The sequence below is a fragment of the Celeribacter persicus genome (assembly GCF_003050785.1).
GTDB classification, from domain to species: domain Bacteria; phylum Pseudomonadota; class Alphaproteobacteria; order Rhodobacterales; family Rhodobacteraceae; genus Celeribacter; species Celeribacter persicus.
Genome location: NZ_QAOH01000016.1, coordinates 1 through 55,357, shown reverse-complemented (window position 1 = coordinate 55,357; position 55,357 = coordinate 1). Strand labels below are relative to the sequence as shown.

Here is a 55,357-nt window from a genome sequence, read left to right as displayed (position 1 = left end):
ACAGCCTCGGTCTGGTCGAAAGCATTTTCGCCATTGAGGAAACCTTTGACATTTCCGTGCCGTTCAACGCCAACGAGCCGGAACAGTCGGATTTCGACATTTCCTCGGTCGCCGCCATCGTCAGCGCGGTCGAAGCGCTGATCGCCGATCAGAAAGCATGAAGCGCGTCGTCATAACCGGGGCGGGCACGGTCAATTCGCTTGGTCTCGATGTGCCTTCGACGCTCAAGGCCATGGCCGAGGGCAAGAACGGCATTTCCGAATTGCAATTTCGCGACGTGGACCGTCTGGCAATCAGGATCGGTGGGCAGATTCACGACTGGGACGCCGAAGGCCGGTTCAATCGGCAGCAAATGGCGCTCTACGACCGCTTCACCCAGTTCACTCTGGTGGCCGCACAACAGGCCATCGGTCGGTCGGGCCTTGAATTCGTCGGTGATCTGGCCTTGCGTTCGGGTGTGGTGCTCGGCACCTCCGGCGGCGGGCTGACGACGCAGGATGACAATTACCGCATGGTCTATGAAGAGGGGAAGAACCGGGTTCATCCCTTTGTCGTGCCGAAACTCATGAACAACGCGGCCACCAGCCACGTCTCGATGGAATACAACCTCAAGGGGCCGTGTTTCACCGTGGCGACAGCCTGTGCGTCCTCGAACCACGCCATGGGACAGGCCTTCAACATGGTGCGCCACGGGGTTGCAACGGCCATGGTGACGGGCGGCTCCGAGTCCATGCTGTGCTTTGGCGGGGTGAAAGCTTGGGAAGGGCTTCGGGTCATGTCGAAGGACGCCTGTCGTCCGTTCTCGCTCACCCGCAACGGTATGGTGCAGGGCGAGGGCGCGGCGGTCTTTGTCTTTGAGGAATACGAGCACGCGAAAAAGCGCGGCGCGGAGATTCTGGCCGAAGTCATCGGGTTCGCCATGACCTCGGACGCCTCCGACATCGTCATGCCTTCGAAACAGGGCGCGGCGCGGGCGATTTCCGGCGCGATACAGGACGCGCGGATCAACGCCTCCGAGATCGGCTATATCAACGCCCATGGCACCGGCACGGCAGCCAATGACAAGACCGAATGCGCGGCGGTGGCCGACGCTTTGGGCGCGCATGCCGACAACATCATGATTTCTTCGACGAAATCCATGCACGGCCACCTGATCGGCGGCACCGGTGCGGTGGAGCTTCTGGCCTGTATCATGGCATTGCGCGACGGGATCATCGCGCCGACGATCAATTACGAGGAACCGGACCCGGAATGCGCCCTCGACGTGGTGCCCAACGAGGCGCGGGATGCGCAGGTCGATGTGGTGCTGTCGAATGCCTTCGCCTTCGGTGGGCTAAATGCGGTTCTGGCGCTGCGCAAGGCGCCGTAAATCACACCTGAAACTCAGGCGATCCAACAAAAGAAAAACGCCGCGCGGGGTCATCCGGCGCGGCGTTTCTTATTCTGGAAAGGTGGATTTATTCCGCCGGTGCTTCCGGTGCTTCGTTCTGAATCTCGTCCGGGGCGGAGGGGCCTTCGCCTGTCTTGGCGGCCTCGTTCAACTCGGTCACTTTGGTGTAGCCTGCGGTGAAGCCCGACAGCGACAGTTTGAGCGTAACGGGGTTGTCGGTCCGCCCCATCGGAACGATCCCGACCAGACCCTCATTGCCCTTTTTCAGAAGATCGACATCGGCGCTGGTCAGGCCGGCGCGCACGAAACAACCGACCCTGTTGCAGAACTGGAACGGGTATTTGCGACCGTTTTCGCCATCGACGAAAAAGGCGAGCTGGGCGGTCAGCATGGTTTCCAGCGGCGTGGTGAAGGTGGCGGCGGCCTCAATCTCGCCCTGACCGACGTGGAAGATCGCGACCTCGGCGACTTCGGTACCGTTCTCGTCTTTTAGCAGTTGATAGAGCGAGCAGGGGTCGGGCTGGTCCTCGGGGGCTTTGATACAGCGGATTTCCCAGTCGCCATGGGTTTCCAGCGTGTAAGGCCGTCCGATGTTGTCGGCGGCGGGGGTCGCTGTGGCCTCGGTGCCAATCGGCGTGCCGGCGGAAAGCTCGGCATCCTGGGCGGCCAGCGGTTGGGTCAGGCTGAGCGCACAAGCGGCGATGGCTGCGAAAGAGGTCAGTGTACGGGAGACGGAAATCATCATCTGTCCATTGGTTGTTATCGAATGTTGCCTCTGCTCTATCATGCGTATGACAGGCTGTCAGGGGGCCTGGATGAATATTTTCGTGAGCCCGCGGCGCAAGGCAATGCTGCCAAAGCATGATACCGCCGATAAAGACAAAAGCCCCGGTTTCCCGAGGCCTTTGCTGATCCATATGTGACCTGTCTCTGAAGCGCAGGTTACATTGGCTTGACGTTCTCCCCATCGGACTTGGCCGACTTATTGGCAGGGACGGTATGACAGGTTTGTGATCGCGTCAACGAAAAATTGCATTCTGAAATTTACGGTAAAATTCCACAAAATGCGGTACTTGCAGGGTGTTGCTCAGGGCGAGAGTCTTACCCGGGTCGAGGTGGGCTTCAGGCAGGGAGAGGTCGAAAAAAGGCCGCACCGAATGTGGTGCGGCCAGTCTGACAGGGAGGAAGTCATTCCGAACCAAAGAGGAGTGGTTCGGATGACACTTATTCTGGCAGAAATTGGTTAAGATTGTATTGTGCATGGATACGGAGCTGAATTTCTTGATGATTTGCGGGAATTCGGGTCCTGAGATCTGAGATAACGAATGGAACGGCAGGATGAGTGAGACAGGGATGGACCGGATTTTCGTTGGCGGTGGCGGTGAAGACTATGGCACGCCGCAACATCTTTTGCTGAAATACGGCAATCGCCACGGGCTGATCGCGGGCGCGACGGGCACGGGCAAGACGGTGACGCTGCAAATCCTCGCGGAGAGCTTTTCCAAGGCGGGTGTGCCGGTGTTCCTCTCCGATGTGAAGGGCGATCTTTCGGGGCTTGCGAAATCGGGCGACCCGGCGGGCAAAATGCATGCGGCTTTTGCATCGCGCGCCGAGACCATCGGCTTCACCGATTTCGGCTATAATGCCTTTCCGGTCACCTTCTGGGACCTCTATGGCGAACAGGGCCACCCGATCCGCACCACGGTGTCGGAGATGGGGCCGCTGCTCCTGAGCCAGCTCTTGCAATTGACCGAAGCACAGGAGGGCGTGCTCAACATCGCGTTTCGGGTGTCGGACGAACAGGGCTTGCCGCTGCTCGACCTGAAAGACCTGCAATCGCTTCTGGTCTGGGTGGGCGAGAATGCCGACAGCCTGTCGTTGCGTTACGGCAATGTGTCGACCGCTTCCGTGGGTGCGATTCAACGTGCGCTCTTGGTCCTCGAAAATCAGGGCGGTGACAAGTTGTTCGGCGAACCGGCGCTGGAGCTGTCCGACATCATGCGCACCGACACCGATGGGCGCGGGCGCATTTCCATCCTCGCCTCCGACAAGCTCATGGCCTCGCCAAAGCTTTACGCCACCTTCCTGCTGTGGCTCCTGTCCGAACTGTTCGAAGACCTGCCGGAGGTCGGCAATCCGGACAAGCCGAAGCTCGTGTTCTTCTTCGATGAGGCGCATCTGTTGTTCGACGACGCGCCGAAAGCGCTCGTTGACAAGGTGGAGCAGGTGGCGCGTCTGATCCGTTCTAAAGGCGTCGGCGTCTATTTCGTCACGCAGAACCCCGATGACGTGCCCGAGGACATTCTCGGCCAGCTCGGCAACCGGGTCCAACACGCGCTGCGCGCCTTCACCGCGCGGGACCAGAAGGCACTGAAACTCGCTGCCGAGACTTACCGCATGAATCCGCGTTTCGACATTGAGACCGCGATCAAGGAAGTGGGGACGGGGGAGGCGGTGACCTCGTTTCTTGAGGCCAAGGGCGTGCCGGGCATGGCCGAGCGCACGCTGATCCGTCCGCCCTCGTCACAACTCGGACCGATTACTATGGGGGAGCGTGCGGGGATTGTGAACACTTCGCCCATCGCCGGAAAATACGAGACGGTGCTGGACCGCGAAAGCGCGTTCGAGTTGCTGAAGGCCCGTGCCGAGACGGCCGCGCAAGAGGCGGAGGCCGCAGAGGTCAGGGAAGCGGAAGGGATGAAGGGCCGCGAAGAACTGGAACGCGAATTTTCCAAGGCGCGGCGCTATGATGGCAAAAGCTATGAGCGCAAAACGACGTCCAGCCGCAGCACTTCCACGCGCAAATCCTCCGAGAAATCCTTCGGTGAGGATTTGACCAAGATGGTGATGAAGGAATTGACCGGCACAACCGGCAAACGCATCGTGCGCGGCATTCTCGGCGGGCTGTTCAAAGCTCGCTGAGGCAAAGCCTTAGCGGAGGAGGCTGAGATCGGTCTCGGTGAAGGTCACACCAGTCACCGGGGGCACCATCGCCAGAAGCCGCGAGGCTCTGCCCTCGGTCAGGGAGATCAGGCTGCCATCTCTGCCGCTGACGCACTGCCCATGTTGCCGGTGAGGGTGATCATATTCAGCATCTCCGTAGTGCTGAGCGCCTCGGCTCCCTCTGCCAGGTAAATCGTCACTGGAGAGATCACCTGACCGTCCAGATCGAGATCGAGCGTGTAATAGCTGCCGTCATCGTCCTCGTGCAGGCTGACGGAATAAGTCCAGCTCTCGTCCCAGCCACTCAGCGAGACCTCAAGCGTATCCGTGCCCGGCTCGAAATCTGTGACCGTGGTATCCCAAGTGCTCAGGTCGTCGGTCTCGTCGAAATAGGTGCCGGTGTAGAAGGTATCGGCGCCTTCGCCGCCCGTGGCCACCGCTTGTTGTCCCATGTTCAGGAGATCGTTGCCCGCACCGCCGTCGAGCACATCCATGGCGTCATCGGCAAGAACGCTTCCAGCCTGACCGCCGATCAGGATGTCATTGCCCTCACCGCCCGAAAGCGTGTCTGCCCCGTCACTGCCGACAATAAGATCGTCGCCCGCACCGCCATCCACCGCGTCATCGCCGGTCCGGGCCCAGATCCGGTCCGCACCGTCTTCGCCGTAGATCGTATCATTTCCACTGTCGCCGCTCAGATTGTCGTCGCCTTCACCGCCGAAGATCGTATCGTCACCGGCCCCGCCGGAGACCACATCGTTCCCCACGTTGGCGTCGATCGCATCGTCTCCGTCGCCGCCTTTGACCAGATCGTCGCCCCAGCCGGCGTCGATCACATCGGTGCCTTCACCGCCATAAAGCCGGTCTTCGCCGCCACCACCGGACATGGCGTCATTGCCATTGCCGCCATAAAGCACATCGTGTCCGCTGCCGCCCGAAAGCACATCGTCGCCGTAATTGCCATCGAGATAATCGTCGCCACCACCGCCTTCGAGTGTGTCGTCGCCATAATCGCCATAAAGCCGGTCATTGCCGACGCCACCGCGCAGGTCGTCGTCGCCCCAACCTGCATAGAGCGTGTCGTTGCCCCAACCGCCGCCGAGCGTGTCGTCATCCTGCTGGCCGTTCAGAATGTCGTCGCCGCTACCGCCAAAGATGCTGTCATCGCCTCTGCCACCGCGTAGCACGTCATCGCCGGCACCGCCGCGGATTTCATTCGGTTCATCGCCACCGTTGATCTCGTCCGCGTTCGCGGTGCCGAAGCGCCAGATGGTGGTCTCATCATCGGACTCGGTCGCGCTGTCGGAAAGATCATCCTGAGATGTGTCGTCAGAGTTGGGGATGTCCGTGTCTGAAGTGTCGTCCTCGGTTTCGAAAACAGACGTGGCAGCATAGGCCACAGCAGAGCCTGCCAAAAGTGCAAAGACAGAAAGCATAGGGCCACCCCCAGAAAATTAACCAGATATTAACGGTTTGTTAATATCTCCGTTTATTCAGGCGAGTCCATTTGCATTTTGGCAAAAATGTGTCGCATTTATGGTACTTTTCGCACAGGGGTAAGGGTTCTTTCAGGATTGTGTCAGGTCTGAGAACAATGCACTCAACCGTGCCGCTTCCTCTGTCAGCCCCCAGGGCGCGTTTACAAAGATCATGCCGGAACCGATCATGCCATGGCCTTCGCGCGCCGGGGGGAAGCGCACCTCGTGTTTGAGAAAACCGGGCAGGGCAGCTTCATCGAGCGCCCGGGTCATCGCGACATGTGCGCCCGTGGTCAAGATCGGATACCAGAGCGCGATCACACCAACGTTCCATTTGCGATGCAGCTTGGCGATGAAGCCGGGAAGTGTTGCGTAATCCGATTTGATCTCATAGGGCGGGTCGATCAGGATAAGCCCACGCCGGGGCGTCGGCGGGCAGAGGCTTTGGGCGAACTGGAACCCGTCCTCTTTCACCAGATGCGCACCCGTTCCCCGCATTGCCTCTTGCAGATGCCCGAACTCACCGGGATGCAGTTCGGCGAGGTGGATTTTGTCGATGTTACGCAAGAGCGCTGCGGCGATCGCGGGCGAGCCGGGGTAGATCGTGGCACCATGGCGTTGCGTCACCGTCTGCCGTGCGCGAGTGTAGGGGTGATCCGCCCCGAACCAGTCCGCGACCTTGAGAATACCCTCCGTCGCCTCACCGGTCTTTTGCGCCTGATCGCCCGAAAGATCGTAAAGCCCTCGCCCGGCATGGGTTTCGAGATAGCTCACCGGCTTGTCTTTGCGCGTCATGTAATCGAGCGCCGTGGCCAGAAGCCCGTGCTTTTGCACATCCGCAAGATTTCCGGCGTGAAACCCGTGTTGATAGGACAGCATCAGGCGTCCGCCAGCGGTCGGATCTTGAGCTTGGTGATGCGGTTGTCCTTACGCTCCACCACTTCGAACCGGTAGCCGTGGAAGGAAAACACCTGACCCGGGCTCGGGATTGTCTGGGCCTCGTGGATCACGAGACCGGCCATGGTGTTGGCCTCCTCGTCGGGCAGGTTGCATTCCGTCCAGCGGTTGAAATCGCGGATCGTCATGCCTGCGTCGATCTCCCAATCCCCGGTTTCGCCCGATTGTTTCGGGGCATCTTCCGAGCGGTCGAATTCGTCGGTGATCTCGCCAACGATTTCCTCAAGGATGTCCTCCAGCGTGATCAGCCCTTGCAACGCGCCATATTCATCCACCACGAGGGCGAAATGCGTGTGGCGTTTCAGGAATTGTCGCATCTGATCGTCGAGCGTCGTGGTTTCCGGCACGAAATAGGGCTTCATCGCCACGGTCATGACGTCGAAATCCGAGAAGTTCACCAGCATCATCGGGTTCTCGCTTTCATGTGCCACCCGGTCGGCATGCATGCCGCGCAACAGGTCCTTGGAGTGCAATACGCCGACGATATTCTCCGGGTCGTCGCGATAGAGCGGGATGCGCGTGTGCGGACTTTTCAGCGAGCGCTCAAGGATTTCGCGGGCCGGCAGGTCCACATCGAGCATCTCGATCTGCGAGCGGTGTAACATGATCTCCTCGACCGTGCGCTCGTTCAGGTCGAGCGCGCCGAGCAACCGGTCGCGATCCTCTTTCTCCACCGTGCCTTCGGACATGCCCAGCGTGATCGCGCCGACGATTTCTTCCTTCACGGCCAGAACGCCTGCGTTCGGGTCGGTCTGTACCCCGAACAGCCGCAAGAGCCCGCGCACCAGAAGCCGCACGAAGGCCACGATCGGCGCAAACACCCTGACCACCACCGCGATCGGCCCGGCGACGCGGGAGGCGGCCATTTCCGGGTTGGTGATCGCATAGGTCTTGGGCAGCACTTCGGAGAAGATCAGCACCAGCACCGTCATGATCAACGTTGCAAGCGCTACGCCGTTTTGGCCGAACACCTTGGTGAAAAGCGCCGTCGTGAGCGAGGTCGCCAGAATGTTCACGAGGTTGTTGCCCAGAAGCACCGAACCGATCAGTCGCTCGCTGTCCTCGGTCACCGTGAGCGCCCGTTCGGCGCCCTTATCGCCCTTGTCGGCCTGCGCACGCAATTTTCCGCGTGACGCTGCGGTCAGGGCGGTTTCAGAGCCGGAGAAAAACGCGGACAACACCAAAAGCCCCGCAATCGCGGCGGCGGTGATCCAGAAGGCGGCGTCTAGAAGCGTGGAAGTCTCTGTCATGGCATGGTTATGGGGTCGGACGGGCGTCTTCGCAAGAGGGGGAAAGGGGATCGTCATAGAGGATGCTCGCAATTTCCGGGGTTTGCGGATAGGGTCGATGCCGAGGACTGGCCGAAGGGCCGCCCTCTGACACTCCATTCTGATGAAGGGAGACTGCCGTGCGGATCAATCTTGGCTGCCGGTTCGATTTCAGGCTGTTGCAACCGACCCCGATGATCGCGCTTCTGAACGTACATTTTTCGCGTTCGAGCGATCTGGAGTACCCCGATCATGTCAAGACCAGTCCGCCAGTGCCGCTGTCGGCCTATCGCGACGGGTTCGGTAACTGGTGTACACGGTTTGTCGCGCCTGCGGGCTATTTCAGTGTCGGCAATCAGGCAATAATCCGCGACAGAGGTTTGCCCGATATCCCGGCACCGTACTCCTCGCCCCAGACCCCGGTCGAGGCCCTGCCGCCTGAGACTCTGCCGTTTCTTCTGGGCTCACGGTATTGCGACACGGATCTCCTTTCGGATGAGGCGTGGCGGTTGTTCGAAAACACGCCGCCGGGTGCGGCGCGGGTGCAGGCGATCTGCAATTTCGTTCATAGCCATATCCGCTTTGACTATCTTGAGGCGCGGGCGACACGATCTGCGTCTGAGGCTTATCACGAGAGGGTTGGCGTTTGCCGCGATTTCACTCATCTGGCCATCGCCTTTTGTCGCTGCATGAACATTCCGGCACGCTATTGCACCGGTTATCTGGGGGATATCGGCATGGAGCCGCCTTATCCGCCGGGCGATTTCGCTGCCTGGATGGAGGTCTGGTTGGATGGTGCGTGGTATGTGTTCGACCCGCGCAACAACATGCGTCGGATCGGACGGGTTCTGGTTGCGCGCGGCCGCGATGCCGCAGATGTGCCGCTGATCCATTCCTTCGGGATGAATGAGTTGACGGGTTTCGAAGTTTGGGCCGATGAACAGCCTTGAGGTGCAGGCTTAATCCTCCGCCAGAGGATGTTTCGTCAGCACCAACTCCCGCAGCCGTTCATCGAGCACATGGGTGTAAATTTCCGTCGTCGACAGGTCCGCGTGGCCCAGAAGCGTCTGGATCGCGCGCAGGTCCGCGCCATGGGCCAGAAGATGCGTCGCGAACGCATGGCGTAGCGTGTGTGGCGTGACCTTGGCGGGGGAGACCCCGGCTTGTACGGCGATCTCCTTGATCAGCTTGTAAAATCCGTCGCGGGTGACATGGCCGAGCTTGCCGCGCGAGGGAAAGAGAAAGGCAGAGGGCTTCACGCCTTTTTCCCGTTTCGCGAGATCTTCGGTGGCATCGCGGGTGGAGAGCCAGTCCTTGAGCGCGGCGCGGGCGGGCTCGGAGAGCGGCACCATGCGTTCCTTGCCGCCTTTGCCCATGATGAGCAAAAGCCGGGGATCGCCGCGGGTCGCCGAGACGGGCAGGGACACAAGCTCGGACACCCGCATCCCCGTGGCGTAGAGGATTTCCATCAGGCAGGTGTTGCGCAACCGCTCCGCCTTCGTCCGGCCCATCTTGCGCGCTGCGTCGAGAAGGCGTGCGACCTCGTCCTCGGACAGGGTTTTCGGCAGGCGTTTCGTGCGCCCGGGTCCCTTGATCTGGATCGCCGGATTGTCTGCGCGCCAGCCTTCCTCGAAGGCGAAACGGTAAAGCTGTTTGATCGAGGAGAGCCGACGTGCGCGGGTCGATTGTGCCAGCCCCTCGGCTTCGCAGGCCACCAGATAGCTTTCGATCTGATCGCGGCTCGCGGTCTCGAATGTGGCCCCGCGCCGGGTCAGCCATTCGGAAAATCCCACGAGATCACGCCCATAGGACAGCCGCGTGTTCTCCGCCGCGCCCAGCTCCGCCATCTGCGCCTCCGCAAAGGCGGAAATCCAGAGGGCGTCTGCGGGCGCAAGGCTCATCCCCGCCGTTCCAGCAACAGAAGTTCCAAAGCCGCCCGCCGCGCCGTGGCCTCAAGCCCGATGGCGCGGAAGAACTGGATCGCATCCGACAACTCGTCGAGATCGCCCGCCGCGCCGCCTTCGAGCAATTCGATGCCACGCAGGATCGCCTCGCCCAGACGTTGTTCGTTGATCAGGGTTTCGAGCCGGACGGGAATGCCAGTGGCGCGGAAGCCCGCCGCGATGGCGCGCGATTGTGCATCCGTGGGCCGCTGTGTCGGCAGGTTGCCGGTGGCGATGCCGTGCAGGAAGCTCTGCTCGCGGGTGAGCGGGGTGTTCCATTTCAGCGCGATCTTTTCGTAATCGGGGGACAGGAGCGCGACCTCGAACGCGATCCCGGAGGCTTCGCCGGTGAGCGGCAGGGCCGCGAGACGTTGCGCAAACAACTCGGCGAAGACCGGTTGCAATCCCGAGGCCCGCATCGCATCCCAGACCTTCGGGAGTCGCAGCGCCACGATTTCAAGATCGCCCCGCGCCAGCGCGGTCTCGAAACTCTGGAGCGCGTCGATCCGGTCCCAGATGCCGCCCGAGGCCGCCGGAAGATGTTCCGACCAGATGCCGAGCCAGCGGTTGGGCGAGAGCGCGCCGACACGCGCCAGCCGTTCGGCGGCGGTGGCGCGCGCCTTCCAGCCGGAGGTGGCGCGCAGGTCCGATTGCGCAAAGGCCAGTGGCAGCGAAGAAGTCGGCAGCGGCTCGCCGATGGCTTCCATCAGGCGGAAGGTCAGGGGCGTCGGATGGTCGGGCACCGGCAGCGGCGGTTCGCCTTCGAAGAGTTCGGGATCAAGGAACCGCGCCAGAAGCGCCCCCTGATCTTCGCGGATGAGCCCCAACGCCTCGCCGGTCTCAAGCGTCAATGCGGCGGCACTCCAGTCGCCGCCCCGTGCGAGGCAGAAAATCCGCGCCTGTAACGCGGGGGAGAGGCCCGGCGTGTGGTTGAGCCGTTGACAGGCGGCGTCTTCGGTGCCGAGCAAAAGCTTGGTGTCAAAGGCCCGCCGGAAAATCTCCGGCGTTGTCAGCCCGGCAAGCTCCATCAGCGCGTCGGCCTCATCGAGCAGGCCCTGTGCCAGCAGCGCGTCGATCCGGGCCAGAAACAGTCGCCCGTCGCGATCCGATTGCACCGGCGGTTCGAGCTCGGCCAGAACCAGCGTGTTCAGCAAGCGGCGGGAGGCGGGCAGGAGATCGGCGCGACCGGAGATCGTGGTGATGCGCCGGGCGATGTCCGTGGCGGTCGAGGCGCCCCAGAGATTGCGCGGCAGACCGGTCGTCGAGGCGGGCAAGAGCCCTGCCGCGTCCGGGTCGGGCGCATCGAGGGGGATCACCGTCACCTCCTCGGGCAGGGCGTTTTCCGAAATGTCGCTGGCTTCGGGCGGGGCGAGCGGGCGCGGGTTTTCCAATGTCTCCGACAGCCAGTCGATGGCCGAAAGCGGTTTGTCCTGTGCGTGCAGGGGCAGGGCCGTGAACAGCAGGGAGAAGGTCAGACCGGATGTCAGACCCAGAATTGGCGAAGGCACGCGCACGGCGGGTCCTATTGCAGTTCGATCGTCACGGGCGCGCGCTGTTCGCTGCGCTCCGGCGAGAGATCGCCGACATAGGCGAATCCGATGAAGCCGATGAGGCCGAGAAGGATCAGGACGGCCAGAAGCCGGAAAAGGAATTTGCGCAAAGTTCACTGCCTCCGTTTGCGCCGGGGCCCGCCGGTTGGACTGTTCTCGTCCGTAATTTTCCGCCGGTCCCGGGTTTTCTCGGTTTTATATATGGCATTTTTTGCAAGATCACGCCATTGAGGGGACGAAATTTTCATAGGCGGGAAATTGCCGCCTATGCATGTGGGCCAGAAGACTGGACTGAGGGGTGTATTCGTGAGCGGGTTGAGAAAGACCGTGGCCCTAGTGGGCATGATGGGGGCGGGCAAGACGGCGGTGGGCAAGGCTCTGGCCACGCGTCTCGACGTGCCCTTTCTCGATTCGGATCAGGAGATCGAAAAGGCGGCGGATCGCAGCATCGCGGAGATATTCTCTCGCGATGGCGAGGCGTTCTTTCGCGCCCGCGAGACCGAGGTGATCGGGCGGCTTCTCGACACGGAACGCGGCATTCTCTCGACCGGGGGCGGGGCGTTTCTTTCCGAGGTCAACCGCCGGATGATCGCCGACAAGGGCATTGCGGTCTGGCTCAAGGCCGATCTCGACCTGTTGTGGAGCCGGGTGAAACACAAGAATACGCGGCCGCTTCTGCGCACCGCGAACCCTTATGAGACCCTGCGCGAACTGGTTGCCGCCCGCACGCCAGCCTATGAAATGGCAGGCATCGTGGTCGAGGCGGAGCCGGGCCTGTCGATTGACGCGATGGCTGACAAGGTGATCGGGGCACTCGCCGCCCATGGTGGAATTCTGGAGGAAGATCAATGAGCTATCAGACCGTTCACGTGCCTCTTGGAGAGCGTGCCTATGATGTGCGGATCGGTGAGGGGCTTGTGGCCGAGGCGGGGGCACATATCGTGCCGCTTCTGGGCAAGAAGAAAAAGGTCTTTGTCCTGACCGATGAAACCGTCGCCGGGTTGCATCTTGAGACCCTGCGCGCGGGGCTTGCGGCCTCCGGCATCGACATGGTGGCGTTGGCGCTGCCTGCAGGTGAGAGCACCAAGGGCTGGCCGCAGTTCACCCGCGCGGTCGAATGGCTTCTGGAAGAGAAATGCGAGCGTCGCGACATCGTCGTGGCCTTTGGCGGCGGGGTGATCGGCGATCTGGCGGGGTTTGCCGCCGCCGTGCTGCGCCGGGGCGTGCGGTTCGTGCAGATTCCGACGACGCTTCTGGCGCAGGTCGACAGTTCGGTCGGTGGCAAGACCGGGATCAACGCGCCGCAGGGCAAGAACCTGATCGGCGCATTTCACCAACCCTCTCTGGTGCTGGCCGATATTTCCATCCTCGGCACGCTGACGAAACGCAATTTCCTTGCGGGCTACGGCGAGGTGCAGAAATACGGGCTGCTGGGCGATGAAGAGTTTTTCGAGTGGCTGGAAGCGAACGGCCCGGCACTCGCTGCGGGCGATATGGCGCTTCGTGCCGAGGCTGTGCGGCGTTCGGTGCAGATGAAGGCGGATATCGTCGAGCGTGACGAGACAGAGCAGGGCGACCGCGCGCTTCTCAATCTCGGCCATACCTTCTGTCACGCGTTGGAGGCGGCGACCGGTTATTCCGACCGTTTGCTGCATGGGGAGGGTGTGGCGATCGGTTGCGCTCTGGCCTTCGAGCTGTCCGCCCGTCTGGGGCTCTGTTCTCAGGAGGCGCCGAGCCGGGTGCGCGAACATCTCAAGGCGATGGAGATGAAATGCGATCTGAGCGACATACCGGGCGATCTGCCTTCCGCGGAGGCGCTGGTCGATCTCATGGCGCAGGACAAGAAGGTGCTCGACGGTCAGCTCCGCTTCATCCTTGCGCGTGGCATCGGATCGGCCTTTGTCACGGCAGACGTACCGCGTGAGGCAGTGCTCTCGGTGTTGCGCGACGGCCTCTGAAAGTAACAAATAATCCATGGCATTTTATTCATCCTCTTTGGAAGACGCGGGTAAAAGGGGCATAGTTTTCAGACCAGCCTGCCGACAATGCGACACCGACGGAAATTTCAGACGAATTGACGAATTATAGTTTCTTTTACCCCCTGTCGTTTGGGGAAAGGTCATGAGCGATATGACGCGATTTCGACAAAACTTTCAGGTCCCGACCACATTGGGGAGCCCTGTGATTGCGAGATTCATCGCGGCGGTGACCGTTCTGATCCTGCCGGTCGCGATTACTTGCTATGTCGTGCTCGGTGAATATTTTATGGCGTTGTATTATGCCTCACTCGTCTTGCTGATCGCCCTCAATCTCTGGGTTTTCCAGAAATGGCAGAAAATCCCGATCAATCCGATAGTGCTTCTTGTGGCTGTCGATCTGGGGGCATTTGAACTGATTGCTCATCATGGTGTCGCGACGGCCTTCTGGCTGTTCCCGATCACTGTGGCGGGGTTTTTCTACGCCGCGTTATGCATCGCGCAATACCTTGGCATATTGGTGGGGCTGATCGGTGGGGGCCTCGTGTATCGCGCAACGGGGGATGTCTGGTTCGCGCTCCACCTTGTTCTGGCGCTGGGAACCGTCATCATGTTCATGCGTTTCATGCTGATCACCATGACGCGGCTTGAAGGCAATCTGTGCGAGGCGGTGGAGCGCGATGCTCTGACCCTGTGCCGCAACCGCGGTTCTTTCATGCGTCGGCTCGAAGAGGGGCGCTTCGGCGCAGCGCCGGGCAGCCTGTTGTTTATCGACATCGACCATTTCAAACGGGTCAATGATAGCTATGGCCATGTGATCGGCGATCAGGTGCTGCGGGACATTGCCGATGGCATGCGTGAGGTGCTCCGGCAAGGGGAGCACCTCTATCGTATGGGCGGCGAGGAATTCGTTGTGCTCCTGTCCAATGTCCCGGTCGAACTGGCTGTGCGTGTGGGCGAACGGCTGCGCAGGCATCTGGCGGAAAAAGACCTGCCCAAGGGCATTCGGCTCACGGTTTCGATCGGGGTGGAAGGCTATTCCAACCGGGACGGGATCGAACAAGCGCTCAACCGTGCGGATGCGCATCTCTATCGTGCGAAACAGGCCGGGCGCAACATTGTGATACACCCCGGATCAACCGGGCACTGAAGATCGGGTCAGCCTCGCACCACCAGAAGATCGCAGCGCGGATCGCGAATCTGCTCTTCGGTGAAGCCGCCGAGCAGGCTGGGCGACAGCGGCATCCGGCCATGCGCCCCCAAGGCGAACAGATCGGCCCCGCTGCGTGTCATCGCCTCCGCAAAGGCGTCATGCACGCTGGCGGGCGTCACCTCCGGTTTCGGCAGGCCCACGGGGATCGCGGCGCTGTCCCACCATGTGTCGAGACGGGCGCGAGCGTCCTTGACGAACGGTGCGAGCTGTTTCTCGCTCGCATCGCGTGCGATCATGCCGCGATAGGGCACATGAACCGCATGAAATGTGGCGATTTTCGCCTTCGGCGCCAAGGTGAGTGCGGTGCGTCCGGCAGCAAGGCAGGAGGGAGAGAGGTCGATGCCGCAGAGCACCGACGCATAGGGGCCGCTCACCGGGTCGCGGACCAAAAGCACCGGACGGTGCAATGCCCGCACCACCCGCTCCATCGTGGTGCCCGAAAACATATCCCAGAACGGTCGCGGCTTGTGTACGCCAAGAACCACGAGATCGGCGTCTATCGCTTCGGCCATCTCTGCGATGGTGCGGACAGGGTCGCCGGTTTCCACCACGATTTCGGTGTTGTCGGGCGCATGTTCTGAAGCGGCGACGACGCCGAGCACTTCCTCCGCCGTCTGACGCATCCGGGAGACCACGGCGGCAGGCAGATCTTCGTCGATCACATGCATGAGAATGATCTTGCCCCCGTGTTCCCCGGCCAGTTGCACGGCGCGCTCCACAGCCCGGTCGGACCGGGACGACAGGTCGCTTGCGACGAGAATACGGTTCATGATGATCTCCTCTCCTGTGATGACGAAACCTGCTCCTTGGCAGGATCTTCACTCTCTAATATGGGGATCATCCGACAATTTTTTCAGGGGGCGGGACGAGGTGTCGCGGGGTGTGCCTTTGCGTCGAAGTCCTGTCACGAAAACACCCCGCGTTGCGGGGTGTTTCCTTGGTCCAGTGTTGTCCTGCTCAGAACGGAATTTCGTCGTCGTCGAGCGAGGGGCGGGAACTGCCGCCGGAACCGCCTTGCGAACCGCCGCCGTAGCCACCGCCCGAGGAGCCACCGTAGCCCGGATCGTCATAACCGCCGGAGGGGCCCTGATCGTAACCGCCGCCGTAGCCGCCGCCACCGCCCTGGCCGCCTTCGCCACGACTGTCGAGCAGCGTCAATTCTCCACGATAGGGGCGCAGCACGACTTCGGTCGTGTAGCGGTCCTGACCCTGCTGGTCCTGCCATTTACGGGTCTCCAACTGGCCTTCGATATAGACCTTGGAGCCTTTACGCAGGTACTGCTCGGCAATCCGTGCCAGAGGTTCGGAGAAGATCGCCACCGAATGCCATTCGGTGCGCTCCCGGCGTTCGCCGGTGTTGCGGTCTTTCCAGTTTTCCGAGGTGGCGATCCGCAGGTTGCAGACCTTGCCGCCGTTCTGGAAGGTGCGCACTTCCGGGTCGCGCCCGAGATTGCCCACGAGGATGACTTTGTTCACGGACCCGGCCATGCAAACTTCTCCCTGAGATTCTAGAGTTGGTCCCCGTTACATCATCCCCGGGGGGCGGAGGACAAGCAGAAAACGGCTTGCGACGCAGAGGTCGTTTGAAATGGGCGGTTTTGTGGCTATAGTGCGCGCGTAAGGGCAACGGTGAACGGATTTCGCAAGATGGTGGTGACGCGGGGACGAGGCGCTTCGGGGCAGAGATTTTCTCGTGCGCAGACGATTGGAATCTGCCTCTTGTCCGGTTTCCTTTTGCCTGGCCTCGCACAGGCAGGCGACACGCTTTCGACCAGCAACCGCATGGCGATCTTTTCCTCGCAGCTCGATGTGCTCGATGGGCGTGCTGCGCAACAATATTCCAACTCTGTGACCTATCAGCCGGAGCGCTTCGGCGCCGATGGTCTGACCCAGCGCTACACCGGCGCCTACAAGGGCCAGTACCTGCCCGTCGCCGAACAGATGGCGCGCAAACATGGTGTGCCGACCGATCTTTTCCTGCGTCTCGTGCAACAGGAAAGCGGCTGGAACCCGACCATCCAGTCGCCGAAAGGCGCCACTGGGCTCGCGCAGCTCATGCCCGACACGGCCCGCGTTCTGGGCGTGAACATCAACGATCCGCATCAGAACCTCGAAGGCGGTGCGCGCTATCTGCGGATGATGTTCAACCGCTTCGGCAACTGGCGTCTGGCGCTTGCAGCCTATAACGCGGGCCCGGAGGCGGTCGAGAAATACGCCGGTGTGCCGCCCTATCAGGAAACCATGAATTACGTGCGGATCATCTACGGGTCGTGAGACGACGTGAGAGGCCGGGACCCATGCTCGGAACTTTCTACCCCTTGGTGGGTTATCCTTTCAATGAAACGCGGTGCTTTGCGCATCGCCTTCCGAAAGGAGAGACCCATGAAACGCACTGTGCAACGCACGGCTTTGTTTGCCCTCTTGACCTCGTCCGCCATGGCCGCAACCCCGCTTTTGGCGGAGCCGCTCGATATTGCCTCCGTCGAGGTCGAGGCCAATCTCGAAGCCGTCGATTCGAATGCGCTCGACCGCTGGCCCGACATCGCCGAGGATCTGACGCTCGCGATTACTGCCGGTCTGAATGATCAGATGGAAGAGGACGGCGATTATGACGTCCGCGTGGATGTGACCGAGATTTCTAATCTCGGGGCCACCTACCTGAGCGATGACGGCGAATTCAACCAGCTCGAAGGCTGGGTCTATATCGACGGTCCGGGCTCCGAGGAGCCGCTGAAGAAATATCACATCATGCTCAAGGCAGAGGAGCTTGAGGGCTTCAAACCGGTGCATGTCGCCATTGTGCCGCCGGACCGGGCCGCGTTTTACGACGCGATGGTCATGGCCTTCGCCGATCAGGTGGTGACCGATGTGTCCGAGTTGCAGACCGACTGGCTCGTGCCGGATCAGGCCGACGACAAGTCGTAACGCGTGAGACGCGACACCAAAAAGCGAAAGGCGGGGTTTTGCCCCGCCTTTTTTCATATGTTCCACTGCTGGTTCACCGTGTCTGGCGGAAGTCCCGGGGCGACAGGCCGGTGTGCTTGTGAAACGCCCGGCTGAAATAGGCCGCTGAGTGGAAGCCGAGCTTTTCGGCGATGGATTTCACCGGAAGGTCGGTTTCACGCAGCAGGCGGCGGGCCTCGAAATGCACGCGGTCGGCGAGGATCGCCGAGGCCGAGCGGCCACAGGCGACGTTGCAGGCTCGCGTCAGATGGGTCGGCGTCACCCCGAGGGTGGCGGCGTAATGGCCGACCGAATGGCCTTCGCGCAGTTCGCTTTCCACCAGGGCGGTGAAAGCGGCGGCGAGGCGGCGCGAGGCGTCCGGGGCCATGTCATAATCCGGCATCACCGACATCTGGCGTTCGAGCCAGACCGCGATCATCCCCGCCTGCAACGCCATGGCGCGCTCGCGCCCCGGCTGGCTGCCGTCGATCTCGCGTTGCAAGGCTTCGATTAGCCCGGTGATCTCGTTTTGCTGATGCACTTCCCTGAACCGCATGTGCAACGGTTCCTCGGGCAGGCCGAGCGCCGGATCGTCGGGCAGGTGCACCCGGTAGCCCATGACCTGACCGACGGGTTCGAACCCGTACATGGTGCGGGTCGGCAGGAACAGAAGGTTGTGCGGCCCAAAGCCTCGGGTCACGCCGGAGACGGTGATCCGGCCCTGACCGCGGGTGAACCACAAAAGCGTCGGCGTGCGGTGGCTGCGCATCGCCTGCATGCGCCATTTCTCCGCCGTCGACAGCGTGTTGGAGCCGCGCCCCAAAGGCAGCACGCGGTAGGCGGGTTGGGCCGGAATGTCGGGAATGTCGGGCGTGCGCGTCTTGCGCTTTTTCGGCGCTTCAGAGGCAGCTTTCGCCAGAGTATCGGATTTCGACATCTCCCCCAGAGGTGGAGTTTGGAAAATTTTTCTCGAAAAGCTCTCGGGCATGGCGCAGGATCGTGTTCGTTTTGTGCAACTTGCACGAGACTAACGTCGGTTGGAAGGCTGTCAAAGAAAATCTTGTATTTTCAATGTGATATGTGTTTTGTTCGGAACGCCCGCAACGACTGCTCAAGGCAGCGATATCTTGTGGTAGGCTTTCATGCGCGCTCTAAACCATGTGCGCTGGCGCTTGGCGTATTGCCGTGTTGCGATGGTTGCGGCCTCTTTCGCCTCCGAAAGAGTCATTTCGCCCCTCAGATGTGCGATCAGTTCCGGCGCGCCGATGGCCTTGGCGGAGGGTAAAGCGGGGTCCCATGACGCCAGATTGGCCCGCGCTTCATTGAGTGCGCCCTGGTCCAACATCATTCCGAATCGCCGTGCGATCCGCTCATTCAGCCAGTCGCGGTCGGCGTCCATCACGATCGGGAAACAGGCGGAGAGGGGCAGGGCGGGGCGCGGCGTGTCGGCCTGCCAATCCGCGAGGCCGCGCCCCGTGGCGCGCAACACCTCCCAGGCCCGTTGCACCCGCATCGGGTTCAGCCGGTCGATCTTTGCGGCGGTGATCGGGTCCTCGGCGTCCAGTTCCGCCAAAAGTCCTGCATGCCCGCCCTCCATCAGCCGCCGCTGATCGCCAAGCGCGCGGATCTCCGCCGGGGTCTCCGGAATCTCGACCAGCCCCTCGGTCAGGGCCGTGAAATAAAGTCCGGTGCCCCCAACAATGATCGGGCGCTGGGAGCCGGTGAGATAAGGTGTCACATCGCGCAGCCAATGCCCGACGGAATATTGCGCCTCCCCCGGCACATGGCCGTAGAGCACATGATGCGCGCGCGCCTCGTCCGCCTCAGAGGGGCGCGCGGTCAGAATTCGCCAGTTTTCAAACACTTGTAGTGCATCCGCGTTGACGATGACGCCGCCCTGCGCTTCGGCGATCTGAAGCGCAAGTGCGGATTTTCCCGAGGCGGTCGGCCCGGCGATCAGCACCGGCTGATCGGGCGATATGTCAAACGGCAGGCGCATGTCTTCGCGGGTGGCATTCCGCGGATCGTTTGTCCAGAGGCAAAAGCGGAAAAATATTGCGAAGGGCGCATTGATCCTGCCGGGGTTTTCGACCATTTTGGCGGCCATCAACGACATCGAAAAAAACCACATTAAAATACCGGGGACATCTGATGAGCGACGCGGAGCTTGAGCCGGGCCAAGTGCTAAACGGTGGCCACCCTGCCACGAAATATAAACGTGTGCTTTTGAAAATCTCGGGCGAGGCGCTCATGGGCGATCAGGGCTTTGGCCTGCACCCGCCAACCGTCGAACGCATCGCGAAAGAGGTGAAATCGGTGCACGATCTCGGCGTCGAGATTTGTATGGTGATCGGTGGCGGCAACATCTTTCGCGGGCTTCAGGGGTCGGCGCAGGGGATGGAACGCACCACGGCGGATTACATGGGCATGCTCGCGACCGTGATGAACGCGCTCGGCATGCAGGCGGCTCTGGAAGCGCTCGGCATCCACACGCGGGTGATTTCCGCGATCACCATGAACGAGGTGGCCGAACCCTATATTCGCCGCCGCGCTGTGCGCCACCTTGAGAAAAAGCGGATTTGTATCTTCGCGGCGGGCACCGGCAACCCCTATTTCACCACCGATACGGCGGCGACGCTGCGCGCGAACGAAATGGCCTGTGAGGCGATTTTCATGGGCAAGAACGGGGTGGATGGGGTATACGACAAGGACCCCAAGACCAACCCGGATGCCAAACGCTACGATCACGTCAGTTATGACGAGGTGCTGCGCAAGAATCTCAAGGTCATGGATGCCTCGGCGATTGCGCTGGCGCGGGACAACAAACTGCCGCTCATCGTTTTCCCGCTGGATGCGCCGGGCGGGTTCCGGTCGATCCTCGCGGGTGAAGGCACCTATACATTGGTGAACTGATCCGGCTATAAGCAGCGGCGACGCGCTTCCCGTCGGGGAGGCATTGAGAGATAAGAAGGGGGAACACCCATGTCTGATGAGTTCGAACTCGACACCGCCGATCTGGCGAAACGGATGGATGGCGCAATCTCCAACCTGCGCACGGAATTCGCCTCGCTGCGTACCGGGCGTGCCTCGGGCGCGATGCTGGAACCGATCATGGTTGAATCCTATGGCCAGATGACCCCGATCAACCAGGTCGGTACCGTCAACGTGCCGGAGCCGCGCATGGTGACGATCAACGTCTGGGACAAGAGCATGGTCAACAAGGTCGAGAAAGCGATCCGCGAGAGCGGTCTCGGCATCAACCCGCAGCTCAACGGCACGATCATCATGCTGCCGATCCCCGAACTCAACGAGGAGCGTCGCCGCGAACTGACCAAGGTGGCCGGTCAATATGCCGAACACGCCCGTGTCGCTGTGCGCAACGTGCGTCAGGACGGGATGCAGCAGATCAAGAAGAACAAGGACGGCATGTCCGACGACGACCAGAAATTCTGGGAAGGCGAAGTGCAGGACCTGACCGACAAACATATCAAAATGATCGACGAGCTTCTTGCGCACAAGCAGGAAGAGATCATGCAGGTGTGACCGCGTGGGCAGGGCGCGTCGGCCTTGCCGCAAGGATCGCATGATAGCGATTGCGAAGCGCCCTGCCGGGCGCTTCATGTGTAAGACGAACTGTGAGGCGCCATGAGCGAGCCATCGCCGCAAGAGACCGGAGATGCGACCGGGGAGACCACGGGCGGCGGGCCGAAACATGTCGCTGTCATCATGGATGGCAATGGTCGCTGGGCGCAATCGCGCGGCAAACCGCGTCTCTTCGGGCACCACGCCGGCGCCAAACGGGTCAAGGAGATCGTCCGCGCCTGCCCAGATCTGGGCGTGGACTACCTGACGATCTTTGCCTTTTCGACTGAAAACTGGAAACGCACCCAGATCGAGGTTTCCGGCCTCATGAGCCTGTTTCGCCGCTATATTCAGAACGAAATGAAAGGCCTTGTGGCGGAGGGGGTGCGGGTGCGCTTCATCGGTGATCGCCTGCGGCTCGACAAGAAACTCCAGACGTTGATGGACGATCTCGAAGAGGTCACCAGGGACAATAGCAAGGTCCATCTTACCATCGCGATCAACTACGGTGGGCGCGATGAGGTGGCACGTGCGGTCAAGGAAATGGCCTGCCATGTGGCCAAGGGCGAGCTTGACCCGGAAACCGTCGATGAGACAACGCTCACGCGCTATCTCGACACCCGCGTGCTGCCCGATCCGGATCTGGTGATCCGCACGTCGGGAGAGGCGCGGATCTCGAACTTCCTCCTGTGGCAATCGGCCTATTCGGAATATGAGTTCATCGACACGCTCTGGCCGGATTTCACGGCCGAGGTCTTTGCCCAATGCGTCTCGCGCTATGCCGGACGTGATCGCCGTTTTGGTGGGGTGAAGCCATGAAGGGGCAGGGCGGCAAACCCGGAAGCCCTAAAAACGGCAAGTGGCGCGATCTGGCCCCGCGGCTTTTGTCTGCCGCCGTGATGGTCGCCGTTGGCCTCGGGGCGGTTTTCGCGGGGCATCTAGCCTTCACCACTCTGGTCATCGTGGTCGGTCTGATCGGGCTTTGGGAGCTTTGGCGCATGGCACGGCTGAAACAGGCGGCGGGCGGTTTCAGTCCCGGCGATCAGCAGATGCTGGCGCTTTATCTGGTTATCCTGCTGTTGGGCTGTCTCGGTCTCGTCTCGCTCTCTGACGAGGGCGGTCGGGCGCTTTTACTTTATGCGATCGGGCTTGTGGTGGTGACCGACAGTCTTGGTTACCTCGTGGGCAAAACTCTGGGCGGGCCGAAATTCTGGCCCCGGATCAGTCCCAACAAGACCTGGTCGGGCATTTTGGGCGGCTGGGCCGGTTCTGCGATCTTTGCCTATTATGCGCACCCCTATATGCCCGAGGGGTTCGTGCGCCTGTGGTTCTTTGTCACCTCCACTATGGTTCTCTCTTTTGCGTCGCAACTGGGCGACATGCTGGAAAGCGCGCTCAAGCGGCGAATGGGGGTCAAGGACAGCTCCAACATCATTCCCGGCCATGGCGGCGTACTCGACCGGTTCGATGCGCTTTTGGCCGTGGGCGCGCTCTATGTCATTCTTGCGACGATTTTCGGCTGAGGCAAAGCGATGCGACGCATTTCCATTTTCGGGGCCACGGGCTCCATCGGGCAATCCACGATTGATCTGATCCGGCGCGACCGCGAAGCCTATCGGGTTGTGGCATTGACCGGAGGTGGCAATATCGCGCGTCTGGCGCAGGATGCGAAAGACCTGAACGCCGGGATTGCGGTGACCGCCTATGAGGACCGCCTTCCCGAACTGCGTGACGCTTTGGCAGGGACGGGGATCGAGGCGGCGGCGGGGGATCAGGCGCTGATCGAGGTTGCCGACCGCGAGGCCGACTGGATCATGTCCGCCATCGTGGGGGCTGCGGGGCTGGCACCGGGCCTTCATGCGCTGCGTCATGGCACCACGCTGGCGCTTGCGAACAAGGAAAGTCTCGTCACCGCCGGGCCGATGCTCATGGAGACGGCACAGGCGCACGGCGCGCGCATCCTGCCGGTCGACAGCGAACACTCGGCGGTGTTTCAGGCTCTCGTGGGCGAAAAACCCGCCGAGGTCGAACGCGTGATCATCACCGCTTCGGGCGGCCCCTTCCGCGACTGGTCTTTGGAGCGCCTTGAGAGCGCCACGCTGGAGCAGGCTTGCAAGCACCCCTCCTGGGACATGGGGCAGCGGATCACCATCGACAGCGCGTCGATGTTCAATAAGGCACTAGAAATCATTGAAACCAAAGAATACTTTGGTTTTGCACCGGAGCAGATCGAGGTGCTGGTGCATCCCGGTTCCTATGTTCACGCGCTGGTGGGGTTTCGCGACGGGGCGCTGATGGCGCATCTGGGGGCGCCCGATATGCGTCACGCCATCGGCTATGCGTTGCACTGGCCGGAGCGGCGCGAGCTTCCGGTCGAACGGCTCGATCTCGCCAGGGTCGGTCAGCTTCGCTTCGAGGCGCCCGACGAGATCCGCTTTCCGGCATTGCGTCTGGCGCGCGAGGTGATGGCGACCGGCGGGCTGGCCGGTGCGGTGTTCAACGCCGCGAAAGAGGCTGCGCTTGACCTTTTTATCGCACGAAAGATCGGGTTTCCCGACATGGCGCGGTTGGTCGAGCGGGTGTTGACGGAAATGTCAGCGGGTGTGAGCCTGCGGGGCAATGGTCTGAGCTTGGAGACGATTTTGGAAGCCGATAAAGAAGCGCGGGCGCGGGTTTTCGCCCGGCAAGCGGCCTGAAGGGGGTAAAGGGTTCATGGATTTCAGCAGCCTTTTGAACAGTCTGGGCGGTGGCGTTTTCACGCTGGTGTTCTTCATCGTCGCGCTGTCGATCATCGTTACGGTGCATGAATACGGCCATTATATCGTCGGTCGCTGGTCCGGCATCCGCGCCGATGTGTTCTCCATCGGTTTCGGCAAACCGCTCTGGCAGCGCACGGACAAGCGGGGCACGGTCTGGCAGATCGCCGCGCTTCCGTTCGGTGGCTATGTGAAATTCGCCGGCGATGCCAATGCCGCCTCCGCCCCCGATGCGCATGCCGTCGACGGTATGAGCCCGGAAGAGGCCCGACACACCATGCCCGGCGCGCCGCTCTGGGCGCGCACGCTTACCGTGGCGGCGGGGCCAGTGTTCAATTTCGTTTTTTCCTTTCTGGTCTTCACTGCTTTCGTTCTGATGACCGGCAAGGCGGCGGACAAGCTCGTCATCGAAGAGGTGCAACCCGTGCCCTATGAGGTCGGTTTGCTGCCGGGAGACGAGATTCTCGCCGTCGAAGGCGTCGATGTGCCGGAGCCGGGAGAGGTTCTGGGTTTTCTTGAGGAACTGCCGCGGGCGGCGCGTGTATCCTACACCGTGTTGCGCGATGGCCAGGAGGTCTCGGTCGAAGGACCGTACCCCTATCCGGTGATCGTTGCGGGCGTCTCTCCGAAATCGGCGGCGCGCGATGCCGGTCTGAAAACCGGTGACGTGATTACCGCGCTCGACGGTCAGCCGGTCGATACCTTCTGGGATTTGCAGGAATATGTCGGAAGCCATGACGGAACGGCCATGACCCTGACGATCTGGCGCCCGAATGACGCGGGGGGAGAGACGTTCGCGACCACGCTGGAGCCGCGTCGCCGCGACATCCCGAGCGAGGACGGTGGATTCGAGACCCGTTGGCTGATCGGCATCACCGGTGGGTTGTTGTTTACTGTCGGCACCGAACCCGTGGGGATCGGTGAGGCGATGGCGACTGGCATCGGCGCGGTCTGGCAGATCATTTCCATGTCGCTTTCGGGCCTCGGTCACATGATCACCGGTGCGATTTCGGCCTGTAACCTTTCGGGGCCGGTCGGCATTGCCGAAGTGGTTTCCACCTCCGCTTCCGACGGGGCGAGCAGTTTCCTTTGGACTGTCGCCATGCTGTCGACCGCAATCGGGCTGATGAACCTCTTTCCGATCCCGGTACTCGATGGCGGGCATCTGGTGTTCTACGCTTATGAGGCGGTGCGCGGCAAACCTCTGCCGGATCGGGCGGTGGGCATCATGATGACCATCGGCATGGTGGTGATCATGACCTTCATGGTGTTGGGACTCAGTTCCGATCTGTTCTGCAAATGATCTTGTGCCCGGAGCAGGATACGATCCGGGCGTAAGTTTTTCCGAGCAGTTGAGACGCAAATTCCCGCGCGGTCCAATTGCGGTCCAATTCTTGCCACATTCGGCGCGTAGAAGAGGGGCGAGCAGGACGCTTTTTCGCCCTCTCTTCGGTGTCGGGATGACCCCGCGCCGGAATGCGATCCGATTGAAGGGGCCCTGACATGACCACAATCCGTGCCGGCTACCGCAGTCTCAGCCAACTCGTCGATCTCAACTGGGATCGTCTGCTCTATGCCGCGACCATCATCGTTGCGCTGGTTGCAGGCTCTTTCTTCGGTCAGCTTTTTCTCTGATCCGATTGCCACCTCGGGCCGAGTGGCGAAACCACGCTGATTTCTCGCGAAAATCTGATCGAAAACAAGATGAAGGGCTTTCGCTTTCGGCGAAGGCCTTTATGCTGTGTGCAAGCCGGGGCGTTCCGTTTTGACAAGGGGCGGCAATCCCGGTACTCAGCTAGGGACTTGTGGGGAATTTCGAGAAAGCTGCCATGTTCGCATTCAATGATCGTCCGACCCGTGGGGCAACGCGTTTCGCGGCCCGCGCTTTTGCTCTGTCTTTTGCGGCTTTCGCTGTAACGTCCGTGTCTTACACGGCGTTTCCGATCCCGGCGACGGCGCAATCCTACAGTTTCTCCAATGTCTCCGTCGAAGGCGCCCAGCGGGTTTCGACCGACACGATCCTGTCCTATGCGGGAATCGCCCGAGGTCAGAGTGTCTCGGCCGCCGAACTCAACGACGCCTATCAGAAGGTGCTGGGCTCCGGTCTGTTCGAGACGGTGGAATTCACCCCGCGCGGCAACACGCTTGTGATCAAGGTCGTGGAATTTCCTGTCGTCTCGGCCATTTCCATCGAGGGCAACCGGAAAGTCTCCGATGACGCGCTGATGCCTGCGCTGCAAACGAAGGTGCGTCGGGTCTATTCCCCCGCCATGGTCGAGGCCGATGCCGCCGCTCTCACCGAGGCCTATGAGGTCAAGGGACAGCTCGTCGCCACCGTGACGCCGAAGATCATCCGCCGTCCCGAAAACCGGGTCGATGTGGTGTTCGAAGTGTCCGAGGGCAAAGGTGTCGAGGTCGAGCGTCTGAGTTTTGTGGGCAACCGCAGCTATTCCGACGCGCGTCTGCGCCGGGTTTTGGAAACCAAACAGGCGGGGCTGCTGCGTTTCATCGTCGGACGTGACACCTATGCCGAGGACCGGGTCGAGTTCGACAAGCGCGTGCTGACCGATTTCTACACCTCGCGCGGCTATGTCGATTTCCAGGTGCTCAACGTCGCCGCTGAATTCTCCCGTGAGCGCAACGCCTATTTCATGACCTTCAATGTGCGTGAGGGGCAGAAATACGAGTTCGGCAAAATTTCCGTCTCCTCCGAGATCGCAGAGGCCGATGGCGAAGAGTTCCTTAAGGTCAACAAGATTCGCGAAGGCCAGACCTATTCGCCGCTCGCCGTGGACAATACCATCGAACGGATGGAAACGCTCGCCACCAAGAAGGGCATCGACTTCCTGCGGGTCGAACCGCGGGTGACGCGCAACGACCGCGCCCAGACGCTCGACATCGAATTCGTGCTGGTACGCGGCCCGCGCGTCTTCGTCGAACGTATCGACATCGAAGGCAACGCCACCACGCTCGACCGTGTCGTGCGGCAGAAATTCAAAACCGTCGAGGGCGACCCGTTCAACCCGCGCGAGATTCGCGATGCGGCGGAACGTATTCGTGCGCTTGGATTTTTCTCCAACGCCGATGTGAACACCCGCCAGGGTTCCGCCGAGGATCAGATGATCGTCGATGTGAACGTGACGGAAAAACCCACCGGGTCCTTTACCTTTGGCGGCAACTACTCCGTTTCCGAAGGCGCGAACCTGATCGCATCGTTCAGCGAGGCGAACTTCCTCGGGCGTGGGCAGAAACTGTCTTTCAACCTGACAACGGACATTGAGGACGGCAGCCTTACCTTCAACTTCGTCGAACCGGCCTTCCTCGGGCGGGATGTGGCCTTCGGTATTTCCGCGGGTCTCGGCACCTCGCAACCCTCCTATGCCGAGCATATCACGCGCCGGGCCTATATCTCGCCGCGGTTGACCTTCCCGGTGTCGGAAAACGGTGCGCTGACGGTGAACTACCGCGGTGAGATCGCCGAGATCGTTGAGGATGACGATTACATAGACGCTGGTTACACCTATCCGGTGCAGATTCAGAACGACATCGACGCCGGGCGACTGACCACCCACAGCCTCGGCTATTCCTACAGCTACGATACGCGTCGCAGCGGGCTGAACCCGAATGCCGGAATGCTGTTCACATTCGGTCAGGACTATGCGGGCCTGATCGGTGGCGATACGGATTATATCAAGACCTCCGCCGAGATCACCGGCGAGATGAAGGTCTGGCACGAAGAGGTCACTCTGCGCGCCACCCTCGAAGGCGGGGTGATCGACGCCGATGGCGACAGCCGGATTACCGACCGGTATTTCAACGGCCCGTCGATCATCCGTGGCTTCGAGCCGGGCGGCATCGGGCCGCGCTCGGACAACAACGATCTGGCGCTTGGCGGTAATTACTATGCCGTGGCGCGTCTGGAGGCGAATTTCCCGCTCGGTCTGCCCGAGGAATACGGGGTCTCCGGCGGTCTGTTCTTCGACTATGGCTCGGTCTGGGGGCTGGACGATGATACGGGCATCATTGCGGGCTCAGACGATCTGAACTGGCGCTCCGTGGTCGGAGCCTCAATCTTCTGGACGACCCCGATGGGGCCGTTGCGCTTCAACTTCACCCATGCGCTCGACAAGGAAGAGTACGACAAGGAACAAACCTTCGACCTGACCATTTCCACGAGCTTCTGACGGGGGCCAGCGATGCGGTTTGCGGCGGTTTTGATCTGTGTCCTGTGTCTCGGTTCCTTTGCGGCCGTGGCGCAGGAAACGGGAACGGCCACCGTATCGGAGACGGGAACGGGGCAAGCGACAGAGAAGGCCCGGTCAAGGCTGGTCTTTCCGGTTCTTGTGTTCGACCGCGCCCGTGTGCTGACGCAGAGCGCGGCGGGCAAGGCGCTGGAAGAGCGGATCGAAGCGGCGCACACGGCGCTCCTTGAAGAGAACACGCGTATCTACGATGAGCTTGAGGCCGAGGAACAGGAACTTGCCGACATTCGCAACAGTCTGAGCGAGGAGGTGTTTCGCCCCCGCGCCCAGGCGTTCGACGAAAAGGTCGAGGCGCTTCGGGCGGAACAGGACCGCAAGGGGCAGGCCATTCAGGCGCAATATGACGAGGGTTTGACCTCGCTGGAGGAAGAGATAAACACCGTTTTGGCCAGTATCGCGCGGGAATACGGCGCGCTTCTGGTGTTCGAGCGCGGGCAGGTCTATCTCCTGAGCGGGGCGATCGACGTTTCCGGCATGCTGATCGAGCGCCTCGATGCGCGAATGAACGTATCGGAAGAAACCGACAGTGCCACTGGGACCGGCAGTGACTCCGATGCGCCTGCGGCTGAGACTGCGACACCGCAGCAGGATTGAGGGCGCTTGTCAGCCCTTGCCGCGATTGTTACAGGATTGTGGAAAAATGCCATCCCGCCCGCTCAAGGGCCGCGTGCGGGCCGGACCGGGGACGGGGCCGGATGAGGTGTCAAAATGGCCCAATGAGAAGAAGGCCCCGGGGAAAGACATGACCGAGAGCACCAAACCCACCATCGCCGATATCGACCTGATCCAGCGCATCCTGCCGCATCGTTACCCGTTCTTGCTGGTGGATCGCGTGGTCGACATCGTTTGCCCGGAGAGCTGCACCGGCATCAAGAATGTTACCTTCAACGAGCCGCATTTCCAGGGCCATTTCCCCGGCGAGCCGGTGATGCCCGGTGTGACCATCGTCGAAGCCATGGCGCAGACCGCCGCCGTGATGGTGGGCGTTCACATGGATCTCGCTGACAAGGTGTTCAACGTCTATTTCATGAACATTGACGGCGTGAAATTCCGCCGCAAAGTCGTTCCCGGCGATCAGCTCAAGATGCATGTCACGGTGAAACGCGGCGGCGGCAAGGTGTGGAAATTCGATGGCCGCGCCGAGGTCGAGGGCGAGCTTGCCTGTCAGGCGGAATTTACCGCGATGATGGACCTGACGCCGAAATCCTGAGGCCGGACTCCGGAAGGAAAGCCCATGAGCACGATTGACCCGAGCGCGACAATCCACCCCTCTGCGGTGATCGAAGAGGGGGCCGTGATTGGCGCGGGCTGTGTGATCGGCCCGTTCTGCCTTGTCGGGCCGAAGGTGCGGCTGCACGACCGGGTCACGCTCAAATCCCATGTTGTCGTCACTGGTGACACGGAAATCGGCGAAGAGACCACGGTGTTCCAGTTCGCCTCCGTCGGAGAGATTCCGCAGGATCTCAAGTTCAAGGGCGAAGAGACCCGGCTGATCATCGGCAAGCGCAACCGCATCCGCGAATACGTGACGATGAACACCGGCACCGAGGGCGGCGGTGGGGTGACCCGCGTGGGTGATGACGGGCTGTTCATGTCGTCCTGCCACGTCGCACACGATGCGCAGATCGGCGACCGTGTGATCCTCGTGAATTCCGTCGCTGTCGCGGGGCATTGCCATATCGAGGACGATGTGATCATCGGCGGGCTGTCGGGCATCCACCAATGGGTGCGGATCGGGCAGGGCGCCATCGTGGGCGCCCTCTCCATGGTCACATCCGACGTGCTGCCGCATGCTTTGGTGCAGGGGCCGCGCGCCGAGCTGGACGGGCTGAACCTTGTGGGCCTCAAACGCAAGGGCGTCGACCGTGATGATATCAACCAGCTTCGCGCAGCGTTTCAGATGCTCAAACAGGGCGAGGGATCGTTCAAGGACCGCGCCCAGCGTCTGACTGAGGATTTCGACAGCGATTACGTCGCGCGCATGGTGGCTTTCGTCATGGGCGAGAGCGACCGCGGCTTTCTGACCCCGAAGTGACCCCATGACCCGGACCGCGATCATAGCCGGATCGGGCACGTTGCCGCGGCTTCTCGCCGAGGCGCTGAACCATCCGGTCTATGTCACGCTCGATGGCGCGGGAGCCCCCGAGGGTATCGACCATGTTACTGCCCGGATCGAAAAACTCGGCAAGCTTTTCAAGGAACTGAAATCCCATGATGTCGGCGCGGTTGTCTTTGCCGGAGCCATGGCGCGGCCCAAGGTCAATCCGGTCAAGCTCGACCGCCACGCCTTCCGCCTCGCGCGCAAGCTCGGCAAGGGCGACGATGCGCTCCTGCGGGAGGTGCTGGCACTATTCGAAGATCAGGGTTTCCTGATCCGGGCCGCCACCGAAATCCGTCCCGATCTCTTGCTTGCGCCAGACACGCTCTGGGGCCGTAAACCTTCGCGTGAGGATCTTGAGGATGCGGCGCGCGCCCATGAGGTACTGGAGGCGCTGTCACCTCTGGATGTCGGACAGGGTGCGGTTTGTGCCGGGGGGCAGATGCTCGGGATCGAAACGGTGCAGGGCACGGATGCTATGCTGTCTTTCGTCGGGGCCACGCCGGAACGTCTGCGCCGCGCCAAGGGAGTCTTCGTCAAGGCCCCGAAGCGGGGGCAGGATTTGCGCATCGACATGCCGACCATCGGCATCGAAACGGTGGAAAAGGTGATTGCCGCCGGGATCGGTGGTATCGTTGTGCCCGCAGGCGGGGTGATTGTGCTTGAGCAGGAACGCGTAAAAGCACGGGTGAAGGAGGCGGGATTGTTCCTGAAGGCGCAATGACGGTATCCCGAAAGATCAAAGTGTTCGTGATTGCGGGCGAGGCCTCGGGCGACAAACTTGGCGCTGCCGCCATGGCCGGTTTGAAATCTCTCGCCGATGTGGAGTTTCGCGGCGTTGGCGGTGAGCGCATGGCCGAAGAGGGGCTGGAAAGCCAGTTTCCGATGTCCGAACTCAGTCGGATGGGGATTGCGGAAATCCTGCCGAAATATTTTCACCTCAAACGCCGCATCCGTGAAGTGGCCCGTGCCATTCTCGACTGGCAGCCCGATGTGGTCCTGACCATCGACAGCCCGGATTTTTGCCTGCGCGTCGCGGACATCGTGAAGGCCGAAAGCGACATTCGCATCTGTCATTACGTCGCGCCGACGGTCTGGGCCTGGCGGCCCGAACGCGCCGCGAAAATGGCGAAACGGGTCGATCAGGTGTTGGCGCTGTTTCCCTTTGAACCGCCCTATTTCGAGAAAGAGGGCCTGCGCTGCGATTTCGTCGGGCATCCGGTGGTCACGGAGGACCTGGCGAGCTGCGACGAGGTGATGACCTTTCGGAACACTTACAACTTGGTCGATAAACCCGTCGTCCTGATCCTGCCCGGCTCGCGCAAGGGAGAGGTGAGCCGTCTTGCCCCGATTTTCGGCGAGGCTCTGGGGTTTTTCGCGAAAACCCATCCCGAAGCGGGTTATTTTCTGCCTGTCGCACCGGGGCTCAAGGACTATGTGGCCGAGGCGGTGAAAGACTGGCCGGTGAAGGTCGAACTCATTGAAGACAGGGAGAGCAAGGCGACCGCTTTCCGTGGGGCGGACGTGGCGCTCGCGGCCTCAGGCACGGTGTCTCTGGAACTCGCGGCCAACGATACGCCGATGGTGGTTGCCTATCGGATGAACTGGCTGACCGAGCAGATCGTCAGGCGCAAGCTGCTGGTCGATACGGTGACTTTGGTCAATCTGGTTTCCGAGACCCGTGTGGTGCCGGAATTCCTCGGCGCCGACTGTATCCCGCAAAAGATTGCGGCGAGCCTGTCGCATGTGCTCAATACCAAGGGTGCAGAACAACACCCCGCCCTGGCTCTCACCATGGAGCGGCTCGGTCGCGGAGCGGAGCCGCCGGGGCTCCGTGTGGCGCGTGCCGTGCTCGACGGAATTGCGCAGGTGCAGATCGCGGACTGAGTATTTCGACAGCTAAGGGAGCGCGGGTCAGGCCGTGCTGCGCCAGCGTTCCAGATGTGGGATATTACGTGTCATGAGCCAGGCGAGTGGTCCCCATGTGCCATGATCGCGCAGTTTCTCAGTGCAAAGGTTCTGCATGTCATGGACGGTCATCCCGGGATCGACGAATTCCCCATCGAGATAACAGAACGAACAGAAATGATCGGATCGGGTTCCATCGGCATTGCGCCCACCGCCCAGCGGGTCTTGGGACAGGGGCATGCCGCAGCTTTGGCAGAATTTCACAGGAGATGTCATGGCGCAGCCCTCCATTGCAACCATGACGGGTAGAGTAGGGCGACTCAGCCGCGCGATTCTTTGCGTTCGGTCAATTCGCGGCGTAACGTGATCGCCGGAGGTGGGCGATGCTCGCGCGTGTTTTCTATGCTGTTTTGATGTTTTGGGCCGTGTCCGCACAGGCCGACGGCCTTGTGGTCGAGGATTTGACCGCAGATGCCGCACGCGGGGCCGAAATCTATGCCGATCGCTGTGCGCGATGTCATGGCGTTGCGCTGGAAATGATCCTCGCCCCCGAGGACGCGCCCCGAGTCGCGGCATTTCTGGCCACGCACAAAACGCGCTTCGATCAGGATCGTTCGGCTCAGGACAACGCCGATCTCGCGGCCTATCTGGTGAGCCTGTCTCCCACTCAGCGCAACTGAGATTCGAGTTCTCTGGTGCGGGCGCGGGTCAGTTCGACCCGGCAGGACCGGATCGCGATCCCCGCGCCGGAGCCGCCGCCGAACCCCGCACCGACAGACTCGCATTGCGCATCGCGGTAGGTTTCCCAGGCGGTTTGCGAGGCTTCAAGCGCGGGCAGGGCGATCTCGCGCCCGGTGATCTCATCCAGTTCCTGCGCGGAATTGCGGACAAACCCCAGAGTCATCTCCATGGCGCGGGTGGCCTTGTCCTCGACCTCGGTCAGACAGGCGGCAATCTCCACTTGCGAGCCGCTATCGACGGAGCATTCCGTCGACGGATCGGCAAAAACCGCAGTCGGGAGGAGAGCGACCAGGGCGATGCGTTTCATTTCAGCGTCCTTTCCAGATCCAGCCGCCGCCATAGATGCGCGGGCTGTCCGGATCATAGAAGACACAGGCCTGACCGGGCGAGACGCCTTCTTCGGCGACCGCCAGTTCGACTTCTGCCTCGGTTTCCGAGATCGGGCGAATGATGGCTTCGCGCGGCGGGCGGGTGGAGCGCACTTTCACGTCCAGCACCCATTCGTCGCGCGAGGTGAACGGTTCATCGCCGAGCCAGTTGATCTCCCGCACCGGGATCGTCCGGGTCGCAAGCATGTCTTTGGGGCCGACGACCACCTGCCGGTTGTCCACATCGAGCTTCACCACATAAAGCGGATCGGCAAGCCCGCCGATGCCAAGCCCACGGCGCTGGCCGATCGTGTAGTGAATGACGCCCTTGTGCGTGCCAAGCACATTGCCGTTGTGATCGACGATCTCGCCGGGTTCCGCCGCGCCGGGGCGCAGTTTCTCGATCACCTGCGCATAATTGCCATTGGGTACGAAACAGATGTCCTGACTGTCGGGTTTGTCCGCCACCGACAGGCCGTATCTGGCCGCGAGCGCCCGGGTCGCATCTTTCGATGGCAAATGCCCCAGCGGGAACCGCAGATATGCGAGTTGCTCCGGCGTCGTCGAGAACAGGAAATAGCTTTGGTCGCGGTTCGGGTCCGCCGCCGAGTGCAATTCCGGCCCATTGGGGCCCATCACACGCTGGATGTAATGCCCGGTCGCCATGCAATCCGCATCAAGGTCCTTGGCGGTGTTCAACAGGTCCTTGAACTTCACCCGCTCGTTGCAGCGGATGCAGGGCACGGGCGTTGCGCCGGCAAGATAACTGTCGGCAAATTCGTCGATGACGGCATCCTGAAAGATGTTCTCGTAATCGAGCACATAATGCGGGAATCCCATCTCTTCGGCTACGCGGCGGGCGTCGTGAATGTCGCGGCCCGCACAGCACGCGCCCTTTTTCGCGAGCGCCGCGCCATGATCGTAGAGCTGGAGCGTCACCCCCACCACGTCATAGCCCTCTTCGGCAAGTTGGGCTGCGACCACGGACGAATCGACGCCCCCCGACATGGCCACGACCACGCGGGTGTCCTTGGGGGCTTTCGCAAAGCCTAAAGAGTTCAGCGGGTGTGCGCCGTCGTCAAACATGAACAAATCCTTTCGGGAACAGACCCGCTATATAAGAAAATTCGAGCTATTCTCAAGCCCCGGCTTCACCCCCCATTAAGGGGATTGGGTCAAAACAGAGGAGAAATTCACGAAGAGGGTGAGACCTATGTATCTCAAAAAAGTTGATGGACCCCGTGCGGTGACCCTTCCCGATGGTTCGATCATGACCCGTGCCGATCTTCCGCCGAAAGACACCCGCCGCTGGGTCGCCTCGCGCAAGGCTGCCGTGGTGAAGGGGGTTGCCTTCGGACTGATTCCCGTCACCGAGGCGTTGAAGATGTACGGATTGTCCGAGGAAGAGTTCAATTCGTGGAAAAATGCCATCACTGAACACGGTGAAGCGGCTCTGAAAGCCACGTCTGTGCAGAAATACAGACAACCTTGAGTTGAATTCCAAGAAAGGTTAAAACTGGTAACATGTAGTTAACCATTTTTAGCCATCTTCCTGACAAGCGAACGCAACAAGAACGTATTTGGAAGAGAACAACGGAGACCCAAGGTTATGCGCATTTTGCTGGTCGAAGACGATCCCACCACCTCGAAAAGCATCGAGATGATGCTCTCTCACGCCAATCTCAACGTCTATACGACGGATCTCGGGGAGGAGGGGATCGACCTCGCGAAACTGTATGATTACGATCTGATCCTGCTCGATCTCGGTCTGCCCGACATGAACGGTCACGAGGTGCTGCGCCAGTTGCGTCTGGCCCGGGTCGATACACCGATCCTGATCCTCTCGGGCGCCGACGACACCGAGAACAAGATCAAGGGATTCGGTTTCGGCGCCGACGATTATCTGACCAAACCCTTCCATCGCGAAGAACTGGTTGCCCGCATTCACGCTATCATCCGCCGCTCGAAGGGCCATTCGCAATCGGTCATCCGAACCGGTAAGATCGAGGTCAATCTCGATGCGAAAACCGTGTCCGTGGACGGAAAACCCGTGCACCTGACCGGCAAGGAATATCAGATGCTGGAACTTCTGTCGCTGCGCAAGGGCACGACGCTGACCAAGGAAATGTTCCTCAATCATCTCTACGGCGGCATGGATGAGCCCGAGCTGAAGATCATCGACGTGTTCATCTGCAAGCTGCGCAAAAAACTCGCCAACGCCACCGATGGGGCGAATTACATCGAAACCGTCTGGGGCCGGGGCTATGTCCTGCGGGATCCGGAACCGGCAAGCGGTCATGGCGATGAGCAGATCGCCATTGGCGCCTGAAACCTTTGTACCCTGCGGCTCCCGTGCCGCCGGTTTGTAACCCGTCGGGACTGTTTTCTCTCCTTCGTGGATATCACTGGACCTCCCCGTGTCCCTCTCCTAAACCAAGGGAAAGGCACCCACGGGGAGGTATTTTCATGGCTGACGATGTGGCACAGGTCAAATCCGTTGACACGTTGAGCGTGGAAGACGCGCGTGCGGAACTCGCACGGCTTGCGGATATTTTGGCCGGGGCCAACACCGCCTATCACGGCGAAGATGCGCCGGTGATGTCGGACGCCGATTACGATACGCTCAAGCGGCGCAATGCCGCCATCGAGGCCCGCTTTCCCGAGTTGAAACGGGAAGACAGCCCCACCGAACAGATCGGAGCCGCGCCGTCCGAGGGGTTTGGCAAGATCACCCATGCGGTGCGCATGATGTCGCTGGCCAACGCGTTCGACGATGAGGATGTGCAGGAATTCGACCGTTCCGTGCGCAAATATCTCGCAGCACCGGGGGAGATTGCCTATACCGCCGAGCCGAAAATCGACGGCTTGTCGCTGTCGCTGCGCTATGAAGGGGGCAAGCTGGTGTCGGCAGCCACCCGTGGTGACGGTGTGGTCGGTGAAAACGTCACCGCCAATGCCCGCACCATTTCCGATATTCCTCAGGACCTGACCGGTGCGCCCGAGGTGCTCGAAGTGCGGGGTGAGGTCTATATGTCGCACGCCGATTTCGAGGCGCTGAACGCGCGCCATGCCGCGCGCGGCGGCAAGACCTTCGCCAATCCGCGCAACGCCGCCGCCGGTTCTCTGCGCCAGCTGGATCCGGAAATCACCCGTGCGCGCCCGCTGAAATTCTTCGCCTATGCCTGGGGGGAGTTGTCGGAGCCCTTGTCGGACACGCAGATGGGCGCCATGCAACGTCTGTCGCAGCTTGGGTTTCCAATCAACCCACTGACAAAGCGCTTTACCGAGATTGCCGATCTGATTGCGCATTATCATGAGATCGAAGCACAGCGCGCCACCTTGGGCTATGACATCGACGGCGTGGTTTACAAGGTCGACCGGCTCGACCTGCAACATCGTCTGGGCTTTCGCTCGACCACGCCGCGTTGGGCCATTGCACACAAGTTTCCCGCCGAACTGGCCTGGACCCGGTTGGAGGCCATCGACATCCAGGTCGGTCGCACCGGCGCGCTCTCTCCGGTCGCCCGCCTCACGCCGGTCACGGTCGGCGGTGTCGTCGTCTCCAATGCCACGCTGCACAACGAGGATTACATCAAGGGGATCGACTCGCGTGGCGAGACAATCCGCGATGGTAAGGATATCCGCGTCGGCGACTGGGTGCAGGTCTATCGTGCCGGGGATGTGATCCCGAAAGTGGCCGATGTCGATCTGGCCCGACGTCCCTCCGACGCTGTGCCCTATGTGTTTCCGACGACTTGTCCCGAATGCGGATCGGACGCCATCCGCGAAGAGGGTGATGCGGTCCGTCGTTGCACCGGCGGTCTGATCTGTCCCGCGCAAGCTGTTGAAAAGCTGAAACATCTTGTCTCGCGTAACGCCTTCGACATCGAAGGCCTCGGCGCGAAGCAGGTGGAGCAGTTCTACAAGGACGGATGGGTAAAGGAACCTGCGGACATCTTTGAACTCAAAGAGAAATTCGGTCCCGGAAATCTCACGCAGTTGAAGAACCGTGAAGGTTGGGGCGAGAAATCCGCGCTCAATCTCTTTGAGGCCATCGACGCCCGCCGCGACATTCCGCTGGCCAAGCTGATTTTCGGTCTCGGTATCCGCCACGTTGGTGAAAGCTCTGCAAACCTGCTCGCAACCCATTATGGAACATGGGAAAATTTCGAGCGCGCGATGAAATCTGCGACCGTCGGCGCGGGATCGGAATGGGACGACCTGCTGTCCATCGACGGCGTGGGCGAGGTCATGGCGACCTCCGTGATCACCACTTTCCATCAGGAGGCCGAACGCGCCTCCATCGACCGGCTGGTCGCGCATCTGCGCCCGATCGAGGCGGAAAAACCGCAAAGCGACAGCCCGGTCAGCGGCAAGACCGTGGTCTTTACCGGCACGCTCGAAAAAATGACCCGCGCCGAAGCCAAGGCTCGCGCCGAGGCGCTCGGTGCGAAGGTGTCGGGCTCGGTTTCTGCCAAAACCGATCTGGTCGTGGCCGGTCCGGGCGCGGGTTCGAAAGAGAAGAAAGCACGTGAGTTGGGGGTTGAAGTGTTGGACGAAGACGGTTGGCTTGCGCTGATCGGGGACGCATGAGGGCCGTATGAGTACGGGGCGGCCAGATATCCTGTTTCCGCTTTTTGCGGGCCTTGAAACCCTTGCGGGAGTCGGGCCGAAGACGGCCAAGCTTTTGCCTGCACTTGGGGTCGAGCGTCCGCGCGATCTTCTGTTTACCCTGCCGAATGCGGTGGTGGATCGCCGCCGCCGAGACAGTTTGCGCGAGGTTGCCCCCGGCGAGATTGCCACGGTCGAGGTCACGGTGCTGCGCCACCAACCGCCGAGCCGAAAAGGCCTGCCTTATCGGGTGATCGTCGAGGATCGCGAGCTGGCCTTTCAGGTGGTGTTCTTTCGCGGCGCACCGAAGTGGATTGAGGCGCAATTGTCAGTGGGCGCTCGTCGGCTGATTTCCGGCAAGGTCGAGATGTATGACGGCCAGTTCCAGATGCCGCATCCGGATCACATCCTGCCACCCGAAGAGGCAGGTGAATTACCGGGCTTCGAACCGGTCTATCCGCTGACCGCCGGGGTGACCCAGAAAACCATGGCCAAGGCCAGTGCCGCGGCCTTGGAACGTGTGCCGGAGCTGGCGGAATGGATCGACCCGGCGTTGAAGGCGCGCGAGGGCTGGCCGGATTTCGATGTAGCGCTCGATCAGGCGCACCGGCCCTTGTCGCAAAGCGAGGTGTCGCCGACGAGTGCGGCGCGGCAACGGCTGGCCTATGACGAACTGTTCGCGCATCAGGTGACGCTGGCGCTGGCGCGGGCACAGGTGCGGCGTGGCAAGGGACGGGCGAATGAGGGCAACGGGGCGCTGCGGGGCAAGGTTCTGGCCGCGCTTCCCTATCGCCCGACCGGGGCGCAAGCGCGGGCGATGGAGGAAATCGCCGCCGACATGGCTGCGCCGCTGCGGATGAACCGGCTCTTGATGGGCGATGTCGGATCGGGCAAGACGCTTGTGGCGCTGATGGCCTTGCTGGTCGCGGTCGAGGCGGGCGGGCAGGGCGTCATGATGGCGCCAACGGAAATCCTTGCGCGTCAACACCTTGAGGGGTTGCGCCCGATGGCGGAGGCGGCGGGCGTTGTGCTTGAGCTTTTGACCGGGCGGGACAAGGGGCGTGTGCGCGAGGACAAGCTGGCGGCGCTCAAACGCGGCGATATTCACATTCTCGTCGGCACCCATGCGGTGTTCCAGGAGGATGTGGAATTTCACGACCTGCGCCTGTCGATCATCGACGAACAGCATCGTTTCGGTGTGACGCAACGCCTGGCCCTGGCGCAAAAGGGTACTGCGGTGGATGTACTGGTGATGACCGCGACGCCGATCCCGCGTTCTCTCTCGCTGGCGCAATACGGCGATATGGATGTGTCGGTTCTGGATGAAAAACCGCCCGGACGGACGCCGGTGAAGACCGCGCTCAGCTCGATCGAGCGAATGGACGAGGTGGTGGCACATCTCAAAGGCGCGATTGCGCAGGGGCGTCAGGCCTATTGGGTCTGTCCGCTGGTCGAGGAGAGCGAAGTCGTCGATATGATGGCCGCCGAGGAGCGGTTCAAGGCTTTGCGCGCGGCCTTTGGCGAGGGTACGGTCGGGCTGATCCATGGCCAGATGGCCGTCGAGGACAAGGACCGGACCATGGCCGATTTCGCCGCCGGGCGTCTGTCGGTTCTGGTGGCGACGACGGTGATCGAGGTGGGGGTGAACGTGCCCAATGCCTCGATCATGGTGATCGAACGCGCCGAGCATTTCGGTCTGGCGCAACTGCATCAATTGCGTGGGCGGGTGGGGCGTGGCGATGTCGCCTCGACCTGTCTTCTGATGTACAAACCGCCTTTGACCGAAACCGGGCGGCGGCGGCTGGAGATTTTGCGCGAGACCGAGGATGGGTTCCGCATTGCCGAGGAAGACCTCGCAATGCGCGGGGCAGGCGATGTTCTTGGCACGGCGCAATCCGGCCTGCCGCGGTTTCGGGTGGCGGATCTGGAACGGCAATCGGCGCTGATGGCGCTGGCGCAATCGGATGCGCGCAAGCTTCTGCACGACGACCCAAAGCTCGCAACCGAGCGCGGTGCGGCGGTACGCGTTCTTTTGTGGCTCATGGGCAAGGACGAGGCGATCCGTTTGATTTCAGTGGGTTAATTCAGAAACGCCTGTTTGAATTCCATTTTGTTCACGAATGTTCTTAAAAAGTTCTTTACAGACTTGCAACAATATGAGAACAAATTAGCAACAAGTCATTAACCATGATGCCGAGGATGCCATGATCAACGACCTGAAAGCTGTTGTCGCCCGTTCGCAAGCCACGCTGTTCGAGGATATGCTCGGCGCGGTTGCTTTGCTCGTCATTCTCGTGGGGGGCTTGTCCTTGCCGGCTTTGATCTGATCCGCATCCGTCATCCCATTCTGCCTGAGATCTGACCCCGACCCGCAATCCGGTTCCCTGCTGACCTTACCTGTTCCTGTCAGCGGTGGTGCCTCATCCCACCGGCCGCCTTGCGGACCTCAGATCTGACTGCCGCCGCCTTCGTGTCCCCGAAGTGCGGCGGTTTCTTTTGTTCAGAATGTGTAGACGAGATGCAACCCGCCCCGATGTTGCTCATCGACCACCTCGAAACCGAAACGGCCCGCGTCATTTACGAGCTTTGTTCTGCGCTGATCTGCGGGTTGAACGACCTTGAACTCGGGCCTCGGAACACCTCCGGATTGTTCCGGATGATGATGCACGGGTTTAAATCAGGCAGGATTTTTCAGCGCCTCGAAGCCGTGACAGGTGGCAGTGAGCGCCAGAAGGATCGAAGCGTGCCGGTTCTTGAAGTCGCGGGCGGGCAGGAGGGCTTCGAAACCCTCGAAAGGCGCGGAGGGCACGGGGCCATCCTCTTTGAGAAAGGCTTTGAGCTCGTCACGGGCGCGGACAAGTTCCGCTTCCGTGCGTCCAATCACATGACGCCCAAGCACCGAGGCCGCCGCCTGACCCAGAGCACAGGCCTTGACGTCCTGTGCAAACCGGGTGACGCGCCCGTCCTCGACATCCATATCCACGGTCACGGTGGACCCGCAAAGCGGTGCGCGTTCCTTGATCGAGACCATCGGCGCTTCGAGCCGCCCGGTCAGCGGAATGTCCGCCGCGAGCGCCAGAAGCGTGCCGGAATAGAGTTGTGCGAGCTCTGTGGTCGAGGGTGCGGACATGGTTTGCCTTTCGGGATCGAAGCTCATAGATAGGGCAAACGCCCCCGCTTGGAAAGGACAGGCCATGTGTACTGAGGAAATGTTCGGCACATTCGATGCCGCTCAGTTGAAATATGACGAGAAGGGGCTGGTTCCGGCCATTGCGCAGGACCATGCGACGGGCGAGATCCTGATGATGGCCTGGATGAACGAGGCTGCGGTGCGCAAGACTCTGGAGACCGGCAAGGTGACCTATTGGTCGCGTTCGCGTCAGGCGTTCTGGATCAAGGGCGAAACCTCCGGCCATGTGCAAACGCTGGTGGATTTCCGGTTCGATTGTGACAGCGACTGCATTCTGGTTCTGGTGGAACAGACGGGACCTGCCTGTCACACCAATCGCCGCTCATGCTTTTACCGCGCGGTGCGGGACGGCGAGGCCGTTGAGTTGATGAAGCCGATGGCCTGAAGAAATGGACTTAGTATTTGCTCATAAGCCGATCAGGGCTTTCACATCCTCGGGGCTAAGTCCTTCCTCGCGGAATTTCGAGATCGCCTTGGCGTCGCTGCGTTTGGCGAGCCTTTTGCCGTCTTCGTCACGGATCAGCCGGTGGTGATGATAGGCGATTTCGGGCAGATCGAGAAGCGCCTGCAACAGCCGGTGGATTTGAGTTGCTTCCATAAGATCTGCACCGCGTACCGCTTCGGTGATCCCTTGCGCTGCGTCGTCGATCACGACGGAGAGGTGATAGGCGGCGGTGCCGATCTCTTTGCGGGCGAGAACGATGTCGCCGACGCCGTGGATCAGTTGATCAGTATTGAGGCGATGGGGGCCGGTCTCATAAGGTCCGGTTTCCTGCCATGAGAAACGGCTGACATCGCCCAGATAGTCCACGGCTTTTGCCATATCGAGGCGGATCGCTTCGCCGGGTTGGTAGGTCGTCATCGACCGGCCTCGGCAGGTGCCGGGATAGACGATCCCATCCGGCCCCATCGGTGCGCCTTCCTGCGGGGCGGAAAGCGCGTTCATCACATCGCGCCGGGTGCAGGAACAGGGGTATATCAACCCCAATTCATCGAGCCTTTTCAAGGCATTTGCGTAAATGCCTTCACGTGCCGTGACATGCAGGACAGGCTCCGGCCATATGATCCCGAGCCATCGGAGATCGGCATAGATCAGGGCCTCCCATTCCGGACGACAGCGGCTTGTGTCGCCATCCTCGATGCGCAGGAGAAACCGGCCGTTCTGCACCTCGGCGCGTCGGTAAGCGGTGAGCGCGGAAAAGGCGTGACCCAGATGCAGAGGCCCCGTGGGGCTTGGTGCGAACCGGGTCACATAGGGCATCAGGATTGCCCCTCAAGCCATTGAGAAAAATCTTCTTTGGCGCGATCTGTGTAGCCTTTATAGCGCTCTTTTCGGCCCTTGCGGCCGCCACGCAGACCGTCCAGCGGCGGGAATAAACCGAAGTTCACGTTCATCGGCTGGAAGGTCTTGGCCTCCGCGCCGCCGGTGATATGATTGACCAGCGCGCCCATGGCCGTGGTGAAAGGCGGCGGCGGCAGATCGCGCCCCATAAGTTCGGCGGCGGCCATGCGCCCGGCCAGAAGACCCATGGCGGCGCTTTCCACATAGCCCTCAACGCCCGTCACCTGACCGGCGAAGCGAATGTTCGGACGGGATTTCAGTCGCATCTGATCGTCCAGCAGCGTCGGCGAATTGAGGAAAGTGTTGCGGTGAATGCCACCCAGCCGGGCGAAGCGGGCGTTCTCCAGTCCGGGGATCATACGGAACACTTCGGTCTGAGCGCCGTATTTCATTTTCGTCTGAAATCCGACAATGTTATAGAGCGTTCCCAATGCGTTGTCGCGGCGCAGCTGCACCACGGCATAGGCCTTTTCCTCGGGCTTGTGTGCATTGGTCAGGCCGATGGGTTTCATCGGACCGTGGCGGAGCGTCTCGCGACCGCGTTCGGCCATGACCTCGATCGGCAGGCAACCGTCGAAATATTTCGCGGTTTCACCTTCGTGGAACTCGGTCTTCTCGGCGGCCAAAAGCGCGTCGATAAAGGCCTCATACTCATCCTTTGTCATCGGGCAGTTGAGATAGGCTTTCTGCTCTTCCTCGGTTTCGCCCTTGTCGTAGCGTGACTGGAGCCACGCCACATTCATATCCACGCTCTCGGCATAGACGATGGGAGCAATGGCGTCGAAAAACGCCAAACGGTCGGCGCCGGTTTCCCGGGCGATGGCTTCGCCAAGCGCCGGAGAGGTCAGGGGGCCGGTGGCGAAAATCCATGTGCCCTCAGACGGCAGCTCGGTGATCTCGCCATAAGAGACGGAAATGTTCGGATGCGCCATGAGTGTCGCCGTGATGTGATCGGCGAAGGCGTCGCGGTCCACAGCCAAAGCCCCGCCCGCAGGCAGCTTGAACTTGTCCGCTGTCGCCATGATCAACCCGCCTGCGGCGCGCATTTCCCAATGCAGCAGGCCCACGGCATTCTGTTCGTCATCGTCCGAGCGGAAGGAGTTGGAGCATACCATCTCCCCGAATTTGCCGCTTTGGTGGGCAAAGGTTTCGACCTCGGGTCGCATTTCATGCAGCACGACTTTGACGCCGAGATTGGCGGCCTGCCAAGCGGCCTCGGATCCGGCCATGCCGCCGCCGACGATGTGGAGTGTTCGCTCTGTCATGGGGCGGGATGTAGAGGAAGGCTGCGGAAAAGAAAAGAGCGTTGGTTTGCGTCGGGTCAACCGAAGAGATATGTTTATTTTACATAAATTATGTTTTATATCGGATAAATATAATCCTATTTTTCAGTTTCTGACTTTTTGGTAAAATGTACCGAGGCGGTTCTTTCCTGTGATTGCAAGATGAGTTCCCGACGGTTGTGGGGTGGTGGCACGCAAAGGCGCAACAAGAGGAACACCGGAATGGATCGTTGGGACGACCTGAAATTCCTGTTGGCGATCGAAACATATGGCACCATGGCCGCTGCAGCACGCGCCCTTGGCACCAATCCGGCAACGGTGTCGCGCCGTATGGAACGCATGGCGGACGAGTTGGGCATGAATCCGGTGATCAAGACATCTACGGGCTGGGGCACGAACCCGGAGGTGCAGGGGTTGATTGAGGCGTCGGACCGGTTTCACGAGGAGGTCGAGCGGGAAAAGAACCGTTTGCGCCTCAAGCACGGGTTGCAGAGTACGGAAATCCGGGTCGCCTGTTCCTCATTGATCTCTACACATATCCTGATCCCGGCGCTGTCCGAGTGTTCTCAGGAGATGGCGAATATCCAGATCAGTTTTCACAATCGGGCGATGATAGAGACGCTGTCGGGCAATGACGTGATCATTTCCGTTCTGCGACCGCAGGCGGGGCGGCTGATCTCGCGCAAGATCGGAGCGATCACTGTGCAGGTCTATGCACCGGATACCGATCCGGAGACCCATGACTGGGTGGGGCTGGGGGCGGAGATACGGGATTTCGAGCCGATGTTGCTGGCGGAACGGCATTTTGGCCAGCCGCCGCGCATTCAGGTGGATACGTTCGATCACCTGCAACTGGTGATGCGATCCACCCGATTGGCCGGGGTCCTGCCGGTGGCTTCGGGGGTGGATATGGCGGGGTTCGTTGCTATACCGGGGACAGAGAAGGCATGCGATCTCTATATGAGCTATCACGAAAGTCGCCGTGGCGATCCGGCGATCACCCAGATCACAGGATTTATCGCGGAGAGCTTCGCGAACTCCGTCTACACACGTGTGGGCAATGGGATGTCCTGGGGGTGTTGAACGATACGCTCATATGCGAAATAGAAATGCACGCATAGATTGTTGCAATTGCGCAATATGCAAATATGAGCTGTACGTTCGATGATTATTTGTGCGTAGATGAGGGGAAAGAGCATCTACGCATGGGGCAATCATGATCACCACCTCTTCGCTGTCCGGTGTCGCGGGCGACGTTATGCGATTGGGTTGCCGTATTGCCCTTGGCGTAACGCTGTTGCTGCATCCGGTCTGCGACAGTTTGGGCTGGGCGAATGGGCTGCATGCTCAGGCGGGCGGTTTTCAGGAGGTGCAGATGGTCTTTCTGCAACTCAGCGATATGCGCAATATTGTCGTCGGAAGCCTGTTTTTTCTGATCGCGATCTGGGTGGTGTTCGGTATCCGGACCCGCGTCATGGCAAGTCTGGCGACCGCTTTGGTTTTAACTTTTCACTTTGCCGTCGCACATGAGCCTTGGCGGCTGGACCATCAGATGGTGCTCACCCTGATCACTATTGCGATTGCCGTGCCGCTGATTTGCTGCGGCGGTGGACGTTTCTCACTCTGGCGCGGAGGGTGGGGCAATCTGCTCTGATCCCATGTGTGTTCGGATTCCCTGCAAAGATTTGTCGCAAAGACAGGCCTGACTTTCTCTGCCCATTTCCAAGCTCCAGACCAGAGAAAACACCTGACGGAAGGCGCTTAAGCCTTCCGGGATCAACGTCTGTCGCCTGAGTATGCGATGACATTCGAGAGACGAACAAAGAAAAGGCCCGCCCCAAGGGGCGGACCTTCTGTGTCTTGTAAGACGTGTCTGTCTTAGTAGTCGAAGGCCAGAACGGATTTCAGAGAGTTGGTCAGACGATCCGCAGTGGTTTCGTAGGAGGTCGGTTTGTCGCCGAAGTCCATGGACACACCAATGGAGAACCCGTCGAGGTTGCCATCCATATCTTCCACGTCGGCATAGGTGTAGTCGGCGAAGAACTTGTAGGTGTCGTTGAGCGTGTAAGCCGCACCGATACGGATCAGGTTCGCGTCGTAGTCCTCAAGGGCACCGTAGGTGTAAGCGCCATAGGCGGACCATTCACTGGTGAAGTCGTAGCTGCCACCGATGGTCAGAAGCGAGATGTCCAGACCGTCGATATTGGCGGAGATGCCGTTCAACTCGACATCCCAGACACCGGCGTCGTAGCTGCCGGAGAGGATGTAAATCGGGTCGATGTAGTCCCCCCAGTCGCCATCAACATTATGCACGGAGAGCGACATTTCAGCCGCATCGGAGAAGGCATAGCCGACATGCAGACCCCAGAGGCCGTCAATGTCGCCGTTGGTGTCTTCGCTGAGTTTCGCGTAGCTGAAGCGACCGAAGTAGGTGCCGTTGTCATAGGCAACACCGAGTTCGTCGATGCCGACATCGTAGCCACCGAAGGCGTAGCCGACGCTGATGTCGCTGGACGACACGTCAACGCGGAAACCGTTGCCGAAAGATGCGGCTGCGCCGAGTGTCAGAACGTCAGCGTGAAAGTCGTGGCTGGCGCCTTCCGGGCTCAGGGAGGCCTGAAGCCCGTCGATCCAGAAATCGAAGCTGCCGACAGCGACACCAATGTCACCCGCGAACAGGCTCAGATCGGCGTCGTTGCCATCAACGGAATAGACACCAAGGTTCGCCATCAGGCCACCATAGGTGATTTCCTGAGCGGATGCGCCGGTTGCCGCGGCGCAGACCAAAGCGGTTGTGATCATAAGATTTTTCATAATTTGCCCCTCTCATTCGTCGTAAAGACGATCGTGTAGTGGTGTGCTCATGGTGAGCGGAGACTCCCTGGAAACCCCAAAGAGAGCCATATCTGCGATACAGGCAGATGATAAATCTTTCGTATGTAGAGTGCGATGCGAATGCGTTTCAGGAGGTGTGTGCATGAAAAGCAAAAACACATTGTAATCTTTTCGCCACGGTTTTGCAGGAGGTAAGGCGTGTCGTTACGACTATTTTGCAGAGCTGATTTTGGGGCTCATTTATTTGCGCACCTTTGGGTATGGTTTTACATACCCAAAGGTGCGCAAGAGTGAGTCGTTTTTCGAATCTGATATATCTCAGAAAGTATGGATTCATATTCCTTTTATTTGTCATATGCTTACGTAACGTTAATCTCAAGTGCAGGGAAATTTTTTCTTGGGAGGTCTCCGTCGCAAGCATTTCCTGAATGGCAAGTCGGCGTTCCCTCGCGCTCATGCTGCGTGTGTTCAGCGCGGACAGCGTGTTTTCAGTTTTCGAAATTTACGGGTTTGTGGCGGTGCTTCGGCACGAGCGCATGGTCATGATAACCGTCAAAAAGATCAAAATAGCAAATAAAACAAAAGGCTGGGTTTTGTCATCGGTCACGCGGCGTTCATACCGTTTGAAAGCATGGGAATTGAAAAAGGCCCGCGTTGTGCGGGCCTTTTGTGATTAGCTCTCAGAGCCGTCGTCCTCGTCTTCGCTTTCCGCGATCCAGGCGACGGAGACGACCTCCTCACCTTTGCCGGTGTCGAACACCTTGACCCCGCCCGCGCCGCGAGAGCGGAAGGAGATGCCGTTGACCGGGCAGCGGATCGACTGGCCTTTTGAGGTCGCCAGCATGATCTGATCTTCAAGTCCGACCGGGAAGGAAGCCAGAAGCTCTCCGGTCTTCGCGGAAAGTTTGAAGGCGCCGACGCCTTGGCCGCCACGACCACGCACCGGGTAGTCATGCGAGGAGGTCAGCTTGCCGAGACCCGATTTGGTGATGGTCACCAAAAGCTCTTCTGCCGCCTGCATTTCCTCGAAGCGCTCCTGTGTGATCGCGCCGGGTGCAACCTCTTCCTCGTCGTCGCCCGTCTCGCTCTCATCCGCGCCAGCCAGTTGACGGCGCATCTTGAGATAGGCGGCGCGCTCCGCCGGGTCGGCTTCGAAATGCCGGATCACCGACATGGAGACGACCTTGTCACCTTCGTTCACAAGCTTGATGCCACGCACGCCGGTTGAACTGCGCGAATTGAACACGCGCACGTCCGTGACGGGGAAGCGGATTGCCCGACCGCCGGAGGTGACCAGCATCACGTCGTCGTTCTCATCGCAAATCCGGGCGTTGATCAGGCGGGTGCCCTCGTCTTCGCCATCGAATTTCATCGCGATCTTGCCGTTCGACTTCACATTGGTGAAATCCGACAGGCGGTTGCGGCGCACCGAACCTTTTGAAGTGGCGAAGACGATCTGGAGATCGTCCCAATCCTTCTCGTCGCGGTCGATCGGCAGGATGGCGGCGATCGAGACACCCTGTGGGATCGGCAGAATTTGCAGCAAAGGCTTGCCCTTGGCGGTCCGGCCCCCTTGCGGCAGGCGCCATGTCTTCATCTTGTAGGCCATGCCGTCGTCGGTAAAGACCAGAAGCTGGGTGTGGGTGTTCGCGACGAACAGCGTCGTGATCACGTCCTCATCCTTGGTCGCCATGCCCGACAGCCCCTTGCCACCGCGTTTCTGCGCGCGGTAATCGGCGAGCGGCGTGCGTTTCGCCCAGCCGGAAGCGGTCACGGTCACCACCATGTCCTCTTTCTCGATCAGATCCTCGTCGTCCATGTCGCCCGACCAATCGGCAATCTCGGTACGACGTGGAACGGCGAAAAGCTCTTTGACCTCAACGAGTTCGTTGGAGATGATTTCCATGATCCGCTCGCGCGAGGCGAGAATGGCCAGGTAATCCTTGATCTTGGCGGCCAGTTCGACCAACTCGTCGGTGACTTCCTTGACGCCGATCTGGGTCAGGCGTTGCAGGCGCAGGTCGAGAATGGCGCGAGCCTGAACCTCGGAGAGGTTATAGGTGCCGTCGTCGTTCATCTTGTGCAGCGGGTCGTCGATCAACCGGATGTAATCGGCGATCTCATGGGCCGGCCAACGCCGCTCCATCAGGCGGGTGCGCGCCTCTGCGGCGTCGGCAGAGGAACGGATGGTCGCAACCACCTCGTCGACGTTGGAGACGGCCACCGCCAGACCACAAAGGATATGGGCGCGGTCACGCGCCTTGCGCAGTTCAAACGCCGTGCGGCGCGCCACGACTTCCTCGCGGAAGGTGATGAAATGCTCAAGGAAGGCGCGTAGCGTCAGTTGCTCTGGCCGACCGCCGTTGAGCGCCAGCATGTTACAGCCGAAAGAGGTTTGCATCGGCGTGAAGCGGAACAGCTGGTTGAGGACGACTTCGGCGGTCGCATCGCGTTTCAACTCGACCACCACGCGCACGCCGTTGCGATCAGATTCGTCCTGAACATGGGCGATGCCTTCGATCCGCTTGTCGCGCACGCACTCGGCGATCTTCTCGATCATCGAGGCTTTGTTCACCTGATAGGGAATCTCGTCCACGACAATGGCGTAGCGGTCCTTGCGGATTTCCTCGACGCGGGTCTTGGAGCGGATCACCACGGAGCCGCGCCCTTCGAGATAGGCTTTGCGCGCGCCGGAGCGCCCGAGGATCATGCCGCCCGTCGGGAAATCCGGGGCAGGGACGATTTCCATCAGCCGCTCGGAGGAAACATCCGGGTTCTCGATCAGCGCGAGCGTGGCGTCGATCACTTCGCCGAGGTTGTGCGGCGGGATGTTCGTCGCCATACCGACCGCAATCCCGCCTGCGCCGTTCACCAGCATGTTCGGGAAGCGCGCCGGGAGCACCGTCGGCTCACGGTCCTTGCCGTCGTAGTTCAGTTCGAAATCGACCGTATCCTTGTCGATGTCGGCCAGAAGATAGGCGGCGGGCTTGTCCATCCGCACTTCGGTATAGCGCATGGCCGCGGCCTGATCGCCGTCCATGGAGCCGAAGTTGCCCTGACCGTCGAGTAGGGGCAGCGACATGGAAAACGGCTGCGCCATCCGTACGAGGGCGTCATAGATCGCCGAGTCGCCGTGCGGGTGATATTTCCCCATCGTGTCGCCCACGGCCCGCGCCGATTTGCGGTAGGGCTTGTCATGGGTGTTGCCCGCCTCGTTCATCGCGAAGAGAATGCGCCGGTGCACGGGCTTGAGCCCGTCGCGCAGATCGGGGATCGCGCGGGACACGATCACACTCATCGCGTAATCGAGGTAGGAGGCTTTCATCTCCTGCGAAATGGAGACCTTCGGCCCATCCCAGGCCATCGGCTCCCGGCGCGTTTCTTCACCGTTTTCGGGCGTGTTTTCAGGGGTTTCGGGTGTGTCGCTCACGTTGTCCGCCTGTCATTTGTGTTGAGGGACCCAGTCCCGTATCTCGTTGTGTGATACTCTACCCCATACCGGATATAGGGTGCAATGGCGGATGCGCCCGACAAGCACCGGATCGGTGGCAGCCAACACGGTCGAGTGACAACATATTGTTTTTATTGACAGTTCATCATTTTGCGGCAGGGTTTTCTCAGGGAGGCAGAAAAAAGGCCGAAACGGCCACACCAACAGGAGATCATGCATATGGCGAAAGCGATGAGCGATACGGAAATGATGCTGTCGGGCTATGGTCTGACACTTGCAGAATTCACCTACCGGATGCCGGATTATCAAAACGTGCTGAACACATTTTCATGGCAGTTGTTCGATCTTGCCCCGGATTATCCGAAGCTCTTCAAATTCATCGAATTCTGGCACGAGAATATCGAGGGTTCGCTGCATCATGTGCGCTTCACCCACCGCAAGCTGATCGCGCCGGGCGAATGGCGCAATTGCGTGGGAGAGTTCAGGGTGCATTAATCGGGACCCGAGATCAAAACCGCTTCAGCAATCGCTTCAAAGGCGTCGTTGCATCGCCGGTTTGCGAGGCTTTCGAAATCTCATGAAACCGCGCCTTCAAAGCCTCGGCCCGTGCATCGGCCAGAGCGCTGCCGACCCGCTTGCGCCCGCGTCGGGCGGTGGGGAAGGGGATGACCTTTTTCTGCGGTTGCGCTTTGCTCATGCGGGAAAGATGGGGTGTTTTGCGCCCGATCTCAAGAGCTATATGCGGGCTTATCTGGCTTTCCGCCAAGCGACAAACCACAGCGCCGCAAAAATCAGGGAGAACAGGAAGTTCCAGCCCGCCATGGTGATGCCGAGCCCCCAGGTGTCCCAGACGATCTCATCGCAGAGCACGAGCGTCGCATCGCCTGCGGAGGGCAGAAGGTCCATGCCCGAAAGCCCCGAGAGTGCATCGGAGGCACCGGTGCAGGAGCTGGGCCCCGGCCACCATTTCTGTTCCACGCCCGCGTGATAAAGCCCGAGCCCCGTCGAGACCAGCATGGTCAGCCCGCCCAGAAGCGCCAGTCCCCGGGCTTTCGTCATCACGAAGAGCACGCCGATGACAATGGCAATCGCATGCGGCCAGCGTTGCCAGAGACACATTTCGCAAGGCGCATAGCCCAGCGACTGAAAGACGAAGGCTCCTGCGAGGATGGCGAGGGAGCCAATGGCGGCGGCCAGCGCCGGTTGCTGTGGGGCGAAGGGGGAGGCGGGCTTGGTCATAGGTATTTCACGGCATAGAAGCCGCCCAGAAAGAGCAGGATGAGGAGGGTGAAGACGAGGCCAAGGCGGCGCTCGATGAAATCTCTGATCGGATCGCCGAATTTCCAAAGGAGCGCGGCGACGACAAAGAAGCGGATCGCACGTGCGGTGATCGAGGCGACGATGAAGACGGGCAAGGACAGCTGCGTTACCCCGGACAGGATGGTGATCACCTTGTAGGGGAAGGGCGTCACTCCGGCGATCAGCACGGCCCAGGCCCCGTATGCGTTATATTTCGCGGCGAACTCGTCGAAATAGGCGTCCTTGCCGTAGAATTCGAGCACCGGCCTGCCGATGGTCTCGAAAGCGCCGAAGCCGATCCAGTAGCCGAGCATCCCGCCCAGCACCGAGGCCGCCGTGGCGATTCCGGCGATCTTGAAGGCATCGCGCGGGCGGGCAACGATCAGCGGGATCATCAGGATATCCGGCGGGATCGGGAAGACCGAGCTTTCGATGAAGGCGACAAAGGCCAGTGCCCAGAGCGCATGCGGACTTTCCGCAAGGGACATGGTCCAGGTGTAAAGCCGTTTGATCATCTGCCCGCTCTGTCCGTTCCGTTGGTTTGGCCTCTTTAGGCCTCATTCGCCGCACCGGGTCAAGCGCGAGCACATGTCATGAGGACTTGTTCGGCGCGGGGCTGACAGTATTGTGAGCAAAAGGTGATGCGTTCGAAAGGGTGAGCGATGAAATGGCAGGGGCGGCGCGGCTCGCGCAATATCGAGGATCGGCGGAGCAGCGGATCGAAAGCCGCGGTCGGTGGCGTGGGCGGTCTTGGGCTTCTGGCGATCCTCGCGATCGGCTATTTCCTCGGCATTGACGTAACGCCGCTTCTGGAGGGCACGCAAAGCATTCCGAGCGGTCAGATCGGGGGGCAGACTGTCGAGATCACCGAGGCCGACGAGCGCGCGGCGCAATTCGTCTCCGTCACGCTGGCCGATACCGAAGAGATCTGGACCGAGGTTTTCGCCGAGCAACTGGGTGGCGAATATATCCCGCCGATCCTTGTGCTTTATAAAGGCGTGACACAAAGTCCCTGTGGCTCGGCGTCCGGGGCGACCGGACCGTTCTATTGCCCGTCGGACCAAAAGGTCTATCTCGACACCGATTTCTTTACCACGATGGAGCGGCAGTTGGGCGCGGGGGGCGATTTCGCCGAGGCCTATGTGGTGGCCCACGAGGTCGCGCACCATGTGCAGAACGAGTTGGGCATTCTGGGGCAGGCCAATGCCTATCGTGCCAAGGCGTCCGAGGCGGAAAGCAACGCAGTCTCGGTGATGATCGAGCTTCAGGCCGATTGTTTCTCCGGTATCTGGGCGAAGAAGGCGGATGAGAAATTCGGTTCTCTGGAACGTGGCGACATTCGCGAGGCGCTGAATGCCGCCAAACAGATCGGCGATGATACGTTGCAGAAGAACGCCGGTCGTGTGCCGCAACCGCACACCTTCACCCATGGCACTTCCGAGCAGCGCCAGCGCTGGTTCGCGACCGGCTATAAAACCGGTGATCTCAACGCCTGCGACACGTTTTCGGCTGATCGCCTTTGAGGAGCGATCCGACGGGACCCGCGCTGCTTATTGTCGTTGCGGTCACGTTGCACAATGTCGAGGAGGGGCGTGGGCTGATGCGCTGGCTTGCGGCTCTTCCTGCGCAGTCCTTGCCCAAACGCCTGCGTGCCGGGCTGACACCGGGCTGACACCGGGCTGATCGTGCTGCCCGCCGCACTCTGGCTACTGCTTCGGATCTGGCGCAGGGCAGAGGGAAGTTCGACGGAAACGATCCTCGGCACACTGGTCGGCGCGCTGAGCCTTCTCGCCCTGACGATTTTTCTCATCCGGGGGCGCTGATCCCTCTGGACCTCGCCCCACAGCTCGGCTAAACGCCTTTTACTGCGCCGTTTGCGGCGCTCTGCCCGTGTGGTGGAATTGGTAGACACAGGGGATTCAAAATCCCCCGGCTTTGCGGCCTTGCCGGTTCGAGTCCGGCCACGGGTACCAATTATTGCAAGAGGTTTCCACCACCCCTCTTGCCGCCTCTGACTAGTGGCGTTTCTTTCTCAGATGTATACGCCACGTATTCATGAAGCGTGCTGTTTGATGTCCGCATGATAAATGCCGGTTGCGGCTGGACCTCGAATTCTGAACTGCTAATCTGAATATGTACCAGCTACGCCCGGTGATGGAGTTGCGGCTGGACCTCGAATTCTGAACTGCTAATCTAGTCGAGCAGGATAGCTTTCGGATACGGCTGTTGCGGCTGGACCTCGAATTCTGAACTGCTAATCTTCCTCGCCGCCCACCCTCTCGGGTATCGTCGTTGCGGCTGGACCTCGAATTCTGAACTGCTAATCTACGAAGCTCCTTCACTGAAAGCCTTGGTGCGTTGCGGCTGGACCTCGAATTCTGAACTGCTAATCTGGCGTCGTAAGGAGGGTAAGGTCCAGAACAGTTGCGGCTGGACCTCGAATTCTGAACTGCTAATCTGCCGCTTCTGGCACTTCGGTGTCTCGTACCGTTGCGGCTGGACCTCGAATTCTGAACTGCTAATCTAAGTCGTACCGTTTTTTAACGTAGGTCATGTTGCGGCTGGACCTCGAATTCTGAACTGCTAATCTTGTTCCGGACGAGCATCATCGACGGTAACGTTGCGGCTGGACCTCGAATTCTGAACTGCTAATCTGAGACCATAAAACAGGAACTCGCTACCGTTGTTGCGGCTGGACCTCGAATTCTGAACTGCTAATCTGTGAGCTTGTCGTCCCCGGCACCACGACTAGTTGCGGCTGGACCTCGAATTCTGAACTGCTAATCTTTACTCATCGCTAACCCCTACGTTCCCATAGTTGCGGCTGGACCTCGAATTCTGAACTGCTAATCTAAGGGCGTCCGCCTTCATACCGCGCCGCCCGTTGCGGCTGGACCTCGAATTCTGAACTGCTAATCTTTTCGGGGCCAATAAGGCCCCGGTTGAAGAGTTGCGGCTGGACCTCGAATTCTGAACTGCTAATCTCCTGCTACCAATTTCCACGTCCCCTCTTGAGTTGCGGCTGGACCTCGAATTCTGAACTGCTAATCTCTGGGGCTCCTTCGGCAAGGGCTGTGCGCCGTTGCGGCTGGACCTCGAATTCTGAACTGCTAATCTGCCGTCCGTGAATTGGTATTCCGTCCCGCCGTTGCGGCTGGACCTCGAATTCTGAACTGCTAATCTACGCCGGGAGCCCGGCCCGAGGGCGGACCAGTTGCGGCTGGACCTCGAATTCTGAACTGCTAATCTATTTGCGGCTGTTCGACACGGATCGCAACGTTGCGGCTGGACCTCGAATTCTGAACTGCTAATCTTCTTGGTGAACTGGTGTGGTGTCACCTTCAGTTGCGGCTGGACCTCGAATTCTGAACTGCTAATCTACGGGCAGCAATTGCGCCCGCAATGAATTGGTTGCGGCTGGACCTCGAATTCTGAACTGCTAATCTTGAAACCCACCAGCGGTATAGTGTGGGTTCGTTGCGGCTGGACCTCGAATTCTGAACTGCTAATCTACACCCCGCCCTTGCTCGTTGCTTCGGCGGGTTGCGGCTGGACCTCGAATTCTGAACTGCTAATCTAGCGTCGGCCAGCGCTAGTAGCATGGCCGTGTTGCGGCTGGACCTCGAATTCTGAACTGCTAATCTTCCACAAGATCGTCCCGGCTGACCTTTTTGTTGCGGCTGGACCTCGAATTCTGAACTGCTAATCTCGGGTACGAGGATAAGCCCCGTAGTTTTTTGTTGCGGCTGGACCTCGAATTCTGAACTGCTAATCTTTCCTTCTCCGTCACACCGGCGGTCGTCAGGTTGCGGCTGGACCTCGAATTCTGAACTGCTAATCTTCCTGCCAGATCGAGTAGGTCGCTCATCTTGTTGGTAAGCGCCCGATTGATGCCGCCTGCCTGATGGAGGCGGACCGAGATAAGACACGTGCATAACGACGTCTTTAGCGACGTGTCTTATCGGGAGGC

56 protein-coding genes, 1 tRNA gene and 1 CRISPR repeat array (1 of these 58 cut by a window edge) are annotated in these 55,357 nt (G+C 60.5%); of the genes, 35 read left to right on the top strand and 22 right to left on the bottom strand.

Annotated elements, in window-relative coordinates; all coding sequences use genetic code 11:
• A protein-coding gene (locus tag C8N42_RS16460; RefSeq protein ID WP_107817670.1) for an acyl carrier protein crosses the window boundary here: on the top strand, window positions 1–161 show its 3' portion. It extends 106 nt beyond the left edge of the window; the window shows 161 of its 267 coding nt (coding positions 107–267); its start codon lies off the left edge, out of view; it ends in the stop codon at window positions 159–161.
• Complete coding sequence (locus C8N42_RS16455) at window positions 158–1,369, top strand: beta-ketoacyl-[acyl-carrier-protein] synthase family protein (RefSeq protein WP_107817669.1); 1,212 nt, start codon at window positions 158–160, stop codon at window positions 1,367–1,369. The genes C8N42_RS16460 and C8N42_RS16455 overlap by 4 nt, the downstream gene beginning before the upstream one ends.
• Window positions 1,370–1,457: 88 nt before the next feature.
• Here the strand turns inward: C8N42_RS16455 and C8N42_RS16450 are convergent, their stop codons facing one another.
• Complete coding sequence (locus C8N42_RS16450; protein ID WP_170109347.1) at window positions 1,458–2,135, bottom strand: invasion associated locus B family protein; 678 nt, start codon at window positions 2,133–2,135, stop codon at window positions 1,458–1,460.
• A gap of 593 nt (window positions 2,136–2,728) precedes the next feature.
• Here C8N42_RS16450 and C8N42_RS16440 point away from each other — a divergent pair.
• Window positions 2,729–4,312, top strand: a complete 1,584-nt coding sequence (locus C8N42_RS16440) for a helicase HerA-like domain-containing protein (RefSeq protein ID WP_211309206.1) — start codon at window positions 2,729–2,731, stop codon at window positions 4,310–4,312.
• 107 nt (window positions 4,313–4,419) lie between these two features.
• Here C8N42_RS16440 and C8N42_RS16435 read toward each other — a convergent pair whose 3' ends face one another.
• The 3 genes from C8N42_RS16435 to C8N42_RS16425 form a co-directional block, all read right to left on the bottom strand.
• Complete coding sequence (locus tag C8N42_RS16435) at window positions 4,420–5,769, bottom strand: calcium-binding protein (RefSeq protein ID WP_107817665.1); 1,350 nt, start codon at window positions 5,767–5,769, stop codon at window positions 4,420–4,422.
• A 132-nt stretch (window positions 5,770–5,901) separates the two neighbouring features.
• Entirely contained in the window at window positions 5,902–6,690 is a 789-nt protein-coding gene (locus C8N42_RS16430; protein ID WP_107817664.1) for a 23S rRNA (adenine(2030)-N(6))-methyltransferase RlmJ, read from the bottom strand.
• Complete coding sequence (locus C8N42_RS16425) at window positions 6,690–8,018, bottom strand: HlyC/CorC family transporter (RefSeq protein WP_107817663.1); 1,329 nt, start codon at window positions 8,016–8,018, stop codon at window positions 6,690–6,692. The genes C8N42_RS16430 and C8N42_RS16425 overlap by 1 nt, the downstream gene beginning before the upstream one ends.
• A gap of 158 nt (window positions 8,019–8,176) precedes the next feature.
• On the opposite strand from C8N42_RS16425, the gene C8N42_RS16420 reads away from it, so the two are divergent.
• Window positions 8,177–8,986: a transglutaminase-like domain-containing protein gene (locus tag C8N42_RS16420; RefSeq protein ID WP_342747980.1), complete on the top strand. Its 810-nt coding sequence runs from the start codon at window positions 8,177–8,179 to the stop codon at window positions 8,984–8,986.
• 9 nt (window positions 8,987–8,995) lie between these two features.
• Here C8N42_RS16420 and C8N42_RS16415 read toward each other — a convergent pair whose 3' ends face one another.
• The 3 genes from C8N42_RS16415 to C8N42_RS21675 are packed head-to-tail and all read right to left on the bottom strand — an operon-like array spanning window position 8,996 to window position 11,639.
• Window positions 8,996–9,937: a site-specific tyrosine recombinase XerD gene (locus C8N42_RS16415; protein WP_107817662.1), complete on the bottom strand. Its 942-nt coding sequence runs from the start codon at window positions 9,935–9,937 to the stop codon at window positions 8,996–8,998.
• Complete coding sequence (locus C8N42_RS16410; protein ID WP_245890214.1) at window positions 9,934–11,493, bottom strand: hypothetical protein; 1,560 nt, start codon at window positions 11,491–11,493, stop codon at window positions 9,934–9,936. The genes C8N42_RS16415 and C8N42_RS16410 overlap by 4 nt, the downstream gene beginning before the upstream one ends.
• 8 nt (window positions 11,494–11,501) lie before the next feature.
• Window positions 11,502–11,639: a hypothetical protein gene (locus tag C8N42_RS21675; protein ID WP_170109346.1), complete on the bottom strand. Its 138-nt coding sequence runs from the start codon at window positions 11,637–11,639 to the stop codon at window positions 11,502–11,504.
• 157 nt (window positions 11,640–11,796) lie between these two features.
• On the opposite strand from C8N42_RS21675, the gene C8N42_RS16405 reads away from it, so the two are divergent.
• The 3 genes from C8N42_RS16405 to C8N42_RS16395 all read left to right on the top strand — a co-directional run bounded on the left by C8N42_RS16405 (window position 11,797) and on the right by C8N42_RS16395 (window position 14,655).
• Window positions 11,797–12,381, top strand: a complete 585-nt coding sequence (locus C8N42_RS16405; protein WP_107817661.1) for a shikimate kinase — start codon at window positions 11,797–11,799, stop codon at window positions 12,379–12,381.
• Window positions 12,378–13,487 (top strand): 3-dehydroquinate synthase, encoded by a 1,110-nt coding sequence (gene aroB / locus C8N42_RS16400; protein WP_107817660.1) that lies wholly within the window; start codon window positions 12,378–12,380, stop codon window positions 13,485–13,487. The genes C8N42_RS16405 and aroB overlap by 4 nt, the downstream gene beginning before the upstream one ends.
• 223 nt (window positions 13,488–13,710) lie before the next feature.
• The gene (locus tag C8N42_RS16395; RefSeq protein ID WP_170109345.1) at window positions 13,711–14,655 is read left to right on the top strand and encodes a GGDEF domain-containing protein; all 945 of its coding nucleotides are present in this window, start codon (window positions 13,711–13,713) and stop codon (window positions 14,653–14,655) included.
• Window positions 14,656–14,663: 8 nt separating this feature from the next.
• On the opposite strand, the gene C8N42_RS16390 is transcribed toward C8N42_RS16395, so the two are convergent.
• Window positions 14,664–15,488 carry a universal stress protein gene (locus C8N42_RS16390; RefSeq protein ID WP_107817658.1) on the bottom strand — a complete coding sequence of 275 codons (825 nt, stop codon included), beginning with the start codon at window positions 15,486–15,488 and terminating at the stop codon, window positions 14,664–14,666.
• A gap of 187 nt (window positions 15,489–15,675) precedes the next feature.
• Complete coding sequence (gene ssb, locus C8N42_RS16385; protein ID WP_107817657.1) at window positions 15,676–16,206, bottom strand: single-stranded DNA-binding protein; 531 nt, start codon at window positions 16,204–16,206, stop codon at window positions 15,676–15,678.
• Between the two features lie 159 nt (window positions 16,207–16,365).
• Between ssb and C8N42_RS16380 the strand changes: the two genes are divergently transcribed.
• The gene (locus C8N42_RS16380; RefSeq protein WP_107817656.1) at window positions 16,366–16,992 is read left to right on the top strand and encodes a lytic transglycosylase domain-containing protein; all 627 of its coding nucleotides are present in this window, start codon (window positions 16,366–16,368) and stop codon (window positions 16,990–16,992) included.
• 108 nt (window positions 16,993–17,100) lie between these two features.
• Window positions 17,101–17,643 (top strand): hypothetical protein, encoded by a 543-nt coding sequence (locus tag C8N42_RS16375; RefSeq protein ID WP_107817655.1) that lies wholly within the window; start codon window positions 17,101–17,103, stop codon window positions 17,641–17,643.
• 73 nt (window positions 17,644–17,716) lie between these two features.
• On the opposite strand, the gene C8N42_RS16370 is transcribed toward C8N42_RS16375, so the two are convergent.
• Both C8N42_RS16370 and miaA read right to left on the bottom strand, forming a co-directional pair.
• On the bottom strand, window positions 17,717–18,598 hold the full coding sequence (locus tag C8N42_RS16370) for a helix-turn-helix domain-containing protein (protein WP_245890212.1): 882 nt from the start codon (window positions 18,596–18,598) through the stop codon (window positions 17,717–17,719).
• A gap of 174 nt (window positions 18,599–18,772) precedes the next feature.
• A complete protein-coding gene (miaA, locus tag C8N42_RS16365; RefSeq protein ID WP_107817703.1) occupies window positions 18,773–19,756 on the bottom strand; it encodes a tRNA (adenosine(37)-N6)-dimethylallyltransferase MiaA in 984 nt (327 codons plus the stop codon).
• 56 nt (window positions 19,757–19,812) lie between these two features.
• On the opposite strand from miaA, the gene pyrH reads away from it, so the two are divergent.
• The 13 genes from pyrH (at window position 19,813) to lpxB (ending at window position 32,246) form a co-directional block, all read left to right on the top strand.
• Window positions 19,813–20,574, top strand: coding sequence for a UMP kinase (pyrH, locus tag C8N42_RS16360; protein WP_245890210.1), 762 nt, complete (start codon window positions 19,813–19,815; stop codon window positions 20,572–20,574).
• 69 nt (window positions 20,575–20,643) lie between these two features.
• Window positions 20,644–21,204 carry a ribosome recycling factor gene (gene frr, locus C8N42_RS16355; protein ID WP_107817653.1) on the top strand — a complete coding sequence of 187 codons (561 nt, stop codon included), beginning with the start codon at window positions 20,644–20,646 and terminating at the stop codon, window positions 21,202–21,204.
• Window positions 21,205–21,306: 102 nt separating this feature from the next.
• Window positions 21,307–22,062, top strand: a complete 756-nt coding sequence (locus C8N42_RS16350; RefSeq protein WP_107817652.1) for an undecaprenyl pyrophosphate synthase — start codon at window positions 21,307–21,309, stop codon at window positions 22,060–22,062.
• Window positions 22,059–22,766 carry a phosphatidate cytidylyltransferase gene (locus C8N42_RS16345; protein WP_107817651.1) on the top strand — a complete coding sequence of 236 codons (708 nt, stop codon included), beginning with the start codon at window positions 22,059–22,061 and terminating at the stop codon, window positions 22,764–22,766. Before C8N42_RS16350 ends, C8N42_RS16345 begins: the two co-directional genes overlap by 4 nt.
• 9 nt (window positions 22,767–22,775) lie before the next feature.
• A complete protein-coding gene (gene dxr / locus C8N42_RS16340) occupies window positions 22,776–23,939 on the top strand; it encodes a 1-deoxy-D-xylulose-5-phosphate reductoisomerase (RefSeq protein ID WP_107817650.1) in 1,164 nt (387 codons plus the stop codon).
• 16 nt (window positions 23,940–23,955) lie between these two features.
• Window positions 23,956–25,302, top strand: a complete 1,347-nt coding sequence (rseP, locus tag C8N42_RS16335) for an RIP metalloprotease RseP (protein WP_107817649.1) — start codon at window positions 23,956–23,958, stop codon at window positions 25,300–25,302.
• A gap of 200 nt (window positions 25,303–25,502) precedes the next feature.
• Window positions 25,503–25,634, top strand: coding sequence for a hypothetical protein (locus tag C8N42_RS22095; protein WP_281261421.1), 132 nt, complete (start codon window positions 25,503–25,505; stop codon window positions 25,632–25,634).
• A gap of 194 nt (window positions 25,635–25,828) precedes the next feature.
• A complete protein-coding gene (bamA, locus tag C8N42_RS16330; RefSeq protein WP_107817648.1) occupies window positions 25,829–28,183 on the top strand; it encodes an outer membrane protein assembly factor BamA in 2,355 nt (784 codons plus the stop codon).
• 12 nt (window positions 28,184–28,195) lie between these two features.
• Window positions 28,196–28,855, top strand: coding sequence for an OmpH/Skp family outer membrane protein (locus C8N42_RS16325; protein WP_107817647.1), 660 nt, complete (start codon window positions 28,196–28,198; stop codon window positions 28,853–28,855).
• Window positions 28,856–29,003: 148 nt separating this feature from the next.
• Window positions 29,004–29,471: a 3-hydroxyacyl-ACP dehydratase FabZ gene (gene fabZ / locus C8N42_RS16320; RefSeq protein ID WP_107817701.1), complete on the top strand. Its 468-nt coding sequence runs from the start codon at window positions 29,004–29,006 to the stop codon at window positions 29,469–29,471.
• Between the two features lie 24 nt (window positions 29,472–29,495).
• Entirely contained in the window at window positions 29,496–30,296 is an 801-nt protein-coding gene (lpxA, locus tag C8N42_RS16315; protein ID WP_107817646.1) for an acyl-ACP--UDP-N-acetylglucosamine O-acyltransferase, read from the top strand.
• A 4-nt stretch (window positions 30,297–30,300) separates the two neighbouring features.
• Entirely contained in the window at window positions 30,301–31,083 is a 783-nt protein-coding gene (locus C8N42_RS16310; RefSeq protein ID WP_107817645.1) for an LpxI family protein, read from the top strand.
• On the top strand, window positions 31,080–32,246 hold the full coding sequence (lpxB, locus tag C8N42_RS16305; protein ID WP_107817644.1) for a lipid-A-disaccharide synthase: 1,167 nt from the start codon (window positions 31,080–31,082) through the stop codon (window positions 32,244–32,246). Before C8N42_RS16310 ends, lpxB begins: the two co-directional genes overlap by 4 nt.
• Window positions 32,247–32,273: 27 nt before the next feature.
• Here lpxB and C8N42_RS16300 read toward each other — a convergent pair whose 3' ends face one another.
• Window positions 32,274–32,543, bottom strand: a complete 270-nt coding sequence (locus C8N42_RS16300; protein WP_107817700.1) for a zinc ribbon domain-containing protein — start codon at window positions 32,541–32,543, stop codon at window positions 32,274–32,276.
• Between the two features lie 107 nt (window positions 32,544–32,650).
• On the opposite strand from C8N42_RS16300, the gene C8N42_RS16295 reads away from it, so the two are divergent.
• Window positions 32,651–32,947, top strand: a complete 297-nt coding sequence (locus tag C8N42_RS16295) for a cytochrome c family protein (protein WP_107817643.1) — start codon at window positions 32,651–32,653, stop codon at window positions 32,945–32,947.
• Here C8N42_RS16295 and C8N42_RS16290 read toward each other — a convergent pair.
• Together C8N42_RS16290 and mnmA are read right to left on the bottom strand one after the other, a co-directional pair.
• Window positions 32,935–33,315: a lysozyme inhibitor LprI family protein gene (locus C8N42_RS16290; RefSeq protein WP_107817642.1), complete on the bottom strand. Its 381-nt coding sequence runs from the start codon at window positions 33,313–33,315 to the stop codon at window positions 32,935–32,937. The genes C8N42_RS16295 and C8N42_RS16290 overlap by 13 nt on opposite strands.
• A 1-nt stretch (window position 33,316) precedes the next feature.
• Window positions 33,317–34,462: a tRNA 2-thiouridine(34) synthase MnmA gene (gene mnmA / locus C8N42_RS16285; protein WP_107817641.1), complete on the bottom strand. Its 1,146-nt coding sequence runs from the start codon at window positions 34,460–34,462 to the stop codon at window positions 33,317–33,319.
• Between the two features lie 127 nt (window positions 34,463–34,589).
• Here mnmA and sciP point away from each other — a divergent pair, with 127 nt between their 5' ends.
• From sciP to C8N42_RS22090, 5 genes are all read left to right on the top strand, one after another.
• The gene (sciP, locus tag C8N42_RS16280; protein ID WP_107817640.1) at window positions 34,590–34,868 is read left to right on the top strand and encodes a CtrA inhibitor SciP; all 279 of its coding nucleotides are present in this window, start codon (window positions 34,590–34,592) and stop codon (window positions 34,866–34,868) included.
• Between the two features lie 117 nt (window positions 34,869–34,985).
• Window positions 34,986–35,705: a response regulator transcription factor CtrA gene (ctrA, locus tag C8N42_RS16275; RefSeq protein WP_107817639.1), complete on the top strand. Its 720-nt coding sequence runs from the start codon at window positions 34,986–34,988 to the stop codon at window positions 35,703–35,705.
• Between the two features lie 137 nt (window positions 35,706–35,842).
• The gene (ligA, locus tag C8N42_RS16270) at window positions 35,843–37,969 is read left to right on the top strand and encodes an NAD-dependent DNA ligase LigA (RefSeq protein WP_107817638.1); all 2,127 of its coding nucleotides are present in this window, start codon (window positions 35,843–35,845) and stop codon (window positions 37,967–37,969) included.
• Between the two features lie 7 nt (window positions 37,970–37,976).
• Complete coding sequence (gene recG / locus C8N42_RS16265; protein WP_107817637.1) at window positions 37,977–40,070, top strand: ATP-dependent DNA helicase RecG; 2,094 nt, start codon at window positions 37,977–37,979, stop codon at window positions 40,068–40,070.
• A gap of 121 nt (window positions 40,071–40,191) precedes the next feature.
• Complete coding sequence (locus C8N42_RS22090) at window positions 40,192–40,314, top strand: hypothetical protein (protein ID WP_281261420.1); 123 nt, start codon at window positions 40,192–40,194, stop codon at window positions 40,312–40,314.
• 350 nt (window positions 40,315–40,664) lie between these two features.
• Here C8N42_RS22090 and C8N42_RS16260 read toward each other — a convergent pair whose 3' ends face one another.
• The gene (locus C8N42_RS16260) at window positions 40,665–41,117 is read right to left on the bottom strand and encodes an iron-sulfur cluster assembly scaffold protein (RefSeq protein ID WP_170109343.1); all 453 of its coding nucleotides are present in this window, start codon (window positions 41,115–41,117) and stop codon (window positions 40,665–40,667) included.
• 64 nt (window positions 41,118–41,181) lie between these two features.
• Between C8N42_RS16260 and hisI the strand changes: the two genes are divergently transcribed.
• Window positions 41,182–41,562 (top strand): phosphoribosyl-AMP cyclohydrolase, encoded by a 381-nt coding sequence (gene hisI / locus C8N42_RS16255; protein ID WP_170109342.1) that lies wholly within the window; start codon window positions 41,182–41,184, stop codon window positions 41,560–41,562.
• Window positions 41,563–41,583: 21 nt separating this feature from the next.
• Here hisI and gluQRS read toward each other — a convergent pair whose 3' ends face one another.
• Both gluQRS and trmFO read right to left on the bottom strand, forming a co-directional pair.
• Window positions 41,584–42,438, bottom strand: a complete 855-nt coding sequence (gluQRS, locus tag C8N42_RS16250) for a tRNA glutamyl-Q(34) synthetase GluQRS (RefSeq protein ID WP_107817635.1) — start codon at window positions 42,436–42,438, stop codon at window positions 41,584–41,586.
• Complete coding sequence (gene trmFO / locus C8N42_RS16245) at window positions 42,438–43,784, bottom strand: methylenetetrahydrofolate--tRNA-(uracil(54)-C(5))-methyltransferase (FADH(2)-oxidizing) TrmFO (protein WP_107817634.1); 1,347 nt, start codon at window positions 43,782–43,784, stop codon at window positions 42,438–42,440. The genes gluQRS and trmFO overlap by 1 nt, the downstream gene beginning before the upstream one ends.
• Window positions 43,785–44,024: 240 nt before the next feature.
• Between trmFO and C8N42_RS16240 the strand changes: the two genes are divergently transcribed.
• Window positions 44,025–44,885 (top strand): LysR family transcriptional regulator, encoded by an 861-nt coding sequence (locus C8N42_RS16240; protein ID WP_170109341.1) that lies wholly within the window; start codon window positions 44,025–44,027, stop codon window positions 44,883–44,885.
• Window positions 44,886–45,018: 133 nt separating this feature from the next.
• Window positions 45,019–45,456: a hypothetical protein gene (locus C8N42_RS16235; RefSeq protein WP_107817632.1), complete on the top strand. Its 438-nt coding sequence runs from the start codon at window positions 45,019–45,021 to the stop codon at window positions 45,454–45,456.
• Window positions 45,457–45,680: 224 nt separating this feature from the next.
• Here C8N42_RS16235 and C8N42_RS16230 read toward each other — a convergent pair whose 3' ends face one another.
• The gene (locus C8N42_RS16230) at window positions 45,681–46,616 is read right to left on the bottom strand and encodes a porin family protein (RefSeq protein WP_107817631.1); all 936 of its coding nucleotides are present in this window, start codon (window positions 46,614–46,616) and stop codon (window positions 45,681–45,683) included.
• 449 nt (window positions 46,617–47,065) lie between these two features.
• On the opposite strand from C8N42_RS16230, the gene C8N42_RS16225 reads away from it, so the two are divergent.
• The gene (locus C8N42_RS16225) at window positions 47,066–47,314 is read left to right on the top strand and encodes a hypothetical protein (protein WP_107817630.1); all 249 of its coding nucleotides are present in this window, start codon (window positions 47,066–47,068) and stop codon (window positions 47,312–47,314) included.
• Here C8N42_RS16225 and gyrA read toward each other — a convergent pair.
• A complete protein-coding gene (gene gyrA, locus C8N42_RS16220) occupies window positions 47,311–50,067 on the bottom strand; it encodes a DNA gyrase subunit A (protein WP_211309205.1) in 2,757 nt (918 codons plus the stop codon). The two genes, C8N42_RS16225 and gyrA, sit on opposite strands and share 4 nt — an antisense overlap.
• A 240-nt stretch (window positions 50,068–50,307) precedes the next feature.
• On the opposite strand from gyrA, the gene C8N42_RS16215 reads away from it, so the two are divergent.
• A complete protein-coding gene (locus C8N42_RS16215; protein WP_425430534.1) occupies window positions 50,308–50,583 on the top strand; it encodes an usg protein in 276 nt (91 codons plus the stop codon).
• A gap of 13 nt (window positions 50,584–50,596) precedes the next feature.
• On the opposite strand, the gene C8N42_RS16210 is transcribed toward C8N42_RS16215, so the two are convergent.
• Genes C8N42_RS16210 through C8N42_RS16200 form a run of 3 tightly spaced genes read right to left on the bottom strand, consistent with a single transcriptional unit; the run spans window position 50,597 to window position 51,902 of the window.
• Window positions 50,597–50,785, bottom strand: coding sequence for a hypothetical protein (locus tag C8N42_RS16210; protein ID WP_107817629.1), 189 nt, complete (start codon window positions 50,783–50,785; stop codon window positions 50,597–50,599).
• Between the two features lie 50 nt (window positions 50,786–50,835).
• The gene (locus tag C8N42_RS16205; protein WP_107817628.1) at window positions 50,836–51,327 is read right to left on the bottom strand and encodes a disulfide bond formation protein B; all 492 of its coding nucleotides are present in this window, start codon (window positions 51,325–51,327) and stop codon (window positions 50,836–50,838) included.
• The gene (locus C8N42_RS16200) at window positions 51,324–51,902 is read right to left on the bottom strand and encodes a YqaA family protein (RefSeq protein WP_107817627.1); all 579 of its coding nucleotides are present in this window, start codon (window positions 51,900–51,902) and stop codon (window positions 51,324–51,326) included. The genes C8N42_RS16205 and C8N42_RS16200 overlap by 4 nt, the downstream gene beginning before the upstream one ends.
• A 147-nt stretch (window positions 51,903–52,049) precedes the next feature.
• On the opposite strand from C8N42_RS16200, the gene ypfJ reads away from it, so the two are divergent.
• Together ypfJ and C8N42_RS16190 are read left to right on the top strand one after the other, a co-directional pair.
• Window positions 52,050–52,910, top strand: coding sequence for a KPN_02809 family neutral zinc metallopeptidase (gene ypfJ / locus C8N42_RS16195; RefSeq protein WP_107817626.1), 861 nt, complete (start codon window positions 52,050–52,052; stop codon window positions 52,908–52,910).
• Window positions 52,911–53,273: 363 nt separating this feature from the next.
• Window positions 53,274–53,360, top strand: a tRNA-Leu gene (locus tag C8N42_RS16190).
• Window positions 53,361–53,480: 120 nt separating this feature from the next.
• Window positions 53,481–55,228: direct repeats of the CRISPR family, unit length 36 nt; unit sequence GTTGCGGCTGGACCTCGAATTCTGAACTGCTAATCT.
• Window positions 55,229–55,357: the final 129 nt, after the last annotated feature.

Bases quoted from the DNA above. Each gene is read 5' to 3' on its own strand.
- C8N42_RS16455 (WP_107817669.1), top strand. From the start codon at position 158: ATGAAGCGCGTCGTCATAACCGGGGCGGGCACGGTCAATTCGCTTGGT.
- C8N42_RS16450 (WP_170109347.1), bottom strand. From the start codon at position 2,135: ATGATGATTTCCGTCTCCCGTACACTGACCTCTTTCGCAGCCATCGCC.
- C8N42_RS16440 (WP_211309206.1), top strand. From the start codon at position 2,729: ATGAGTGAGACAGGGATGGACCGGATTTTCGTTGGCGGTGGCGGTGAA.
- C8N42_RS16435 (WP_107817665.1), bottom strand. From the start codon at position 5,769: ATGCTTTCTGTCTTTGCACTTTTGGCAGGCTCTGCTGTGGCCTATGCT.
- C8N42_RS16430 (WP_107817664.1), bottom strand. From the start codon at position 6,690: ATGCTGTCCTATCAACACGGGTTTCACGCCGGAAATCTTGCGGATGTG.
- C8N42_RS16425 (WP_107817663.1), bottom strand. From the start codon at position 8,018: ATGACAGAGACTTCCACGCTTCTAGACGCCGCCTTCTGGATCACCGCC.
- C8N42_RS16415 (WP_107817662.1), bottom strand. From the start codon at position 9,937: ATGAGCCTTGCGCCCGCAGACGCCCTCTGGATTTCCGCCTTTGCGGAG.
- C8N42_RS16405 (WP_107817661.1), top strand. From the start codon at position 11,797: ATGCATGTGGGCCAGAAGACTGGACTGAGGGGTGTATTCGTGAGCGGG.
- aroB (WP_107817660.1), top strand. From the start codon at position 12,378: ATGAGCTATCAGACCGTTCACGTGCCTCTTGGAGAGCGTGCCTATGAT.
- C8N42_RS16390 (WP_107817658.1), bottom strand. From the start codon at position 15,488: ATGAACCGTATTCTCGTCGCAAGCGACCTGTCGTCCCGGTCCGACCGG.
- ssb (WP_107817657.1), bottom strand. From the start codon at position 16,206: ATGGCCGGGTCCGTGAACAAAGTCATCCTCGTGGGCAATCTCGGGCGC.
- C8N42_RS16380 (WP_107817656.1), top strand. From the start codon at position 16,366: ATGGTGGTGACGCGGGGACGAGGCGCTTCGGGGCAGAGATTTTCTCGT.
- C8N42_RS16375 (WP_107817655.1), top strand. From the start codon at position 17,101: ATGAAACGCACTGTGCAACGCACGGCTTTGTTTGCCCTCTTGACCTCG.
- C8N42_RS16370 (WP_245890212.1), bottom strand. From the start codon at position 18,598: ATGTCGAAATCCGATACTCTGGCGAAAGCTGCCTCTGAAGCGCCGAAA.
- miaA (WP_107817703.1), bottom strand. From the start codon at position 19,756: ATGGTCGAAAACCCCGGCAGGATCAATGCGCCCTTCGCAATATTTTTC.
- pyrH (WP_245890210.1), top strand. From the start codon at position 19,813: ATGAGCGACGCGGAGCTTGAGCCGGGCCAAGTGCTAAACGGTGGCCAC.
- frr (WP_107817653.1), top strand. From the start codon at position 20,644: ATGTCTGATGAGTTCGAACTCGACACCGCCGATCTGGCGAAACGGATG.
- C8N42_RS16350 (WP_107817652.1), top strand. From the start codon at position 21,307: ATGAGCGAGCCATCGCCGCAAGAGACCGGAGATGCGACCGGGGAGACC.
- C8N42_RS16345 (WP_107817651.1), top strand. From the start codon at position 22,059: ATGAAGGGGCAGGGCGGCAAACCCGGAAGCCCTAAAAACGGCAAGTGG.
- dxr (WP_107817650.1), top strand. From the start codon at position 22,776: ATGCGACGCATTTCCATTTTCGGGGCCACGGGCTCCATCGGGCAATCC.
- rseP (WP_107817649.1), top strand. From the start codon at position 23,956: ATGGATTTCAGCAGCCTTTTGAACAGTCTGGGCGGTGGCGTTTTCACG.
- C8N42_RS22095 (WP_281261421.1), top strand. From the start codon at position 25,503: ATGACCACAATCCGTGCCGGCTACCGCAGTCTCAGCCAACTCGTCGAT.
- bamA (WP_107817648.1), top strand. From the start codon at position 25,829: ATGTTCGCATTCAATGATCGTCCGACCCGTGGGGCAACGCGTTTCGCG.
- C8N42_RS16325 (WP_107817647.1), top strand. From the start codon at position 28,196: ATGCGGTTTGCGGCGGTTTTGATCTGTGTCCTGTGTCTCGGTTCCTTT.
- fabZ (WP_107817701.1), top strand. From the start codon at position 29,004: ATGACCGAGAGCACCAAACCCACCATCGCCGATATCGACCTGATCCAG.
- lpxA (WP_107817646.1), top strand. From the start codon at position 29,496: ATGAGCACGATTGACCCGAGCGCGACAATCCACCCCTCTGCGGTGATC.
- C8N42_RS16310 (WP_107817645.1), top strand. From the start codon at position 30,301: ATGACCCGGACCGCGATCATAGCCGGATCGGGCACGTTGCCGCGGCTT.
- lpxB (WP_107817644.1), top strand. From the start codon at position 31,080: ATGACGGTATCCCGAAAGATCAAAGTGTTCGTGATTGCGGGCGAGGCC.
- C8N42_RS16300 (WP_107817700.1), bottom strand. From the start codon at position 32,543: ATGACATCTCCTGTGAAATTCTGCCAAAGCTGCGGCATGCCCCTGTCC.
- C8N42_RS16295 (WP_107817643.1), top strand. From the start codon at position 32,651: ATGCTCGCGCGTGTTTTCTATGCTGTTTTGATGTTTTGGGCCGTGTCC.
- C8N42_RS16290 (WP_107817642.1), bottom strand. From the start codon at position 33,315: ATGAAACGCATCGCCCTGGTCGCTCTCCTCCCGACTGCGGTTTTTGCC.
- mnmA (WP_107817641.1), bottom strand. From the start codon at position 34,462: ATGTTTGACGACGGCGCACACCCGCTGAACTCTTTAGGCTTTGCGAAA.
- sciP (WP_107817640.1), top strand. From the start codon at position 34,590: ATGTATCTCAAAAAAGTTGATGGACCCCGTGCGGTGACCCTTCCCGAT.
- ctrA (WP_107817639.1), top strand. From the start codon at position 34,986: ATGCGCATTTTGCTGGTCGAAGACGATCCCACCACCTCGAAAAGCATC.
- ligA (WP_107817638.1), top strand. From the start codon at position 35,843: ATGGCTGACGATGTGGCACAGGTCAAATCCGTTGACACGTTGAGCGTG.
- recG (WP_107817637.1), top strand. From the start codon at position 37,977: ATGAGTACGGGGCGGCCAGATATCCTGTTTCCGCTTTTTGCGGGCCTT.
- C8N42_RS22090 (WP_281261420.1), top strand. From the start codon at position 40,192: ATGATCAACGACCTGAAAGCTGTTGTCGCCCGTTCGCAAGCCACGCTG.
- C8N42_RS16260 (WP_170109343.1), bottom strand. From the start codon at position 41,117: ATGTCCGCACCCTCGACCACAGAGCTCGCACAACTCTATTCCGGCACG.
- hisI (WP_170109342.1), top strand. From the start codon at position 41,182: ATGTGTACTGAGGAAATGTTCGGCACATTCGATGCCGCTCAGTTGAAA.
- gluQRS (WP_107817635.1), bottom strand. From the start codon at position 42,438: ATGCCCTATGTGACCCGGTTCGCACCAAGCCCCACGGGGCCTCTGCAT.
- trmFO (WP_107817634.1), bottom strand. From the start codon at position 43,784: ATGACAGAGCGAACACTCCACATCGTCGGCGGCGGCATGGCCGGATCC.
- C8N42_RS16240 (WP_170109341.1), top strand. From the start codon at position 44,025: ATGGATCGTTGGGACGACCTGAAATTCCTGTTGGCGATCGAAACATAT.
- C8N42_RS16235 (WP_107817632.1), top strand. From the start codon at position 45,019: ATGATCACCACCTCTTCGCTGTCCGGTGTCGCGGGCGACGTTATGCGA.
- C8N42_RS16230 (WP_107817631.1), bottom strand. From the start codon at position 46,616: ATGAAAAATCTTATGATCACAACCGCTTTGGTCTGCGCCGCGGCAACC.
- C8N42_RS16225 (WP_107817630.1), top strand. From the start codon at position 47,066: ATGGCAAGTCGGCGTTCCCTCGCGCTCATGCTGCGTGTGTTCAGCGCG.
- C8N42_RS16215 (WP_425430534.1), top strand. From the start codon at position 50,308: ATGGCGAAAGCGATGAGCGATACGGAAATGATGCTGTCGGGCTATGGT.
- C8N42_RS16210 (WP_107817629.1), bottom strand. From the start codon at position 50,785: ATGAGCAAAGCGCAACCGCAGAAAAAGGTCATCCCCTTCCCCACCGCC.
- C8N42_RS16205 (WP_107817628.1), bottom strand. From the start codon at position 51,327: ATGACCAAGCCCGCCTCCCCCTTCGCCCCACAGCAACCGGCGCTGGCC.
- C8N42_RS16200 (WP_107817627.1), bottom strand. From the start codon at position 51,902: ATGATCAAACGGCTTTACACCTGGACCATGTCCCTTGCGGAAAGTCCG.
- ypfJ (WP_107817626.1), top strand. From the start codon at position 52,050: ATGAAATGGCAGGGGCGGCGCGGCTCGCGCAATATCGAGGATCGGCGG.